Source organism: Arenibacter echinorum (assembly GCF_003259375.1).
Taxonomy (GTDB): domain Bacteria; phylum Bacteroidota; class Bacteroidia; order Flavobacteriales; family Flavobacteriaceae; genus Arenibacter; species Arenibacter echinorum.
This window is the reverse complement of record NZ_QLLN01000003.1, coordinates 234,626-292,296: the sequence shown is the minus strand read 5'-3', so window position 1 is coordinate 292,296 and position 57,671 is coordinate 234,626. Positions and strand designations below refer to the sequence as shown.

At 38.2% G+C, this 57,671-nt stretch carries 48 protein-coding genes (2 of these 48 running past the window's edge); 26 read left to right on the top strand and 22 right to left on the bottom strand.

Going from position 1 to position 57,671, the window contains the following annotated elements; all coding sequences use genetic code 11:
- The 4 genes in view from LV92_RS08445 to LV92_RS08430 are tightly spaced (at most 45 nt apart) and all read left to right on the top strand, a layout consistent with a single transcriptional unit that may run on beyond the window.
- Positions 1-459, top strand: partial view of a DUF4199 domain-containing protein gene (locus LV92_RS08445; RefSeq protein WP_111623214.1) — the 3' portion only. 66 nt of this gene lie to the left of the window's left edge; only the last 459 of its 525 coding nucleotides appear in the window; its start codon lies off the left edge, out of view; it ends in the stop codon at positions 457-459.
- 35 nt (positions 460-494) lie between these two features.
- Positions 495-1,451, top strand: a complete 957-nt coding sequence (locus tag LV92_RS08440; protein ID WP_111623213.1) for a glycosyltransferase family 2 protein — start codon at positions 495-497, stop codon at positions 1,449-1,451.
- Between the two features lie 45 nt (positions 1,452-1,496).
- Complete coding sequence (locus tag LV92_RS08435) at positions 1,497-3,206, top strand: phospho-sugar mutase (RefSeq protein ID WP_111623602.1); 1,710 nt, start codon at positions 1,497-1,499, stop codon at positions 3,204-3,206.
- Positions 3,206-5,026: an ABC transporter ATP-binding protein gene (locus tag LV92_RS08430; RefSeq protein WP_111623212.1), complete on the top strand. Its 1,821-nt coding sequence runs from the start codon at positions 3,206-3,208 to the stop codon at positions 5,024-5,026. Before LV92_RS08435 ends, LV92_RS08430 begins: the two co-directional genes overlap by 1 nt.
- 73 nt (positions 5,027-5,099) lie before the next feature.
- On the opposite strand, the gene LV92_RS08425 is transcribed toward LV92_RS08430, so the two are convergent.
- Both LV92_RS08425 and LV92_RS08420 read right to left on the bottom strand, forming a co-directional pair.
- Positions 5,100-6,149 (bottom strand): DUF6340 family protein, encoded by a 1,050-nt coding sequence (locus tag LV92_RS08425; protein WP_146613525.1) that lies wholly within the window; start codon positions 6,147-6,149, stop codon positions 5,100-5,102.
- A 308-nt stretch (positions 6,150-6,457) separates the two neighbouring features.
- A complete protein-coding gene (locus tag LV92_RS08420; protein WP_111623210.1) occupies positions 6,458-7,507 on the bottom strand; it encodes a DUF6340 family protein in 1,050 nt (349 codons plus the stop codon).
- Positions 7,508-7,749: 242 nt separating this feature from the next.
- On the opposite strand from LV92_RS08420, the gene LV92_RS08415 reads away from it, so the two are divergent.
- The 3 genes from LV92_RS08415 to fumC all read left to right on the top strand — a co-directional run bounded on the left by LV92_RS08415 (position 7,750) and on the right by fumC (position 11,838).
- A complete protein-coding gene (locus LV92_RS08415) occupies positions 7,750-9,921 on the top strand; it encodes an endonuclease MutS2 (protein ID WP_111623209.1) in 2,172 nt (723 codons plus the stop codon).
- A gap of 23 nt (positions 9,922-9,944) precedes the next feature.
- Positions 9,945-10,349 (top strand): thiol-disulfide oxidoreductase DCC family protein, encoded by a 405-nt coding sequence (locus LV92_RS08410; protein WP_111623208.1) that lies wholly within the window; start codon positions 9,945-9,947, stop codon positions 10,347-10,349.
- Between the two features lie 91 nt (positions 10,350-10,440).
- Entirely contained in the window at positions 10,441-11,838 is a 1,398-nt protein-coding gene (fumC, locus tag LV92_RS08405) for a class II fumarate hydratase (RefSeq protein WP_111623207.1), read from the top strand.
- Positions 11,839-11,910: 72 nt separating this feature from the next.
- Here the strand turns inward: fumC and LV92_RS08400 are convergent, their stop codons facing one another.
- Entirely contained in the window at positions 11,911-12,798 is an 888-nt protein-coding gene (locus tag LV92_RS08400) for a hypothetical protein (protein WP_111623206.1), read from the bottom strand.
- A 173-nt stretch (positions 12,799-12,971) separates the two neighbouring features.
- On the opposite strand from LV92_RS08400, the gene LV92_RS08395 reads away from it, so the two are divergent.
- Positions 12,972-13,436: a GNAT family N-acetyltransferase gene (locus LV92_RS08395; RefSeq protein ID WP_111623205.1), complete on the top strand. Its 465-nt coding sequence runs from the start codon at positions 12,972-12,974 to the stop codon at positions 13,434-13,436.
- Positions 13,437-13,448: 12 nt separating this feature from the next.
- On the top strand, positions 13,449-14,249 hold the full coding sequence (locus LV92_RS08390) for an MBL fold metallo-hydrolase (protein WP_111623204.1): 801 nt from the start codon (positions 13,449-13,451) through the stop codon (positions 14,247-14,249).
- A gap of 98 nt (positions 14,250-14,347) precedes the next feature.
- Here the strand turns inward: LV92_RS08390 and ettA are convergent, their stop codons facing one another.
- The 3 genes from ettA to LV92_RS08375 all read right to left on the bottom strand — a co-directional run bounded on the left by ettA (position 14,348) and on the right by LV92_RS08375 (position 17,570).
- A complete protein-coding gene (gene ettA, locus LV92_RS08385; RefSeq protein ID WP_111623203.1) occupies positions 14,348-16,039 on the bottom strand; it encodes an energy-dependent translational throttle protein EttA in 1,692 nt (563 codons plus the stop codon).
- Between the two features lie 137 nt (positions 16,040-16,176).
- On the bottom strand, positions 16,177-16,359 hold the full coding sequence (locus LV92_RS08380) for a CAL67264 family membrane protein (RefSeq protein ID WP_031443882.1): 183 nt from the start codon (positions 16,357-16,359) through the stop codon (positions 16,177-16,179).
- Between the two features lie 227 nt (positions 16,360-16,586).
- On the bottom strand, positions 16,587-17,570 hold the full coding sequence (locus LV92_RS08375; protein ID WP_111623202.1) for a Gfo/Idh/MocA family protein: 984 nt from the start codon (positions 17,568-17,570) through the stop codon (positions 16,587-16,589).
- Between the two features lie 73 nt (positions 17,571-17,643).
- On the opposite strand from LV92_RS08375, the gene LV92_RS08370 reads away from it, so the two are divergent.
- Complete coding sequence (locus tag LV92_RS08370) at positions 17,644-19,272, top strand: acyl-CoA carboxylase subunit beta (protein WP_111623201.1); 1,629 nt, start codon at positions 17,644-17,646, stop codon at positions 19,270-19,272.
- 157 nt (positions 19,273-19,429) lie between these two features.
- Here LV92_RS08370 and LV92_RS08365 read toward each other — a convergent pair whose 3' ends face one another.
- The 4 genes from LV92_RS08365 to LV92_RS08350 form a co-directional block, all read right to left on the bottom strand.
- Entirely contained in the window at positions 19,430-21,175 is a 1,746-nt protein-coding gene (locus LV92_RS08365) for a carboxypeptidase-like regulatory domain-containing protein (protein WP_111623200.1), read from the bottom strand.
- A 79-nt stretch (positions 21,176-21,254) separates the two neighbouring features.
- Complete coding sequence (locus LV92_RS08360) at positions 21,255-22,325, bottom strand: AMP-binding protein (protein ID WP_111623199.1); 1,071 nt, start codon at positions 22,323-22,325, stop codon at positions 21,255-21,257.
- Positions 22,309-23,268, bottom strand: a complete 960-nt coding sequence (locus tag LV92_RS08355; RefSeq protein ID WP_111623198.1) for a CPBP family intramembrane glutamic endopeptidase — start codon at positions 23,266-23,268, stop codon at positions 22,309-22,311. The genes LV92_RS08360 and LV92_RS08355 overlap by 17 nt, the downstream gene beginning before the upstream one ends.
- Positions 23,259-24,311: an o-succinylbenzoate synthase gene (locus LV92_RS08350; RefSeq protein WP_111623197.1), complete on the bottom strand. Its 1,053-nt coding sequence runs from the start codon at positions 24,309-24,311 to the stop codon at positions 23,259-23,261. Before LV92_RS08350 ends, LV92_RS08355 begins: the two co-directional genes overlap by 10 nt.
- A 48-nt stretch (positions 24,312-24,359) precedes the next feature.
- Here LV92_RS08350 and LV92_RS08345 point away from each other — a divergent pair, with 48 nt between their 5' ends.
- Positions 24,360-25,154, top strand: a complete 795-nt coding sequence (locus LV92_RS08345; RefSeq protein ID WP_111623601.1) for an SDR family oxidoreductase — start codon at positions 24,360-24,362, stop codon at positions 25,152-25,154.
- On the opposite strand, the gene LV92_RS08340 is transcribed toward LV92_RS08345, so the two are convergent.
- The 3 genes from LV92_RS08340 to LV92_RS08330 all read right to left on the bottom strand — a co-directional run bounded on the left by LV92_RS08340 (position 25,155) and on the right by LV92_RS08330 (position 29,224).
- Entirely contained in the window at positions 25,155-25,835 is a 681-nt protein-coding gene (locus tag LV92_RS08340) for a metal-dependent hydrolase (RefSeq protein ID WP_111623196.1), read from the bottom strand.
- Positions 25,836-25,859: 24 nt separating this feature from the next.
- Positions 25,860-27,785, bottom strand: coding sequence for a sensor histidine kinase (locus tag LV92_RS08335; protein ID WP_245946305.1), 1,926 nt, complete (start codon positions 27,783-27,785; stop codon positions 25,860-25,862).
- A 671-nt stretch (positions 27,786-28,456) separates the two neighbouring features.
- Positions 28,457-29,224: an XRE family transcriptional regulator gene (locus LV92_RS08330; RefSeq protein ID WP_245946304.1), complete on the bottom strand. Its 768-nt coding sequence runs from the start codon at positions 29,222-29,224 to the stop codon at positions 28,457-28,459.
- Between the two features lie 173 nt (positions 29,225-29,397).
- Here LV92_RS08330 and LV92_RS08325 point away from each other — a divergent pair, with 173 nt between their 5' ends.
- Together LV92_RS08325 and LV92_RS08320 are read left to right on the top strand one after the other, a co-directional pair.
- A complete protein-coding gene (locus LV92_RS08325; protein ID WP_111623194.1) occupies positions 29,398-29,577 on the top strand; it encodes a hypothetical protein in 180 nt (59 codons plus the stop codon).
- A 2-nt stretch (positions 29,578-29,579) separates the two neighbouring features.
- Positions 29,580-30,299, top strand: coding sequence for a TIGR03915 family putative DNA repair protein (locus LV92_RS08320; RefSeq protein WP_111623193.1), 720 nt, complete (start codon positions 29,580-29,582; stop codon positions 30,297-30,299).
- Positions 30,300-30,426: 127 nt separating this feature from the next.
- Here the strand turns inward: LV92_RS08320 and LV92_RS08315 are convergent, their stop codons facing one another.
- Positions 30,427-30,954, bottom strand: coding sequence for a hypothetical protein (locus LV92_RS08315; protein ID WP_111623192.1), 528 nt, complete (start codon positions 30,952-30,954; stop codon positions 30,427-30,429).
- 121 nt (positions 30,955-31,075) lie between these two features.
- Between LV92_RS08315 and uvrA the strand changes: the two genes are divergently transcribed.
- From uvrA to LV92_RS08290, 5 genes are all read left to right on the top strand, one after another.
- Positions 31,076-33,910 carry an excinuclease ABC subunit UvrA gene (gene uvrA, locus LV92_RS08310; protein ID WP_111623599.1) on the top strand — a complete coding sequence of 945 codons (2,835 nt, stop codon included), beginning with the start codon at positions 31,076-31,078 and terminating at the stop codon, positions 33,908-33,910.
- Between the two features lie 94 nt (positions 33,911-34,004).
- A complete protein-coding gene (locus LV92_RS08305) occupies positions 34,005-34,691 on the top strand; it encodes an LOG family protein (RefSeq protein ID WP_111623191.1) in 687 nt (228 codons plus the stop codon).
- 11 nt (positions 34,692-34,702) lie between these two features.
- Positions 34,703-37,549: a gluzincin family metallopeptidase gene (locus LV92_RS08300; RefSeq protein ID WP_245946303.1), complete on the top strand. Its 2,847-nt coding sequence runs from the start codon at positions 34,703-34,705 to the stop codon at positions 37,547-37,549.
- Between the two features lie 162 nt (positions 37,550-37,711).
- Complete coding sequence (locus tag LV92_RS08295) at positions 37,712-40,123, top strand: alpha-ketoacid dehydrogenase subunit alpha/beta (RefSeq protein WP_111623190.1); 2,412 nt, start codon at positions 37,712-37,714, stop codon at positions 40,121-40,123.
- A gap of 119 nt (positions 40,124-40,242) precedes the next feature.
- On the top strand, positions 40,243-40,605 hold the full coding sequence (locus LV92_RS08290; RefSeq protein ID WP_111623189.1) for a DoxX family protein: 363 nt from the start codon (positions 40,243-40,245) through the stop codon (positions 40,603-40,605).
- Positions 40,606-40,744: 139 nt separating this feature from the next.
- Here the strand turns inward: LV92_RS08290 and holA are convergent, their stop codons facing one another.
- Positions 40,745-41,743, bottom strand: coding sequence for a DNA polymerase III subunit delta (gene holA / locus LV92_RS08285; RefSeq protein WP_111623188.1), 999 nt, complete (start codon positions 41,741-41,743; stop codon positions 40,745-40,747).
- 26 nt (positions 41,744-41,769) lie between these two features.
- On the opposite strand from holA, the gene LV92_RS08280 reads away from it, so the two are divergent.
- The 3 genes from LV92_RS08280 (at position 41,770) to LV92_RS08270 (ending at position 44,331) form a co-directional block, all read left to right on the top strand.
- Complete coding sequence (locus tag LV92_RS08280; protein WP_111623187.1) at positions 41,770-42,219, top strand: type I restriction enzyme HsdR N-terminal domain-containing protein; 450 nt, start codon at positions 41,770-41,772, stop codon at positions 42,217-42,219.
- A gap of 159 nt (positions 42,220-42,378) precedes the next feature.
- Positions 42,379-43,383, top strand: a complete 1,005-nt coding sequence (locus LV92_RS08275; RefSeq protein WP_111623186.1) for a glycosyltransferase family 2 protein — start codon at positions 42,379-42,381, stop codon at positions 43,381-43,383.
- A 96-nt stretch (positions 43,384-43,479) separates the two neighbouring features.
- On the top strand, positions 43,480-44,331 hold the full coding sequence (locus tag LV92_RS08270) for an OmpA/MotB family protein (protein ID WP_111623185.1): 852 nt from the start codon (positions 43,480-43,482) through the stop codon (positions 44,329-44,331).
- A gap of 82 nt (positions 44,332-44,413) precedes the next feature.
- On the opposite strand, the gene LV92_RS08265 is transcribed toward LV92_RS08270, so the two are convergent.
- A complete protein-coding gene (locus LV92_RS08265; protein WP_111623184.1) occupies positions 44,414-45,034 on the bottom strand; it encodes an L-threonylcarbamoyladenylate synthase in 621 nt (206 codons plus the stop codon).
- 46 nt (positions 45,035-45,080) lie between these two features.
- Here LV92_RS08265 and LV92_RS08260 point away from each other — a divergent pair, with 46 nt between their 5' ends.
- Entirely contained in the window at positions 45,081-45,926 is an 846-nt protein-coding gene (locus tag LV92_RS08260; protein ID WP_111623183.1) for an alpha/beta hydrolase, read from the top strand.
- Positions 45,927-45,967: 41 nt separating this feature from the next.
- Here the strand turns inward: LV92_RS08260 and LV92_RS08255 are convergent, their stop codons facing one another.
- Positions 45,968-48,289, bottom strand: coding sequence for an ATP-dependent helicase (locus LV92_RS08255; protein ID WP_111623182.1), 2,322 nt, complete (start codon positions 48,287-48,289; stop codon positions 45,968-45,970).
- A 257-nt stretch (positions 48,290-48,546) separates the two neighbouring features.
- Between LV92_RS08255 and LV92_RS08250 the strand changes: the two genes are divergently transcribed.
- From LV92_RS08250 to LV92_RS08235, 3 genes are all read left to right on the top strand, one after another.
- Positions 48,547-49,821 carry an amidohydrolase gene (locus tag LV92_RS08250; protein WP_111623181.1) on the top strand — a complete coding sequence of 425 codons (1,275 nt, stop codon included), beginning with the start codon at positions 48,547-48,549 and terminating at the stop codon, positions 49,819-49,821.
- A gap of 411 nt (positions 49,822-50,232) precedes the next feature.
- Positions 50,233-51,036: an OmpA family protein gene (locus LV92_RS08240; protein ID WP_111623179.1), complete on the top strand. Its 804-nt coding sequence runs from the start codon at positions 50,233-50,235 to the stop codon at positions 51,034-51,036.
- A 259-nt stretch (positions 51,037-51,295) separates the two neighbouring features.
- A complete protein-coding gene (locus LV92_RS08235; RefSeq protein WP_111623178.1) occupies positions 51,296-51,814 on the top strand; it encodes a DUF7935 family protein in 519 nt (172 codons plus the stop codon).
- Positions 51,815-51,826: 12 nt separating this feature from the next.
- Here the strand turns inward: LV92_RS08235 and LV92_RS08230 are convergent, their stop codons facing one another.
- The 5 genes from LV92_RS08230 to LV92_RS08210 are packed head-to-tail and all read right to left on the bottom strand — an operon-like array spanning position 51,827 to position 57,075.
- Positions 51,827-52,717, bottom strand: coding sequence for a patatin-like phospholipase family protein (locus tag LV92_RS08230; RefSeq protein WP_111623177.1), 891 nt, complete (start codon positions 52,715-52,717; stop codon positions 51,827-51,829).
- Positions 52,714-53,625: a patatin-like phospholipase family protein gene (locus LV92_RS08225; protein WP_111623176.1), complete on the bottom strand. Its 912-nt coding sequence runs from the start codon at positions 53,623-53,625 to the stop codon at positions 52,714-52,716. The genes LV92_RS08230 and LV92_RS08225 overlap by 4 nt, the downstream gene beginning before the upstream one ends.
- Complete coding sequence (locus LV92_RS08220) at positions 53,622-55,709, bottom strand: M1 family metallopeptidase (RefSeq protein ID WP_111623175.1); 2,088 nt, start codon at positions 55,707-55,709, stop codon at positions 53,622-53,624. The genes LV92_RS08225 and LV92_RS08220 overlap by 4 nt, the downstream gene beginning before the upstream one ends.
- Positions 55,710-55,763: 54 nt before the next feature.
- A complete protein-coding gene (locus LV92_RS08215; RefSeq protein WP_111623174.1) occupies positions 55,764-56,489 on the bottom strand; it encodes a hypothetical protein in 726 nt (241 codons plus the stop codon).
- A 4-nt stretch (positions 56,490-56,493) separates the two neighbouring features.
- On the bottom strand, positions 56,494-57,075 hold the full coding sequence (locus LV92_RS08210) for an RNA polymerase sigma factor (RefSeq protein ID WP_111623173.1): 582 nt from the start codon (positions 57,073-57,075) through the stop codon (positions 56,494-56,496).
- 322 nt (positions 57,076-57,397) lie between these two features.
- Here LV92_RS08210 and LV92_RS08205 point away from each other — a divergent pair, with 322 nt between their 5' ends.
- A protein-coding gene (locus LV92_RS08205; RefSeq protein WP_111623172.1) for a hypothetical protein crosses the window boundary here: on the top strand, positions 57,398-57,671 show its 5' end (the start). It continues 746 nt past the right edge of the window; the window shows 274 of its 1,020 coding nt (coding positions 1-274); its start codon is at positions 57,398-57,400; its stop codon lies beyond the right edge, outside the window.

Genomic DNA, 57,671 nt, shown 5'->3' with positions numbered 1-57,671 from the left:
AGTGTAGCGTTTTTATTGATGTTATATTCGTTGGATATGCATTATCAGGGCGGCCCTATGGTTATGGGTGTTAGCCTTCTTATAACCATTGCGGTAATCGTTATTGGCATGTTGCAATTTAAAAAGGACAATGGAGGTTTTATGTCCTTTGGGGAAGGTTTAAAAATTGGTGTTGGTATTGGCCTCATAGCAGGTATTATTGGGATTATTTTTAATCAGATCCTCGCAGGGGTGATTGATCCTGAAATGATGAACAAGGCCATGGAATACCAACGGGGCTTGCTCATGGAAACTACTAAAATGACTCCGGAACAAATTGATGCCCAAATGGAAGGTGCCAAAAAATTTACTACACCATCAATGCAAATCGTTTTTGGATTGGTTTATAGTGTCGTAGCAAGCTTTTTATTATCACTTATTCCTGCTTTAATTTTAAAAAAGAAAGAAACTATTCAGTAATTTGTACTTTTGAAAAGATTTTCCATTAGTACCGAATGAATATATCTATTATAATTCCCTTACTTAACGAAGAAGAATCGTTGACAGAACTGCATGATTGGATTGTACGTGTAATGCAATCCAATCATTTTTTATATGAAATACTTTTTATAGATGATGGAAGTACCGATGGTTCTTGGAACATTATCACCAAATTGGGCAAGTCCAACCCCAATGTGAAAGGTATACGATTCTTAAAGAATTTTGGAAAATCGCAGGCTCTTCATGCCGGATTTAAAGCAGCGCAAGGCGATGTGGTCATTACTATGGACGCGGACCTACAGGACAATCCCGAGGAAATTCCGGAATTATACCAAATGATCAAACAAGAGGGTTTTGATCTAATTTCAGGATGGAAGAAGAAAAGATATGATTCCATACTCAGTAAAAACCTTCCCTCCAAGTTATTTAATTGGGCTGCCCGAAAAACCTCTGGGGTTAGGTTGCACGATTTTAATTGTGGGCTAAAGGCATATAAAAAAGAGGTCGTAAAAACAATTGAAGTCTCCGGAGAAATGCACCGTTATATTCCCGTTTTGGCCAAAAGTGCGGGATTTCACAAAATAGATGAAAAAGTAGTACAGCACCAGGCCAGGAAATATGGGAAGACCAAATTTGGTATGGATCGCTTTATTAATGGCTTTTTGGATCTGATTACCATCTGGTTCGTTTCCAAGTTTGGAAAACGGCCTATGCACCTTTTCGGTGCTTTGGGAGTCTTGATGTTTACAATTGGTTTTGGATTTGCTCTTTATTTAGGTATCGATAAAGTATTTATAAATCCTTTTGGGCGACTCATCACGGAGCGACCACAATTCTATATTGCACTGATAGCCATGGTTATAGGTACACAACTTTTCCTTGCAGGCTTTTTAGGGGAAATAATGGTAAGATCCCGCAAGAACGAAACCCGTTACAATATCACTGAGGAAATAAATCTCTCCGAAAAATAAACGAATATTCTTTGTATTTTTAAGAACATATAACACCAAATGACTATGGAAGCCATACTGAAAAATGCCAAAAATTGGTTGACCGATTTTTTCGACGACAAGACCAAGAACGAGATTCAAAAGTTGATAGATAGTAATACTGAAGAACTAAAGGACCGCTTTTACAAAAACCTTGAATTTGGGACTGGAGGGATGCGAGGAATTATGGGCGCCGGTACCAATAGAATAAATAAATATACTTTGGGGAAAAGTACCCAAGGTCTTAGTAACTACTTAAAACAGGTATATAATAAGGAACAGGTCAAGGTAGTTATTGCTTACGACTGTAGACATAATAGTGATACCTTGGCCAGGACCGTTGCCGAAGTTTTTGCTGCCAATGGTATTAAAGTCTTCCTTTTTTCGGAACTACGCACTACTCCTGAACTATCTTTTGCCGTAAAATACCTGAACTGCCACGCCGGTATAGTTTTAACGGCTTCGCATAACCCACCGGAATACAATGGCTACAAAGTATATTGGACCGATGGAGGACAAATAGTGCCACCTCAGGACGGTGCCATAGTTAGCGAAATAAATAGCCTTGCCTTTGAAGATATAAAATTCAATGCCGATGAAAGTTTAATAGAATTAATAGATAAAAAGGTAGATGAAGCCTTTATTGAAGCATCCGTTAAAAATGGAAACTTCAATGCCAAGGGCAAGGACGATTTTAAAATTGTATTTACCTCTCTTCATGGAACTTCTATTACAGCAATCCCTGAGGTACTCAAAAAGGCCGGGTATAAAAATGTGACCATTATTGAGGAACAGGCCAAACCGGATGGCAATTTCCCAACGGTAGTATCGCCAAATCCTGAAGAGCCAGAAGCCCTATCCATGGCCATTAAAAAGGCAGAGGAAATTGACGCTGATATGGTAATTGGGACGGATCCGGACAGCGACCGTCTAGGAGTAGCGGTACGGAATCTTGAGGGAGAAATGGAAATCTTGAACGGTAACCAGACCATGATCATGATGACCAAGTTTTTGTTGGACCAAAGGAAGAAAAAAGGAATTACAGGAAAAGAATTTATAGCTTCCACCATTGTTTCTACACCAATGATGGACTCTTTGGCCAAAGGCTATGGAGTGGAATGCAAAACAGCCCTAACAGGTTTTAAATGGATTGCCAAAATGATCAAAGATTTTCCGGACCAGCCTTTTATTGGCGGTGGCGAGGAGAGTTTTGGATTTATGGTCGGCGATTTTGTGCGCGATAAGGATGCGGTAACCTCTACCCTATTGGCCTGTGAAATCGGCGCCAACGCCAAAGCGAATGGCAGTTCGTTCTACAAGGATCTGATAGATTGTTATGTGGACTATGGGTTCTTTAAGGAAAAATTAATTTCCTTGACCAAGAAAGGAATGTCGGGAGCGGAAGAAATTAAACAGATGATGATCGATTTTAAGGATAATCCCGTTGAAACTATCGACGGTTCCAAAGTTGTTATTGTAGAGGATTACAATACGGCGACTTCTAAAAATGTAATGACAGGCAAAGTAACCCCAATTGATATTCCAAAATCAAACGTATTGATATACATTACCGAAGATGGCACCAAAATGGCGGCTAGACCCAGCGGTACGGAGCCTAAGATCAAATTTTATTTTAGTATCAACACCAAATTGAAGAACGCGGCCGATTACAAAAAAGTAGACGCTGAGTTGGATGCTAAAATTGAAAGAATCCTTAAAGAACTGAATATAGGTTAATGGAGTATTTTAAAAAAATTCTTCGCTTTGCGAATCCCTACCGTAAATACGGTTTTTTAAACATTTTTTTTAATATTCTATATGCCCTTTTCAGTGCGCTTTCATTTGCTGCTTTAATTCCAATGTTGGATGTGCTATTCACACCGGAAAAAAAGGTTTTGGTAGAACCGATTTATGAAGGTATGGGCCAATTAAAGGATTATTTGCAGGATTACATCAATTTTAGGGTCAATGCTTATTCGGGTGATGATGAAATGAAAGGATTGGTCCTAGTTATTGGATTGGTATTGATTCTTTTTCTTTTAAAGAATTTCTTTAATTACCTGGCCATGTATTTTATTACTTTTTTACGAAATGGGGTATTAAAGGACATTAGAAACAAGATGTACGCCAAAATAGTGGATTTGCCTATCTCCTATTATTCGGAGAAGCGCAAAGGAGATGTTATCGCCCGTATTACGTCCGACGTTTTGGAAATTCAACATTCCTTCCTATCCATTTTGGAACTCATTGTTAGAGAGCCATTAACAATATTGTTTACCATATTGATAATGTTCGGGATAAGTACAAAGCTTACCCTGTTTGTATTTATTTTTATCCCAATTGCGGGTATGATCATTTCGAGAATAGGAAAATCCCTGAAAAAGAAATCGGATCGGGTACAAAAGGAACAAGGGGAGTTTTTATCAATAGTAGAAGAAACCTTGGGAGGCCTAAGGGTAATAAAAGCATTTAATTCGGAATCTAGATTCTATAAAACATTTACTACTTCCACCACCAGGTTTTTTCATTTTTCCAACAAGTTGCTGAACAGACAAAATCTAGCCTCCCCAGCTGGAGAATTTTTAGGCATATTGGTCATTGGGGTTCTGCTCTGGTTTGGAGGAAAAATGGTCTTGGTAGATAAGACTTTGGATGCAGCCTCCTTTATTGCCTATATGGGACTTGCATACAACATTCTCACCCCGGCCAAAGCAATAAGTAAGGCTTCATTTGGCGTGAAAAAAGGTAATTCCGCAGCGGAAAGAGTATTGGAAATTTTAGAAACCGAAAATCCAATTGTTGAAAAGAAGGAAGCTGTTGTAAAACCCACATTTGATAAGGGAATTGAGATTAATAATGTTTCCTTTAAATATGAGGACGAGTATGTGTTGAAAAAATTTAATCTAAAGGTGCCAAAAGGTAAAACTGTAGCACTTGTAGGTCAATCGGGAAGCGGTAAAAGTACTATAGCCAATTTAATGACCAGGTTTTACGATGTAAATGAAGGTGAAATAAAAATAGATGGCCTTGATATTCGCGATTTTACCAAAAAATCACTTCGTAATTTAATGGGACTTGTTACCCAAGATTCCATTTTGTTCAACGATACCGTTAAAAATAATATTGGACTCGGTAAAGCAGATGCCACGGAGGATGAAATAATAGAAGCCGCAAAAATAGCCAATGCCCACGATTTTATTAGTGAGCTGCCCTTGGGATATAATACCAATATAGGGGATAGTGGAAATAAATTAAGCGGAGGACAAAAACAAAGGCTGTCCATTGCCAGGGCTGTTCTTAAAAATCCACCGATTATGATTCTGGATGAAGCTACCTCTGCCTTGGACACCGAAAGCGAAAGATTGGTACAGGATGCCTTGGAAAAAATGATGCAGAATAGAACCTCAATTGTAATTGCGCACAGGCTTTCCACCATACAAAATGCCGATACTATTGTGGTATTGCAAAAGGGTGAGATTGTGGAACAAGGTTCCCATACACAACTAATGGAAAAAGATGGGGTTTACAAAAAGTTGGTTACCATGCAGTCTTTTTAAGGCTTGTACAAGCCTTAAAACATTGTGGTGGTCCACTTGATAATTGTACTTTGGATCTATTTGATTGGTACACTTATCTAGAAACCTGTTGTTCCAAAATTTGATTTTGGAATGATCTATATTTAAGTATATCCAAATATTCCAGGGCATCCTTGTTCTCATGCTCCTTATAAGATTTTGTTGCCCAATTTATGGCGGATGTCAAGTCGCCATTTATTTCGTGCATAACTGCCATATTGTAGCAGGCGCGGCCTGCAATTTTGGAATTGGAATTATCCAATTCCCTTTCCCAAAGTTGTGATGCTCCCGGCCAGTCACCATTTTCCACTAATACACAGGCCTGTTCAAAATTTGCTGTACCACGGGCAAAATATGATCTCTCAACACTGTTTTCGAACGGTAATAGTCGCTGTCCATAATTGCTACCTGTGGCCTTGCTTTGTTCCACAAGGGTTTCCTTTCTTCCCTCTATGGCCTTATAGGCCTCTATAGGATTGGTACCTTTGCCCCTGGATATGACTTGATCGTTAAAAACTATCTCATCAATTATTTCCTTGGATTTTGGATAGTATATTTTCCAACCATTTTCAATAAGGGTTTCCAGGGTAAGCTCTTGGGCAGGTACTTTTACTTTCACCCTCATGAGGTTTGGCTGCATCATAGATGTTTTCTTTATGGATACTTTGGTTTCCGTATCAAAAAAGGCCATTGAAAAAATGGCATCCACATCGTAAGTATTACAAATATTTTCAACAGAGGTCCATGAAATAGAATCGTTGCCCATCTCAAAATGTAAAATTTCGTGGGGTACCGAATCCAGGATTTTAATAGTCTCAAAACGGTTGTCTTTTAATAACTCGTTGAACAATCCCGTAAGGGCTGCATTCCTGCCCTGCTCCGAAAGCCATTGTTCCTCTGCTGCCACCATTCCGTTAAGGCCTGTTTCGTCCTCCTCTAACTCAGGCAGTATACTTCTATTAACTATGCCTATCCTTTTAATTTTTTGGGAAATATGTACAGGTGAAGGTTCAATAGTTTGAAGGATAATTTCTTTAGTGGAACTGCAACCTGCAGTTATAACTATAAGGCATAACATTAAAAACCGGATACAAAACTTTCTCATGCTTTGTAAATTAAATTCAAGCTTAAAAAAAATTAGACGTAATATCATAACCTTTGTAAAACTCATTTTATAGGGGAAATATTGTCCTTTTGCCTCTAAAACATTGAATTTTAGGGCTAATGGGTCTTTTTTTTAATACAAATGTGATTTTAAGAGTGTTTTTTGAACAGTTTTAGAAAGGCAGGAGAAACTGTTGTATACTAGAAAGAATATACATTAAACCAAAAAAGTCCGGTTCCAATTTTATGGACAACGGACTTATTGTTGTTATATTCCCATGAAATGTGCCTTATAAAAGGCTGATATTTTTATCGGGATGCTTGTTGCTCCAAGACTTCATTTTGCGATAGTCGATATTTAAGAATATTCAAATATCTAAGAGCATCCTTATTATCGTAATCCGTATATGACTTTGAAGCCCAATCCATGGCGGCATTCAAATCTCCGTTGATTTCATTTATTATCGCCATATTGTAACAGGCCCTTCCCGCGATTTTCGACTTTGAATTGTCCAGTTCTTTTTCCCAAAGTTGTGCAGCACCTTGCCAATCCCCGGTTTGAGCGCGTCTTTTGGCCACTACAAAATTGTCGGTTCCGCGAACAAAGTAATCCCTACTGATCCTATGTTTATATGGGGAAAGTCTAGATCCATAGGCATATCCAATATTTCTACTCAATTCCTCAACAGCCTCGTTTCTACGGGCTACGGCTTCGATTGCCTTTACAGGGTTAATACCTCTCCCTGAGGATACCAAATGGTCGGTGTACATAAACTCGTCCACAATTTGCCTGGTACTGGGGTTATAGATTCGCCATCCATTTTTTATAAGAGTGTTCAGAGTGACTTCATGAGCCGGTACCGAAACTTTAACTCCCAAACTGTTGGGAAGTTGCATTAAGGATGGTTTATAGGAAACCTGAGTGTCCGTATCGTAGAAAGCCAAGGAAAAAATAGCATCAACCCCATTGGCTGTACAAATCTCTTCGATAACCTCCCAAGATAAGCTGGCTGGAAAGACATCCAGTCCTTTTCTTATTTCCGTTTCGTTATCCAAAATAAGTATTTCTTCAAACCTTCCAGTGCCGGCCAATTCATCCGATAGGGCATTTATGGCAACTTCAGCACCTTTTTTATCAAGATTAAGTCCTTCTGCGGATAATATTTGATCGACCTTGTCAATTTGCTTATTTCCTTCGGAAGGCAAACTTCTATTGATAATACCTATTCTCTGTATTTCTTTGGGAAGATGTACTATGGCCGGTTCTGTGGCACCCATCGTTAAATTATTGGTGGCACTGCAGGACATTAATAAAATGCCGATTCCAATATATCCAAGTATTAATTTATGGTTTTTCATCTGGTTGTTTTAAATGGTTATTAAATAAAACTAAAGTAATAGCCTAGCTATAAAACATATACTGTGCCAAAAATATTGTTCCAAGAACCAATTTTCCTCTTCTTTTCATGACCTAGGGCAGGTCCTTGAGCTAAAATAAGGTGTACCAGGGCAACAAATACATGTATTTACAGTCTTCCAATATTGCACCTATTCCTTACCTTTGAAGGTTATAAAACCTTATGGCAAGGAAAATTGAATAAATGAATAAAATAAGTTCAAAAACGCTTCAAGATCTCGAGTTTAATACTGTCCTACTCCAATTGGCTGCACGATGCACTACAGAGCTCGGAAAGGAACAGGTTGTTAATATGGAACCAATATCTATCAAATCCGAATTATTGGACGTTTTGGGACAAACTTCGGAGTATTTGGCCTCCTACTCTAACGACAATAGAATTCCCACTCATAACTTTGACACCATTAATCCAGAGTTGAAACTCCTTAAAATTGAGAATACCACTTTGGAAGTAGGCGGGTTCAAGAAAATAGGTTCCATTTGTACAACAGTAGCCACCCATATTAAGTTCTTTATAAAATTTAAGGAGTACTATCCCCTATTATTTGCAGTTTCTGATGGTGTTACCCTTAACACTGAAATTCCTCGAAATATAGAGGCTGTCATTGATAAATTTGGAGAAATAAAGGATAATGCCTCCAACAACCTTCAAAATATCCGTACCAAAATGGTTGTGGTAAAGGGTAAAATAAATCAAAGTTTTGCTACGGCGCTGAATACCTATCACGCTTCGGAAATTTTGGACGAAATCAGGGAATCCGTTGTAGATAATAGACGTGTACTTGCCGTAAAGAGCATGTATCGAAAAAAAGTAAAGGGAGCTGTAATGGGAACCTCCAAAACAGGAAGTATTGTGTACATTGAACCGGAGGCTACCCTTAGGTACAGTAGGGAACTCGGTAACTTGGAATTCGAGGAACGGGAAGAGATACAAAAAATATTGAACGATCTCACCAACCGTATACGACCCTTTGCACCTGAATTGTATGCTTACCAAGATTTTCTGGTTCATATGGACATTACGGCGTCCAAGGCAAAATATGCTCTGGAAATGGATGCCCTGCTGCCGGAAATTAGTGACAATAGAGAGCTTTATTTAAGGGATGCCTACCACCCGTTGTTATTTTTGAGCAATAAGTACAAAAAAGAAAAAACATATCCACAAACCATTGCCCTGCATCCCGAGAACAGAATTATCGTTATATCGGGACCTAATGCCGGGGGAAAAAGTATTACCCTGAAAACCATTGGTCTTTTACAGGTAATGCTGCAGAGCGGTTTATTGATTCCGGTTCATGAGCGGTCCAAAGTATGTTTGTTCGACAATGTTCTAACGGATATTGGAGACAATCAATCCATTGAAAACCATCTCAGCACCTATAGCTATCGCTTGAAGAACATGAATTACTTCTTGCGCAAATGCAACGATAAGACCTTGTTTCTGATCGATGAATTTGGAACTGGAAGTGATCCGGAACTGGGCGGTGCCCTTGCCGAGACCTTCTTGGAAGTTTTCTATGAAAGGGGTGCCTACGGTGTTATTACCACCCATTATGCCAATCTTAAACTGTTGGCCAATGAATTGCCGCATGTTACGAATGCCAATATGCTCTTTGATGGAAAATCCTTGGAACCAACCTATCAATTGGTATTGGGACAGGCCGGTAGTTCCTTTACTTTTGAAGTGGCTCAAAAGAATGGTATTCCCTATAGCCTTATCAACAAGGCCAAAAAGAAAATAGAGCATGGCAAGGTACGTTTTGATGCCACCATTGCCAAGCTACAAAAGGAGCGGAGTAAAATGGAGAAAACTGGTTCCAGGCTTCAGGAAGAGGAATCCAAGGCCAGGACGGAAGCCCAAAAATTGGAGGACCTTAATTCCAAGATCAAATCCAAATTGGAAAACTATCAGGAGTTGTACGACCATAACCAACGGATGATCTATTTAGGAAATAAGGTAAATACTGCTGCGGAAAAATATTTTCAGGATAAAAAGAAGCGTAATTTGGTTTCCGAATTAATACGTATTGTGGAAACGGAGAACAGTAAGCGCAAAAAACAATCGACCAAAGAAGTAAAAGAACAAAAAGAAAAGAAGGCCAAAGTAGAACAAGAGGTTATAAAAAAGGTGGAAGTAATCCGCGAAAAGAAAAAAGTTGAGAAAAAGAAGGCCGAAGTAAAGGAGAAAAACAAGCCACGTCCGGTATTTAAAGTGGGCGACCGTGTACGACTAATGGATGGTAAGGCTGTGGGCAGTATAGATAGTTTGGAAAAGAACAAGGCTATTGTCAACTATGGTATTTTCACTACCAATGTTGCGGTAGACCAACTAGAATTGGTTGAAAGAAAAATGTAAAAAGTGGTTGGGCCACTACGGAAATGATTGAAAACAATAAAATAATTCTCTTTGACGGGGTTTGTAACCTTTGCAACAGCTCGGTGCAATACGTTATTAAACGCGATAAGAACAATGCATATAGGTTCGCAGCTCTGCAGAGCGAAATTGGAAAAAAATTGGTTGAGGAGCGCGGGATAGATACCTCCCAGATCGATTCCATTATTCTTATAGAGCCAGGTGTGGCCTATTATACCAAATCTACCGCAGCCCTTAAAATTGCCCAGTCTTTTGGAGGCGCTTGGCAGTTGGCAAGTGTATTCGAATGGATACCCGAAAAATTAAGAAATTGGGTGTACGACTATATTGCCAAAAACAGGTATAAATGGTATGGTAAAAAGGACGCCTGTATGATTCCTACACCTGAACTAAAATCAAAATTTTTATAAGAGGAAAAGTACTCTCTTAACCCCTGTGGAAATTTTATTACTTAACGAGATAAATGTAAATTTGTAATTATCAATAAACTCAATTTAAATTATGGAATACCGTATAGAAAAGGATACTATGGGCGAGGTTAAAGTGCCGTCCAACAGATATTGGGGAGCTCAAACCGAACGCTCGAGAAATAATTTTAAAATTGGTCCAGCGGCATCAATGCCCTTGGATGTAGTTTATGGATTTGCCTATTTAAAAAAAGCGGCGGCCTACGCCAATTGTGAATTGGGTGTACTTTCCGAAGAAAAAAGAGATCGTATTGCCCAAGTATGCGATGAAATATTGGATGGTAAACACGATGACCAGTTTCCTTTAGTGATATGGCAAACCGGCTCAGGAACCCAAAGCAACATGAACGTTAATGAGGTTATCGCCAATAGGGCCCATGAATTGGCCGGAAAAAAAATTGGAGAAGGAGAAAAAACTATCCAACCCAATGATGATGTAAACAAATCCCAGTCTTCCAACGACACTTTTCCTACCGGGATGCACATTGCAGCATATAAAAAGATTGTTGAAGTTACCATACCAGGAATTACACAACTAAGGAATACATTAAATAAAAAATCCAAGGAATTTGCCAAGGTGGTAAAAATAGGGCGAACACATTTAATGGATGCCACTCCCCTAACCTTGGGACAGGAAATTTCCGGTTACGTCTCCCAATTGGATCATGGACTAAAAGCCTTGGACAACACCTTGGATCATTTGAGTGAATTGGCGCTTGGTGGTACTGCCGTAGGAACCGGTTTAAATGCTCCCAAAGGTTATGATGTATTGGTTTCGCAATATATCGCCAGATTTACCGGACTGCCCTTTAAAACTGCTGACAACAAGTTTGAAGCCCTGGCATCCCACGACGCCATTGTAGAAACCCATGGTGCCTTAAAGCAATTGGCGGTAAGTCTAAATAAAATAGCCAACGATATAAGAATGATGGCTTCAGGACCAAGATCCGGTATAGGTGAAATTATTATTCCTGCGAACGAACCAGGTAGTTCCATTATGCCCGGAAAAGTGAATCCAACACAATGTGAGGCACTGACCATGGTTTGTGCTCAGGTGATGGGGAACGATGTTGCCATTACCGTAGGAGGAACGCAAGGCCATTACGAACTAAATGTTTTTAAACCCATGATGGCAGCAAACATATTGCAATCTGCCCAATTAATAGGGGATGCCTGTGTTAGTTTCGACGAGAATTGTGCTGTAGGTATAGAACCTAATCACGATGTTATTAAGCAACTTTTAAACAATTCCTTAATGTTGGTTACGGCCCTGAACACTAAAATAGGATATTATAAGGCTGCAGAAATTGCCAATACTGCCCACAAAAATGGTACTACTTTAAAGGAAGAGGCCATTAATTTGGGATATGTAACCGCTGAAGAATATGATGAGTGGGTAAAACCGGAAGATATGGTTGGTACCTTGGATTAATTCTTGAAGTCAATAAATAAAAAAAGGCCAATCCCGAAAGATTGGCCTTTTTAGTTAAATGGATAGTGTTCCTTATTTTAATTGAAACTTGGAAGTTCCCAATAATTTTAGATTGTTATCATAAACATTTACCATATAATTCCCTTTTTGGAATTCACTTGCTGGCTTGTTAATGAAATCACATACGTCCAAAGAGCGGTTCTCATAGTAGAATTCAGTTCCTTTGCTATAAGTTACAGAAGCTCCGGAATCACTTGTTTTAGAGAAACTTTCTCCCAATACATTTCCTTGTGGATCCAAAACCTCAATAAAGAATTGTCTATCACCAGCTTGTGCAATTACGTTGTCTGCAACTGTGAAACAAACTTTTAATTTGTCGGTAGCCTTAGCTCTAGAAGTAGATACCAATTTGCCGCTTGTTCTTTCCTTAACTGCATCTACAGAGAATTTGGATAGATTTAATGCTGACCCTTTAGAAACTACATCTGCCAACTGAGTGTTCTGTACTACTAATGAATCGTTGAAAACAGTCTGTTTTTCCAATTCAACATAAGTACTGTCCCTTTGCATTGCCAAGAAAGTATTGGATCTGGTTAAAGAATCAACTTTTCTTATCAATTGCTCTCTTTCTTTGGTCAAGATACCTACTTGCTTTCTGTAGCGATATAGACTTGCAATATCAGATTTCATGGTCTTAACAGAATCGATGTATTTTGCAATGTTATCCCTGGCAGAAACTAATTCTTCATTGGTAGCGTTGCTTTCCAAGATAGCTTTGTCGTACTCTGATTTCAAACTGGTCAAATCTTCAACAACCAATTCTTTTTCTTTTGTAAGTAATGCAGTGTTCTTTTGTTTATCCTGATATAAACTTACTGTGTAAATGATTACCCCAAGTAAAATTACACCTAGTAAACCTGCAATAACCTTCAATCCATTATTACTTTTTGTTTCAGTCATAATTGTAATTATTAATTATTTAATTTTTTTTTAACCTTAAATTTATTTGTTTGTAACACTCTATATACGATCAGGTTTTGATTTTAGATTTTTTTGGATTAAAAAAATTAACATTTCTACTAAAGAATACAAAATGCTTACCTTAACTTTATGGGTATATTGATTTAATTCAGATGGATTTGAGCATTTTTCCCTTTGATTCCAAATATGCCAAGAGGTTTAAGGAACTTAATGTAGCTTGGTTGGAGAAGTATTTTTATGTGGAACCAAAGGACAGCTTTATTTTGGAAAACTGTGAAGCCAACATAATAAATAAAGGTGGATATATTTATTTTGCCCAATACAATGACGAAATAGTAGGATGTTTTGCATTTTTAAAAGTGGGTGATAGGGAGTATGAATTAGGTAAAATGGCAGTAGATCCAAATTATCAAGGATTGAAAATTGGCCAGGCACTTTTGGCTTTTGCCATTGGATACGCCACACAAAATAAATGGAATAAAATAATACTGTATTCTAACACCAAATTGGAAAATGCCCTGTATATCTATAGAAAGTATGGTTTTAAGGAAATTGAAATCGAAAAGAATCTCCCTTATGCCAGGAGTGACATTAAAATGGAATTATTAATAATTTAAAATACAGTAATTATGCGCCATTCAAAATACCTTATTACAGCTGCTTTATTAACTGGTCTATTGACTGTGGGATGTAAGGAGAAATCCAAGTCCAGCCAAGAAAAAGCAGAGGCTGTTGAACTCAAAACTGAAGATGTTATTTCTATTATTGAAATTTCGCCAATAGAACACGCTACTGCGGTTTTGGATTGGGATGGTACCATCATTTATATAGATCCCGTTGGAGGAAAGGATGCTTTTGCAGATGCAAAGGAACCGGACTTGATTTTGATTACCGACATCCATGGCGATCATTTCAGTTTGGAAACCTTACAGGGCTTGAATACCCAAAAAGCCAAGATAATTGTTCCACAGGCAGTAGCCGATAAGATTCCTTCAGAATTTACGCCACAACTGGATATTTTAAATAATGGGGAAGCTAAAGAACGTTATGGTATCAACATTGAAGCGATACCTATGTACAACCTACGTGAAGAAGCTAAGGATTTTCACACTAAAGGAAGAGGCAATGGGTATGTGCTCAGTAAAAATAATGAACGCATATATTTTTCCGGAGATACCGAGGATATTCCTGAAATGCGGGCCTTACAGAATATAGATAAGGCCTTTGTCTGTATGAACCTTCCCTACACCATGACCGTGGAAAGTGCTGCGGATGCCGTGTTGGAATTTAAACCTAAGCAGGTTTATCCCTATCATTACAGAGGAAAGCCCGATGTTGGGGATGTGGCCAAATTTAAAGCATTGGTAAACGCTAAGAATCCTATAATTGAAGTAGTACAGTTGGATTGGTATCCCAAGGAAGATTATTAGGTTTTTTACAAATAATAGGGGTCTCATTTAATTAAAAAAAATACGCTGTTGCCACAAAAAATCATGACAACAGCGTATTGTTATATAAATCAGTTGAACTAGCGTACCAACTTTTTATACTTTAGTCGCTTAGGTATTAAATCGCCTCCTAAACGTTTCTTCTTATTTTCTTCGTATTCAGAAAAGGATCCTTCAAAGAAATACACTTGGGAGTCACCTTCAAAAGATAGGATATGGGTACAGACCCTGTCAAGGAACCACCTGTCGTGGGAAATGACCACGGCACATCCTGCAAAATTCTCCAAACCTTCCTCCAAGGCCCTTAGGGTGTTAACATCCAAATCGTTCGTTGGCTCATCCAAGAGAAGAACGTTGCCTTCTTCTTTAAGGGTCATAGCCAAATGCAGACGGTTACGCTCCCCACCGGAAAGCATATCTACCTTTTTGTTCTGCTCACTTCCGGAAAAATTAAATCGACTTAAATAAGCTCTGGAATTCACCTGTCTACCACCCATCATTATCAATTCCTGCTCATCGCTAAAATTCTGCCAAATGGTTTTATTGGGGTCTATGTTGGAATGACTTTGGTCCACATAGGCAATTTTTGCCGTTTCCCCAACTACAAACTCCCCTTTATCAGGTTGTTCCTCCCCCATAATCATACGGAAAATAGTTGTTTTACCAGCCCCGTTAGGACCAATAATACCTACAATGCCCGCTTGTGGTAATTTGAAATTCAAGTCCTCATAAAGCAATTTATCCCCATAGGCCTTACTCACCCCGATGGCTTCTATTACATTGGTCCCCAATCGAGGTCCGTTAGGGATATAGATCTCCAATTTTTCATCCAATTGTTTTTGGTCCTGGCTCATCAATTTGTCATAGTTCTGTAAACGGGCCTTTTGTTTGGTCTGCCTACCTTTGGCCCCTTGCCTTACCCAATCCAGCTCCCTTTCCAATATTTTCTGTCTTTTGGAGGCTGTTTTGCTTTCTTGGGCCATGCGCTTGGATTTTTGGTCCAACCAACTAGAGTAGTTTCCTTTCCAAGGAATGCCTTCTCCCCTATCCAATTCCAAAATCCATCCGGCTACATTATCCAAGAAATACCTATCGTGGGTAACAGCTATAACAGTGCCTTTATACTCTGCCAAATGATGCTCCAACCAATGAACCGATTCGGCATCCAAATGGTTTGTAGGCTCATCCAAAAGTAGAATATCCGGTTCCTGCAACAACAATCTGCACAGGGCTACTCGCCTTTTTTCACCTCCGGAAAGTATTCCGATTTTCTTGTCGGAATCCGGGGTACGCAAGGCGTCCATGGCAACTTCCAATTTGTTGTCCAGCTCCCAAGCATTGGTAGCATCTATCCTATCCTGAAGTTCGGCCTGTTTATCCATGAGTTTTTGCATTTTATCTGCATCCTCATATACTTCGGGAAGTCCGAACATATCGTTGATCTTATTGTATTCATCCAGGATTGCCACAGTATCTGCCACGCCTTCCTTGACTACCTCCAAAACGGTCTTGTTCTCGTCCAATTGCGGCTCCTGTTCCAAATAACCTACCTTATAACCAGGCGAAAAAACTACATCTCCCTGAAAGTTCTTATCAACTCCGGCAATAATCTTGAGCAGGGTAGATTTACCTGAACCATTAAGACCCAAAATTCCGATCTTAGCTCCGTAAAAGAAACTTAAATAAATATTCTTTAATACCGGGGTGTTGGCAGTTTTGTACGTTTTAGTAACCCCAGACATCGAGAAAATGACTTTCTTATCGTCCGACATATTATATATGTATTATTAATTGTGATTATTTTAATTATAAATAGAAGGCCAGTTACTTGCAGTCTTTAGCTGTTAGTTTTCCAATATGATGCCAAGTTGGAACTCAATTTTCAAAATACTAAATCCGCAATGGCTGTTTATACCCTACCCTTTAGTGCATTAAATACCCATGCAATTGCAAAGAAACCTATTCCAACCGAGGCAAATCCCCATCCGGCTACATCATCGTATCTAAAAGCACCCAACGCAATAAGCGAAAGACCTACAATTATCATTATAAAGGTTGCCCATGCAAGCACTGTATTCTTATTCATTCCCATTTTTTAACTGGTTTGGTTTGTAGAGCCTCAAATATCGTAAATTTTACAAGAATTTATCATCTTACAAAAAAACTTTATTCGTGAAACACGTATTTCAGGAGCCGCAGGCTCATTGAAATACGAAAGTCGAACGAATCCCGCCTGTTTAGCGGGGTATCTAGTTTAATACCACTACCCTTGGATTGTTTTCTAATAGGGGTTCAGGGCTTCCCTTGGGGTTTAACCATTTATTCCTCAAATGGAAATACAATCCCATTTTGTTTTCTCACGGTGTCCATTAAGCTTATTAAATCCAAACTATTCTGATGGCTCCAGAGACGGCTTTCCAACTTTCCTTGATCCAGACAGTCGTGAACCTCCTTTATTTCGTAAAAATATCCCCTACCTGTAGTTGGTATGCTGAACTCTTCCTTTTCTCCATTTCTCTCTACGGTATATCCCTGGGCTTCATGCCATCTAGCAGGTATATAGATAGTTCCCTTTTCTCCTGATATTTCCGCCTTCATTTCGGATCGACTTGTAAACCCTGAATATAAAATGGCCTGGGCCTTGGGGTATTTAAAGATCAATGAAGTTTGTACCTCGACACCATTGTCATGAAAGTTGGAGGTAGATAAAATCTGGTCTGGTTTACCTAATAGCAAATAGCTAAGGAATATAGGGTAAATTCCAATGTCCAACAAAGAACCTCCGGCTAGTTTAGGATTTAGCACCCTTCCTTCAAAGTCCCTATTCAGGGCGTAAAAGGCAAAATCCGCACGTACAAATGCCAATGGACCAATTTCCCCGGTCTCTACGAATTGTTTTACCTTCTTAATGGACGGATTAAACCTGCTCCATAAGGCTTCCATTAAGAAAACCTTGTTTTGTTGGGCCGATGCGATCATTTTTTCGACCTCAGCCCTATTTATGCCCATTGGCTTTTCACATAGCACATGTTTGCCATGTTCCATGGCCATAATTGATAGCTCGCAATGAGAAGTGTGGGGAGTAGCAATATAGACAACATCAACTTCCTTGCACTCAAAAAGTTCCTTATAGCTCCCAAACGCCTTCGAAATTTTATATTCCTCTGCAAACCCCTTGGCCTTTTCCAAATTTCTAGAGGCTGCCGCATATATTTGAGCCCCGTCTACCAGGGCAAGGTCCTTAACAAAATTACCGGCAATATTGCCCAATCCGATAATTCCCCATCTTACTTTTTCGCTCATTTAGAATATGATTTAGTTAAAGTTAATAAATATAACTCCTTATCTTTATTGCGCAAAAGAAAGGCATCTCAACATGGATATCAACTTCAACAAAAACGAAGACCACAATAAATTACTACTATCAGCATTAAAACATAAACTGGCCAAGGTAAAACTCGGAGGTGGAAAAAGTCGTTTGGAAAAACAGCATGCCCAAGGTAAATTAAGTGCCAGGGAGCGCATTGATTATCTTTTGGATTCAGGAAAGGAAGCGATAGAAATCGGGGCCTTCGTGGGTGATGGTATGTACGAGACCCATGGTGGATGTCCTTCAGGAGGGGTTGTAGTAAAAATAGGCTATGTAAAGGGCAAACAATGCATTGTTGTTGCCAATGATGCCACGGTAAAAGCAGGAGCATGGTTTCCTATCACAGCAAAAAAGAACTTAAGGGCACAAGAAATTTCTATTGAAAATCGCTTGCCCATTATTTATTTGGTCGATAGCGCCGGGGTATACCTTCCCATGCAGGACGAAATATTTCCGGACAAGGAACACTTTGGTAGAATTTTCAGAAACAATGCTGTAATGAGCAGTATGGGAATTACCCAAATTTCAGCTGTTATGGGCAGCTGCGTTGCAGGCGGGGCCTATCTTCCCATTATGAGCGATGAGGCCTTGATAGTGGATAAAACTGGGAGTATTTTTTTGGCCGGAAGTTATTTGGTAAAAGCCGCGATTGGGGAAGTAATCGACAATGAAACCTTGGGAGGTGCCACCACCCATTGTGAAATTAGTGGAGTAACGGATTACAAGGCAAAGGACGATAAAGACGCCTTGGATACCATTAAGAACATCATGGGTAAAATAGGCGACTATGATAAGGCTGGATACAACAGAAGCCCAGCAGCAAAACCCAAGGAAAAAGAAGATGATATCTATGGTTTAATTCCAAAATCAAGGGCCGAACAATACGATATGTTAGAAATTATAAATCGCCTGGTAGATAATTCCGATTTTGAACAATACAAGGAAGGTTATGGAAAAACTATACTTACTGGATATGCCCGCATAGATGGATGGGCAGTGGGTATCGTTGCCAACCAACGCAAAGTGGTAAAGAACAAAAATGGGGAAATGCAGTTTGGAGGGGTCATCTATTCCGATTCTGCTGATAAGGCCACACGTTTTATTGCTAACTGCAACCAGAAAAAAATTCCATTGGTTTTTTTACAGGACGTCACCGGATTTATGGTTGGGAGCAAAAGTGAACATGGAGGTATAATTAAGGACGGTGCAAAAATGGTTAATGCAGTGAGTAATTCCGTAGTGCCTAAATTCACTGTTATTGTTGGTAATAGTTACGGAGCGGGCAATTATGCCATGTGCGGAAAGGCGTACGATCCAAGATTAATTGTGGCCTGGCCCAGTGCCGAATTGGCGGTAATGAGTGGTAATTCGGCAGCCAAAGTGTTACTTCAGATAGAAACAGCTTCCTTAAAGAAGAAAGGCGAGAAAATAACAGAGGCGCAGGAAAACGAACTTTTTAATAAAATAAAAGAGCGATATGACAACCAAATATCGCCCTATTATGCCGCCTCTCGTTTATGGACGGATGCGGTAATAGATCCTTTGGACACTCGCAAATGGATTTCGATGGGGATCGAGGCAGCCAACCATGCCCCTATTGAAAAGCCTTTTAACATGGGGGTGGTACAGGTTTAAAAATTTGAAAATTTGGAAATGAAGCAAGGTACTAATGAAGCAATTCATTAATGTACCAATGTTTTTATTTGAAAATTTGGATATGGGATAATTTGGTAATGTATCATTGTGTAGATGTAATACTCGTTGCATTTGTAGCCCTGCCAAGGAGCGAAGTTTATTCAATAAATAATTTTGAATCCGTATTGATTCTACACAAATAAGAATCTTCCTTAATCCCGGCGAGTTTAAAAACACTAATAGACTGCCTTTGCTCCACGGTGCCGTAATCAAAAAATGTGGTTACTTTCAGGTAGGTTGGGTCTTGTGAACCATTTCCGAAGTAAGAAATATTAACCACCCATTCACCTTTTAGGTCGTCGTCCAAAAAGAATTGTTTACTGGAGTAGCCTTTTGAAATTGCGGCGGACAATTCGGATTCCTTAGTTGCAACAGTATATTCCCAACTGTCATAATACTTTTCAGGATCTACAAATTGCAATTCAAATTCGGCTGCACTATTATTCCATTCAAATAATACCCTGCTCTCTGGATTTGCAGTAATTTCTTGAAAGGACCCACTTTCCAAAAAAAACTTCCCTGCGTTGAGTTTAATAATATTCATCCGTTCCGTAGTCATAAGCTCGTCCGTACCATATTTGTCAAATGGAACAGAGTCTAGATCGTTAACGGCAAGCTCATAACGGGAATAAATATGTATAGCCTTTTGGTAATTCCCTATTTCATCATAGGCATTTGCCAAATCCCTGTGAGATTGGGCATCCCTTGGTTTCAATTTCAGAATCGCCAAGTATTGCTGTAAGGCACTTTCCAGTGAACCCAGTTTTTCATACCTATAGGCCAATGCCTTTAGAGCAGTGGCCTCATGGGCGAATTGGTGAGCCATGTTATCCAGAAGTGTTTGAGATTTTTTGTTGTCTCCCCAGGTGTCCTTAAAATATTGGGAAAGGTCAAGTAAATAATAGGGAGAGTTGCTAAACCTTGTTTTTTGATTTTCAAATATTTGATCAGCCTTTTCTTTCGTATCGGCCAAAGAATATTCTTTAATATACTCAGGAATTTCTGGAACATACGCCTGCTTTATGGCTAACTGATCATTAATACTATCCCTTAATCCTGAATTGTTGTAGATTCTTTTTACCCCTAAGTCATCTAAACGGGTCTGCTCCTTGGTATTAATAATAATGACGCCTCCAGCCCCTCTAGGACCATATCTGGCAAATGCGCCATTTCTGGTAAGTACCGCAACACGTTCAATTTCTTGAACTGCAATAAATGTAGGGGCTTTTTCATGCACAAATCCATCCACATCAAAAAGGACAGTGCCTTTTGTACTTCCATATTGTGGCAAATAAACACGTGGATCCAAGGGGTTAGTTACCCTGTCAATTAGAATATTAGGAACCCATGCAAGTAGCGCATCTAGAAAATCAATCCCCGAAGACATTAAATTTTTACCATCAATGACCCTCATCGAATATGATGTCCGATCCTTGTCCATAATTCCCCATGAGGACTTGATTAGGTTGGTATTGGTGGGATAATCAGCCAGAAGTTCTTTTTGACTTTTACGTTTTCGTTTTTTTACAATTACTTCATTCAATTCTTCTACATGTTCCGATAGCTGTATGTCCATTATATTGTGCATGTCATCAACAGCTACTTCAATGGTTTGCATTCCCAAATAGGTAAAAGCCAATATATTTCCAGGAAACACTTCTATACTATATTTTCCTTTGGCATCCGTTTTTGTTCCTACGGTAGTACCTTTAATGTGCACATTGGCATTGGGTAAAGCCCGGCCCATATAAGTGACCTTGCCACTGATGGTAATCTTAGTTTCCTGTGAGGTCCCTAAAATGAAAACAAAGAGAAATGTTATACTGACAAAAATCCGGGCCATTAGGTACACTTTAGAATTTGAAAGTAATATTCAATTCTTGAATTTAGGGAATTAATTTAAGATAAACCCCTGAACCTCTCTATTTTATAATTCCTAAAGTTTCGTTTCTATTTACCTTTCCACTAACTGTCTCCACGAAATGGTCTACACTAAATATTGCTTTGGGAATTTTAAATTTGGAAATTGAGCTAAGGGATTTGATATCATGGAATAATTGATTCACATCTACCTTACCTTCTACTACCAATATCAACTTTTGGCCTAAATATGCATCAGGGATGCCCGCTACAAAAAATCTGGATTTGATCAAAGATGACAATTTATTTTCCAATAGTTCCGGAATTATTTTTACTCCTCCGGAATTAATAACATTATCATACCTGCCCAACCACTGGAACTCTGAGGTAGAAATAAGATTTACCACATCATTCGTTGTTATAATACCGTCCGAAACTTTAGGTGCTTCGATCACTAGACAATCCCTTTCATCATTCGTAAAAACAACCTCTGGGAGTGCTTTGAAATTGTTGTTGACAGCACCTTTGGTAAGCTCCTTCACGGCAATATGCGTAATGGTCTCGGTCATTCCATAGGTTTCAAAAATACGCGTTTCTACCTTGTTCAGATCTGATTTTAATTCAGGGGAAATGGGTGCTCCCCCAATTATTAAGGTGCATATTTGGTATAAATTTGATAAGGAGCCCTGCACCTGCATAGGAACCATGGCAACAAAGTCGTAATGTTTGGAAGTGAATTGTAAAGGATTGGAAGTAGGTTCCACCGTGTCTATTTCCCATCCAAGTACCACGGCTCTGACCAACATCATTCTACCGGCTATATGGTTTGCAGACAAACATTGAAGGGCTTTTGTTCCAGGTCCCATTTTAAAGAATGCACCTGTGGCCAATGCGGAATTGATCATATGTTCCTTTTTCAAGGTAATTGTTTTGGGGACACCTGTGGATCCGGACGTATGGACTTTAAGGGAATCTGAATCATCCAGCCAATCCATCAGAAAATTGCCAATGGACTTTTCATACTCCTGCCCTTCCTTTACAAGGCTATAAGCAAGTTCCTTTAAATCTCCAAAATCGTAATGGATTTCGTTGAATTTGAATTTAGGGTGGATATTTTTATAGCTTGGACTCACTTTCTTCTTTTATTTGTACTGTTTCTAAGTTTTGAACATCACCCGTAAGTCGGTCCTTCCAATTTGTCCAGCCGTATTTTTTGGAAAATAGGTACAGGAGAATGGGATAAATTACCAAAACCGGGACAAAAACATCCCAGCCCAATTCTGGTTCCGATATATCCCTATAAAGGGATTCGGTCTGAAAGGCGGTCCAGTCGGCTGTCACCATAAGGGCGGTCAATAAATTATTGGCTGCATGAAAACCAATGGCCAATTCCAAGCCTTCATCCATTAATGTCAATATCCCAAGAAAAAATCCGGTGCCGATATAATAGACCATTATTCCATATCCCAATTTTTCAACCTCAGGATTAAAAAGGTGCAACAACCCAAAAATCATAGAGGTTATTACTAAAGGAACCCATCTTTTGCCCGACATTAAGCCAATTCCCTGCATCAGATATCCCCGCATAAAATATTCTTCGAAACTGGTTTGCAGCGGGATTAAGAATACCGAAATAAGGCACAATATTACAAAGGGCATTAAATTAAAATTGAAAACATAATCCTCTGGGGTTAGGTATATATCCAAACCTGTAATTAAAATGGTTATAAAACCCCAAAGTCCAAAAGCAAAGAAAACTCTTTGCCAATCTATTTTCTTTCTGCTGGTGGTCAGTGATACAATACTTTGTCTATGGACAAATTTAACGGTAAGAAATGTTGCCAAAAGACCAAAAACAAAAGAAATAAGCATTAAGAAAAGAAATAAATTGCTTCCGACCATTTTGGACATTCCAGCAACATCTGAAGGAAAAGTTTCCCCACCAAGCGACTTAACAATTATAACCCCAAGAAGTGGAATGGAACCCAAAAGTTGCCAGCCAATAAATATGATCAAAATCCCTACAAGGTATCGCCACGATTCATGATTCCCTTTATATCCCTGTTCTATATACATATATTCTCAATTAAATTATTATCCCAATTCCCGGTTTTTTCATAGGATATTGTACCATTTTTCACTCTTAGCGGACATTCAAAATTATTGGTGTATAATCCACCGGTACCCAATCCCTGGGGCAAAGGGTTATCCAAGGTATAGGTCCATTGGGCTATGGCATTGAGGCCAATATTGCTTTCCAGCGCACTGGTAACCCACCATTTTATATTTAATTTCTCCGCAATTTTGATCCATTCCATACTTCCTCTAAACCCTCCAACCAAACTGGGTTTCAGGATTATATATTGTGGCCCTATAGTTTGTAGAAGTTTCTCCTTTTCCGTTACATCCGTAATCCCTATTAATTCTTCATCCAAGGCTATAGGAATAGGAGAATTTGAACATAATTCCTTCATTTCATAGGCGTTCCCTGCCTTGATAGGTTGTTCTAAGGAGTGTAGGTCAAACGCGGAAAGGCGTTCCAGTTTATGCATGGCCTCGGAAGGAAGGAATGCGCCATTGGCATCGACCCTTAGTTCAATTTCTTTTTCACTGTATTTGTTTCGAATGGATTTTAAAAGTGCTATTTCCTTCTCAAAATCGATGGCTCCAATTTTTAATTTAATGCATTTGAAACCTTCCACCAGCTTTTGCTGGATCTGTTGGTGCATATAATGTTCATCTCCCATCCAGATCAATCCATTGATAGCTATGGGGCTATTGTTTTGCGTGAAATCTGAAGGAAAAGGTAAAAAAGGATCCTCGGAGTTAAGGGATAAATGGGCTTGTTCCACTCCGAATTGAATACTGGGATAATGTATCAAAGCTTCCCATAATTGGTCTTTACCCAAACCGATATTATCACAGGTCCATTTTAGCTTTTCCCCATAATCAGGCACATCATCAACACTTAATCCCCTTAAAATACCGCATTCTCCAATTCCAAATTTTTTATCCTGTTCTAAAATAATAAAGAAGGTTTCTTTGTGGGTCATTATTCCCCTGGAAGTACCGCTGGGACGTTTAAATTCTAAAATGTATTTTTTGTAGGTCGCTTTCATGAAATATAAAATCAAATTTAACTATCTTTTTTTCCAATTATGAAAAAAATGAAAACAAAAGTTGAAAAGGTAGTTTGGATAACAGGGGCTTCATCTGGAATAGGTGAAGCACTGACCTATGAACTTAATCGCAAAGACTATAAACTGATAATATCTTCCAGAAATTTAATAGATCTGCAACAAGTAAAGGCCCGATGCACAAATAGTGATCTTATCTCCCTGCTCCCATTGGATTTGATGGATAGGGATAAAATGTCTGAAAAAGTAACTGAAGCCTTATCTTTTTATGGGTCAATACACCTATTGATAAATAATGCTGGTATAAGCCAGCGCTCTTTAATTATGGAAACCGATTTGCAAGTCTATCAGAAATTAATGGACGTAAATTACTTTGGTACCATTGCCCTTACCAAAGCAATCCTTCCTTATTTTGTTTCCCAAAAAAAAGGCCATTTTGTTACCGTAACCAGCCTAATGGGAAAATTTGGCTCTCCCTATCGCTCTGGATATTGCGGGGCCAAGCACGCACTACATGGTTTTTTTGATGTTCTGCGCATGGAACATGAAGAGGACAACATAAAGGTAACCATGGTATGTCCAGGGTTTGTAAATACCTATGTAGCCATAAATGCCCTTACCGCAGATGGCAGTCCCCAGGTCGACAATGATGTGGCTACTAAAAATGGACTATCTCCTCATGTTTTTGCCAAGAAAATGGTCAACGCCATAGAAAAAGAGAAATTCGAAGTTTACATTGGCCGGAAAGAAGTAATGGGTATTTATATGAAAAGATTTTTTCCCAAACTACTCCACAGGCTAGTACTGCGAAGTAAAGTGAGATAACTAAACTATTAAAGACCCTCCTATTTCCAACAGAATTAGCTCTTTACCATGCTTGGAAAATTTTTGAACAGATTCTTTATGGTCAATTACAATATACCCGAAAGTATCATAATGATAACCCAATATCTTAGGGCATTCCACAAAATTGGACGCTAAAATGGCATCATCGACGCCCATCGTAAAATTATCACCAATGGGCAATACTGCTAGATCCAATTGAAAGGACATCGGAATAAGTTTCATATCCATAGTCAAGGCAGTGTCACCGGCAATATAAATATGTTTTCCTTCTGAAGATAGAATAAATCCCCCTGGCTGGCCTCCATAGGTCCCATCTGCAAAGGAAGAGGTGTGAATGGCATTTACATATTTCAGGGTACCAAAATCGAACTTCCAACTCCCACCGTGGTTCATAGGGTGAGCCTTTAAGCCCTTGTTTTCATAGTAAGTGGTTATCTCAAAATTGCTTACCACTATGGCTTTGCTCATTTTTTCAATTTCCTCAACATCCAAAGTATGGTCTTGATGGGCGTGGGTAACCAGGATGTAATCGGGCTTTAGATCTTTAATGTCGATTTTCCCATCGACTTTATCATTTCCTGAAATATACGGATCTACCAGTAACCTTTTTCCACCTGTTTCAATTAATAAAGAGGAATGGCCTAAAGAAGTAATTTGCATAAGTTGAACTGTTTTTGTTCAAATTTATTTAAAATTGAACCAAAAACGAACTCCTTCCGATGTTTTATCGATATTTAAAGTAGATTGAAGCTGATTTACCAAACGATTCATTAACCTGATTCCCATGGAGGAATTGGCCCTGTCATCCGTATCTTCTGGCAGTCCTATACCATTATCCGTGTACTCAAAATAACCTTGTCCCCCATTTTTTCTCAAATGGATATAAATCTTTCCATTTTCGTCATCGTCAGGGAAGGCATATTTAAAAGAATTGGATACCAATTCGTTTAAAATAAGACCAAAGGGAATTGCCCTATCAATATCCAACTCAACGCCTTCGGCATCAATGGTAATATTTATATTATGGCCACCTTTTTTGTAGACCGATTGTACACTGTTTATAAGACTTTCTATATACCCCTGCATTTCTATCACGGAGAGATCATCGTTCTGATATAATTTTTGATGGATAAGTGCCATAGCCTTTACCCTGCTCTTGCCCTCTTCCAATGCTTCGATAGCCGCTTTACTACGGGTGTTTTTTGTCTGAAGGCTTAGTAAACTGGAAACCATTTGAAGGTTGTTTTTTACCCTATGGTGAATTTCTTTTAAAAGTGAATCCTTCTCCACCAGTGAAGCTTCTATTATGCGCTTCTGATCAGCAATGAGTCGCTGGTTCTTAATACTTTTCAAATAGGCAAAAACCAGGCCTGCAAATCCCAAAAGTGTAAAGATCAACGAGATAAATACAATGTTTATTCTTTCCTCTTTGGCCTGTAAATCGCTTCTGGATTGTTCCAAATCCTTTTTCTGCTGCTCCATCATTTTTTTGGAGTACTCTATCTCTTGTCCGGCCACAGCAGCCAACTGCTGCTTTTTCATAGAGGATTCATTTCTGTTCAAAGAATCCCTAATACGTACGTTTCTTTTTAAATAGTCGACCGAATTTTTATAATCACCTATACGGTCATAATAGGCCGCCAATAATCTATTCCTTCTAAGAACATTTTCTATTTTCACTGGATCTTGCCCACTCAACAGATATTCCTTGGCCTTCTCATAATCTTCTTTCTGCAAATAGCAATCTGCCAATTCCAAGGTGTTTTCTACCTTATCAGAGGAGAACTTACCCTTATTGTACTCGTTGATCAAACTAATGGAATTTTCCAAATATGGAATGGCAATATCATATTCCTTGAGCAGCGCATGGCATTTACCAATGTTTCCTTCTATAATGGCTTTCAATAAATTGCCTTTGCTAATTTCTTGCTCTGTTTTCTTCCGGCTTATATCATTTAGATAGACATCGATAAATCCTTTGGCTTTTTTATAATATGTCAATGCAGTGGGTATGGACATATCCAATAGTAGGTAGCTCCCAACATTGCTCTGATATTCTGCCTGGCCAAAATAGTCGTCCTCCCTTATGGTTTTCAGCTTGTCCTTGATATAGTCGTCCATTGCCTTTCTATGAAGTCCAAGGTTGGAATAGATATCATAAAAAATAACCTTGTCCGTTAGGCCTAAATTCTTTTTCTCATTTCTTATTTCAAATTGCCGATCGTATAGCCCCAATTTCGCATAGTTGTTGTCTATCAGGTCTAAAAGGATCTTTTTGGATTGCATATCCAAATTATCAATTTTCTTGTACAATTGGTTTGCAATGGCCACACTTTTGCTAAAGTCCCCAATATCATAATAAAGTTGGGATTGCATAAGCTCATATTTGGTGATGCTTGTTGAATCCTTTACTTTTTGTGCATTGTTGTGATAGACGTTTACCGCAGCTTGCCAGTCATAGGCCGAATCCTCTAAATAGCGATTGGGGACACCAAAGAAATAATCAAATCTTTCCTGTGCTCCTTTCCTATTTTGAAATTCCTGAAAATAATCGGGTTTGGTAGAAGGGTCTTGGGCAGGCGAATACCAAAAGCACAATGAACAAATCATTAATGAAACAAACATTTTATTAAAAGACTTCACCATTGTTCAATTGTTGTCTTAATATTCTAATTACTTCTTGGTCTTTTTAATAATTTTTAAACCTTTAGCTTTTGGCACTCAATACTACAAACGCCAAAGCAGGGTTAATGTTGTACCCCGCATATCCCTAATTACCATCAACATTAATTGGCTGATAACTGCACCGATCAAATTAAGTGATTTGTGGGCAAGTTAACCATTATTTTAGCCTACATTTTGTTGTACCTATAGTAAGATTTAAAATAAAAAAGGCGATACAATTAATTTGCACAGCCTTTTTATATATGTAATGATAAGATTTGGGACTCTTTATCAGTTCAAAAATATGTTGTAGAAATGTGAATTTTGGAATTTTGTTGTGTAACACCTCGATCTTGTTGTGAAAGCTGGAAATTGAAGATATTCTTGTATTTCGTCGGAATAATTGTGTATTTCATCGATTAAATAGCCTATAAGGGAAACCCTACAATTAGTAGGTATTAATCCTATTTAAACTAAAAATTGATGAATGTTAAAAGCGCTGTACTTGATAGTAGAAGACAGAGATATATGGTTTCAATAATTTTATATTACAGCAAATAAACTGCATTAAAATAATTTACCGGATATGGCAATTTTAGTCTACGTAATGTGCTAAATCAATTATTGACTTTTTTTAATTGATTTTTAAGCTCATCCATAGATTCCTGCAATTGTCTCAACAATCCCTTTTCGGAGGTGGCATCTACACCAAAGGTTATTTTACTGCTAACTTGCCAAAGCTCTTGTAGGTCTTCCGTATTAACGCTGTATGGAGGATAATTTTCATTTAATGATATTAAGGAAATTACGGCTGGATCAGGAGATTTTTCAATTTTTTTCACCAACACGGCGTCCTGTAATACCACCACGTAAATCTTATTGGGACTAATATCTTTTAGTCCTTCAACGGCTCTGGCCAATACCCATTCTCCCGGCTTTAGATTCGGCAACATACTGTCGCCTTCAATTTGGAAACCCCTATAAGTGGCATTTCTGAATTCTGGCAAGGGAATATCAAAGGCAGGCAGCTGTTTGTACCAACTGGTGTCCTGAATATTTTGAGGGTATCCAGCAGCGGCTTTGGCATTTACCAATACCATATTCTCGTTTTCGGATGAATTTACCGTAACCACCTTTGGAATAACACTGATGTTTGTAACTGCCAGATACTTTTGGGTACTTTCACCAAATAGCCAAAGAGGATTAATTTTAAATTGTTTCAACAGTTCCGCCACTACTTTTCCCGATAATTTGGTGCGTCCCCTTTCTATGTCGGCAGTAGTATTTGAAATTCCGAGCAAGTTGGCAAAGTCAGATTGGGTATACCCCAATTCCCGGCGTAGATCGGTAAAACGCTTTGTCACAATTTCCATTTCCTCGTTCATAGTACAGGTTTTAAATTCATTTAGTTGACATAGACATACCCCTTATTTAGTTATAAGACCATATCTAATAGTTCCAAATATACGGATTTTGGAATATATCCAAAAAAAATATTGGATTATTTCCATAATTAGGAAATAGTCCATATATTTGGAATAATTACAAATACAAAATTATGACTTTGGACGATTTACATCAAACATTAAGTAGTCTAGCCTTTTCCGGGATGGAGGACAATCACTTTGTTTCAGTTAATGTTAAGAAAGGGAATGGTTCAGCTAAAGGTCATATGGTAAAAACGGAAAGAAGACGTTTAAAAAAGGAATTAAGTGTTCAACTCAGTTTATTCGATTAATTATGGAAAATCCAAAGGTTTTAATTTACGATGGCAGTTTCAATGGTTTTTTAACTACGGTTTTCAAAATTTTTGAAGAGAAAATCCCAGTCGCGAACATCCAAAAAAATAAGGAGCTTCAAAAAGGTCTGTTTTCTGAGGCAATAACCGTATTTACCCAGATGGGTAAGGCAAGACGGGTTTGGAACAGTATACAGAACAAAAGTAATTCAGCCATTAAGTCCATTTACTTTGCTTTTTTAAGCGAAACCAAAGGCATTGAATTTCTTTTGTACCAGTACATCCGTTCCATGTACGCCAATCCCAATGATAATCCTATAGAGGGAATGTCCGAAATTGTTTTAAAAATTCAGCAACACTCCAGAATGGTGGCCCGGGAAAAACATAGAATAGAAGCCATAGCAAATTTTGAATTATCACAAGATCTGGTTTACTTTTCCAATGTTTCCCCTGGGTTTGATGTGCTACCACTTATTTCCAAATACTTCAGGTCAAAATTTCATGGTCAGGAATTCATGGTGTACGATCAAAAAAGAAAGTATGCCATTTATTACAACCTCTATACTGTCGAAATTATTTCCTTGGAATTATCGGTTTATGATTGCACCGGAGACCTTTCCCATACCAACATAAAACAACTGATAAATAATAAATTGCACTCACATTCACGCTATTCCAGAAAACCTGAGATGGCCGATATGGATGAAAAGGCGGTAGTATAGTTAATACACGCGTTTATTTACCACAGTGTTTTAAATGACTACCTCTATCCTAGCCCTAGTTTTAGGTACATTCCTAAGTTCCTTCAATTCAAGGTAAACAAATTACAGTATTGATTCCTAGGTTGGCTTACTTGGTTTTTTCCCCCACAAAATTATCGCTCTGATTTTTAAAGAGCACGTTAAAGGTGGTTAGGCTGCCGTAAATTCGGGTTATATACTGTTGTAGGTCAACCTTTTCCTGGTCATCCAAATTATTGCTACTGTTTATTTTCTGCTCCATTACCCTAATTCGATCCCTGACCATGACTATTTTGTGAAAAAAGGTATCCATTGGAATTTCTTTTTCGGATAAGTTGGCATCGCCAGGTTTTAAAACTAGGCTCCCACCCTTCCATTTATCGGCAATTGGGGTAACGGAACTGGCATCGCTCCAGCGCTTTAAAATAGAAATCAACGATTGTTCCACTTCGGAAAAACTTATGGTATCCACTTCGTCCTCCACTGCTTCTATAACTTCAAAATTAGAATCCAATTCTATGGTTTCCAAACCATTGTCCATAAAGGTAACCCAATAATGTTTAGAGGTTACATTGGTAACTACCCCTTTTCCGTATTCGCTGTGATTAATCCTGGAACCTATTCCTAAAAGCTGCATTTAAAAATATTTTAAAGTTAAGAACGCTAATTTATAGCTAAGCTTTTAATCTACAAAAAACTAAATAGCACCTACTTCATTTTTAGGAGTCAAAGTCGTAACTTCGCACATTGCTATGAAAATGATTAATTACGAAGAGAATATTGAGGTTAAAGGCGCTCGTGTGCACAACCTTAAGAATATAGACGTTACCATACCCCGTGAAAAGCTGGTTGTTATTACCGGACTTTCCGGAAGCGGCAAATCATCCTTGGCCTTTGACACCATTTATGCTGAAGGTCAAAGGCGGTATATTGAGACTTTTTCGGCCTATGCCCGACAGTTTCTGGGTGGCTTGGAGCGCCCGGATGTGGACAAAATAGATGGCCTATCGCCAGTAATTGCCATTGAGCAAAAGACTACTTCAAAATCTCCCAGGTCCACTGTAGGCACCATTACCGAGATATACGATTTTCTTAGACTTTTATTTGCCAGGGCCGGAGATGCCTACAGTTACAATACTGGGGAGAAGATGGTTAGTTATGATGATGAGCAGATAAAGGAATTGATCATATCTTCCTATAAAGGCAAGAAAATAAATATCCTGGCTCCTATTATCAAATCAAGAAAAGGTCATTATAGGGAACTTTTTGAACAGATTGCAAAACAAGGTTTTGTTAAGGTAAGGGTAGATGGGGAAATCAAGGATATTGTAAAGGGCATGAAAGTGGACCGTTATAAGACCCATGATATTGAGATTGTTATAGACCGACTCAAAATTGAGGAGAGTACCGAATTGGACAAACGTATTTCGGAAACAATTAATACGGCCATGTACAGCGGTGAAAATGTACTGATGATTTTGGAAGAAGGTAAGGATGTACCCCGGTATTTTAGTAGGGATTTAATGTGCCCTACCACTGGAATTTCATACCCTTCCCCCGAACCTAATACCTTTTCTTTTAATTCCCCAAAGGGCATGTGTCCAGATTGTAATGGTCTTGGACATATTTATGAGGTAAATGAAAACAAAATATTCCCGAATAAAAATCTGTCCATAAAAGGAGGTGGAATTGCGCCCTTGGGCGAATATAAAAATTCCTGGGCCTTTAAACAGATAGAAACTATAGCGCAGCGATATAATTTTGAACTTACCACCCCAATTGCCAAAATTCCTGAGGAAGCCATTGGAGTATTGCTCTATGGTGGCAAGGAAAGTTTCGAGGTAGATTCAAAAACTTTGGGAGTAAAGCGCCTCTATAAAATAGATTATGAAGGCATTTCCAATTTTATCAAAAGTCAATTTAATGAGGCCAACTCCACGTCCATTAAACGCTGGGCCAAGGAATATATGGACAAAATTAAATGTCCCACCTGTGGAGGTACTAGGCTAAAACAAGAGTCCCTAAATTTTAAAATAGACAACAACAATATTGCCGATCTATCCAATTTGGATATTGCGGAATTGGCGGATTTCTTTAACGGTCTTGAAAAAAAATTGGAAGGCAACCAATTAAAAATTGCCGAGGAAATTATAAAAGAGATAAAAACAAGGGTCCAATTTCTATTGGATGTAGGCTTGGATTACCTCTCCTTAAATAGAAGTAGTAAATCCCTTTCAGGAGGGGAAGCGCAGCGTATTAGATTGGCAACCCAAATTGGGTCTCAATTGGTAGGTGTTCTATATATTCTGGATGAACCCAGTATTGGTTTGCATCAAAGGGATAACGAACGATTGATAAAGTCTTTGGAATCTCTCAGAGACCTCGGTAATTCAGTAATTGTGGTAGAGCATGACCGCGATATGATAGAGCGTGCAGATCATGTTATAGATATTGGACCAAAAGCTGGAAAGCATGGAGGGGAAATAATTTCGGAAGGAAAACCTGGTGATCTAAAAAACCATAATACCCTAACGGCCGACTATATTTCTGGAAAATTAAAAATAGAAATTCCAAAAAAACGCAGGGAAGGAAATGGAAAAAGCTTGGAATTATCGGGCTGTTCGGGAAATAATCTTAAAAATGTCTCAGTACGTTTCCCTCTGGGTAAAATGATCGGGGTAACCGGTGTTTCGGGAAGTGGAAAATCTACCTTGATCAACGAAACCTTATACCCTATTTTAAATGCTTATTACTTTAATGGAGTAAAGGTCCCTATGCCCTACAAGAAAATTAAGGGCTTGGAACACATAGACAAGGTCATAGATATTAACCAGTCTCCTATTGGAAGAACACCAAGGTCCAATCCTGCCACCTACACCGGAGTCTTTAGTGAAATTAGGTCGCTTTTTGCCAAAACACAGGAAGCCTCCATTAGGGGTTACAAGCCCGGTCGTTTTAGTTTTAATGTTACTGGAGGGCGTTGTGAAACTTGTCAAGGAGGAGGTCTTAGGGTAATTGAAATGAATTTCCTTCCAGATGTATATGTTGAATGTGAGACCTGTAATGGGAAACGTTTTAACAGGGAAACCTTGGAGATAAGATATAAGGGCAAATCTATTGCCGATGTACTGGAAATGACCATAAACGAGTCTGTGGATTTTTTTGAGAATATTCCCAAGATATATCGCAAATTAAAAACTATACAGGATGTTGGGTTGGGATATATTTCCTTGGGCCAGCAATCTACCACCCTATCCGGTGGAGAAGCGCAGCGTATAAAGTTGGCTACTGAACTGTCCAAAAGGGATACTGGAAATACCTTTTATATTTTGGACGAACCAACCACCGGCCTACACTTTGAAGATATCAGAGTATTGATGCACGTGCTTAATAAGCTTGTAAACAAGGGAAATACAGTTCTCGTAATTGAACACAATATGGACGTCATAAAAATGGTGGACCATATCATAGATATTGGTTACGAAGGGGGGCGCAATGGTGGTATGGTAGTTGCGGAAGGAACACCGGAGGAAGTAGCTCTCGATAAAAAAAGTTACACCTCAAAATTTTTAAGAAAAGAATTAGGTTTGTGAAATTAACTGTCAATAAAAGATACTATTTTCTTCAAAACAACATTATAACCTTATGAAAACGGTAGTCTAAATTGATAATGGATAATATTCTAACATGAGAAAAGAACAGCATCACAAAGGATGGAATGAGATAAAGACAAACGATTCTTGGGCCCTATTCAAGATTATGGGCGAGTTTGTGAACGGATTTGAAAAAATGAGTTCCATCGGTCCATGCGTTTCCGTCTTTGGGTCCGCACGTATAAAACCAGGGGAAAAATATTATGAATTGGCGGTAAGTGTGGCCAAGAGTATTGCAGAAGCTGGTTATGGAATTATTACCGGCGGTGGTCCAGGTATAATGGAGGCCGGGAATAGAGGGGCCCATTTGGCAGGCGGTACCTCTGTTGGCTTAAATATTGATTTGCCCTTTGAGCAACATGACAATCCTTATATAGATGGGGATAAAAGTTTAGATTTTGATTATTTCTTTGTCCGTAAGGTTATGTTTGTAAAATATTCCCAGGGTTTTGTGGTTTTGCCGGGCGGTTTTGGTACGTTGGATGAACTTTTCGAAGCAATTACACTAATACAGACCAACAAAATAGAGAAATTTCCCATTATTCTGGTGGGCTCGGAATTTTGGAATGGACTGTTGGATTGGATAAAGGATGTAATGCTGAAAATGGGGAACATTAGTCCCCATGATCTGGATTTGATACAAATAGTGGACACGGAAAATGAAGTGGTGGACATAATAGATTCCTTTTACAAAGGAAATATTTTAAGCCCTAATTTCTAAATACAAGATTCTTGAAGAAGTTGGAACACATACGGAAACCCATTTTATTGTTGATAATCTTTTGTGTCAATGGTCTTTCCATAGCCCAACATTCCAATAAACTTACGGCTACCTTGGATGTAGAAAGTAAAACGTTCAATATACAACAGGAAATTATTTATGAAAACAATTCCAAGGATACCTTGGAGTTTATTTACTTTAATGATTGGGCCAATGCATATGCCAATAAGAACACGGCCTTGGCCAAAAGATTTTCCGAAGAATTTAAAAAAGGCTTGCATCTTGCCAAGGAGGATGAAAGGGGAAATACTAAAATCACAAGTACCGTTGATGATAATTACCAAGGTTTGGATTGGGAGTATGCCCCTGGAAGGGACGTTATTAAAATTAATCTGAACCATCCCTTACCTCCAAATGAATCAACTAAAATATTTATTACCTATAGGGTAAAATTACCATCGGATAAATTCACGACTTACGGATATGATAATAGGGGTGGTTATTATTTAAAGGACTGGTACCTAACCCCTGCAGTTTATGATGGGGAATGGCATTTATATTCCAACAAGAATTTGGAAGACCTTTATACGGATATGGCCAATACGTCCATAGAACTTATTATTCCCGAAAATTTATTTGCGGTCTCCAATTTTCATGAATTGGGCAAAAACCAAGAAGGCAATATTCAACATATTTATTTTCAAGGAATTGATCAAAAAAGTGGAGAAATAATTATTAGGCCCACCAAACAGTTTGTAAAGCATGTAACCCCGGAGCTAACTATATTGACCGACCTGCGGTCCCCAAAGTATGATGAAATAGCTTCCGGAATATCGATCAACCGGGTATCAAAGTATATCTATGAAAATTTGGGTGATTTTCCACATAAACAATTATTGGTCTCCGAATTGGATTATGATAAGGATCCCTTATATGGAATAAACCAACTTCCTAGTTTTATTAGACCCTATGAGGAACAGTTTCAATTTGAAATGAAGTTTCTAAAAACAGCTCTCAATAGCTTTATAAAAGAAACGATGTTTCTGGATCCAAGAAACGAAAAATGGGTTACCGATGCCATTTTAAACTATCTGATGATCGGTTTTGTGGAGGACTTCTATCCGGATCAAAAACTATTGGGCAAATTATCCAGTATTTGGGGTGTGCGGAATTTTCATTTGGCCAAAATGAATTTTAATGAACAATATCCTCTGCTTCATATGCTGTCGGCCAGAAGAAATATTGATCAGTCCCTTACTACCCCCAACGATTCTCTTGTAAAATTCAATCAAAAAATAGCTAACAGGTACAAGGCAGGTTTAGGTTTGGCGTATTTGGCGGATTATACGGGAAAAGAACACGTAGACCGCAGTGTGAAAGAATTTTACATAAATTATAGATTAAAGCCATCCACAGCGGCAGATTTTAAATTTATTGTCGTAGAAAACTCCGACAAGGATATCAATTGGTTTTTTGATGAATATGTGTCCACTACCCAAAAAATCGATTTTAAAATAAAGAAGGTCCGAAAAATGGAGGATTCATTGGTGGTCATATTAAAAAATAAAGAAGGTACCAATGTACCTATTTCACTTTTTGGGATAAAAAATGACACCGTAGTTTCTAATTATTGGTTTACGGATATTACCGATCAACAGGCCTTTAGAATTCCAAAGAACGGGGAAGATCGTTTGGTTTTAAATTATGATCAAACCATTCCGGAGTTCAACCAAAGGGATAATTGGAAATCATTGAACGGCTTCTTTTCAAGCAACAAAAAACTGAAATTTCAGTTTTTCAAGGATGCGGAGGATCCCTACTACAATCAGGTTTTTTATGTTCCAGTATTGGGATTCAATAAATATGACGGACTCTCTCCCGGCATGAGATTACATAACAAAACCTTATTGGAAAGGCCGTTCGTTTTTGATCTGGCCCCTTCCTATGCTCCTAATGAAAAGACTTTTGTTGGCTACGGTAAATTTAATTTCCGCAAATACCACGGTAAAAGCGGTTTATACGTAACCAACTATTCCTTGAGGGGATCTACTTCGCATTTTCAGGAAAACTCCCGCTACAGTACGTTGAGTCCTTCTATAGGTTTTGGATGGAGGCCTAGTAATCTTTTACTTAATAAAAGGGAGGCCTTGATTTTTAGGTCAATTAGTGTATTTAGGGACATTGATCCAAATTTACAGAGTTTGGGATTGGAAACAGATCCGGATTATAATGTGTTCAACGCAAAATATTATAATACCACCAATAACATCATCAATTATCTATCCTGGTCAGTAGATGCACAGTATTCAGATAAATTTACCAAGCTTGCTTACGAATTGGAATACCGAAAACTATTTGAGAACAATAGACAGTTTAATTTGCGTTTTTTCGCCGGTAAATTCCTTAGAAATGAAACGGCAGGAAGTACAGAATTTTTTAGTTTTGCCCTTGATAGGCCCACAGACTATCTGTTCGATTATGACTATTTGGGTAGATCTGAAGGATCCGGGATCTATAGTCAACAGATTATAGTTGCAGAGGGCGGTTTTAAATCCAAACTGGAAAACCCCTTTGCCAATGACTGGATGGCAACGATCAATACTAGTGTAAATATCTGGCGGTGGATAGAACTTTACGGTGATATGGGTTTTATAAAAAATAAAGGGTTAAAAGAACGTTTTGTTTACGACTCCGGTATACGCTTAAATTTGTTGACAGATTATTTTGAACTTTATTTACCATTGTACTCGAACAACGGTTGGGAGATTTCGCAACCGCAGTACGATCAAAAAATAAGATTTGTTATAACCTTTAGTCCAAGGACTTTAACCGGGTTATTTACTAGGAAATGGTTCTAAATTATTGATATATTCTCAATTATCGAATCTATTTTTACGATATTCTCAATATTTAAAAATACACTTCAATTTTCTTTAAAGAATTATAAATTATTATCCCCTTGTATAGGTTGCAAAAACCATATTGATTTGATATTTTTGCGATAAACCATCAATAGCGTAATGAATATAGATTCCGAAGCAAGCAACGATATTTCATTTGACGATTTTCAATTACAAATATTGAAAGACTATGAAATTGCAGTTACGAGCAGGGAGTGTAGCCTATTGGGCAGAAGGGAAGTTCTGACCGGAAAAGCTAAATTCGGAATTTTCGGGGATGGTAAGGAGCTTCCACAATTGGCCATGGCCAGATCTTTTAGAGATGGGGATTTTAGAAGTGGCTATTACAGGGATCAAACTTTTATGATGGCTTTGGGACTGCTTTCCCCAAAGGAATTCTTCCATGGTCTATATGCCACGACCGATATAACTAAGGAAACCATGAGTGCCGGAAGGCAAATGGGAGGTCACTTTACCACCTTTAGTCTAAATGAAGATGGAAGTTGGAGAGACCTCACCAAACAAAAAAATAGTAGCGCCGATATTTCTTGTACTGCCGGACAAATGCCGAGATTGCTAGGTTTGGCCCAGGCATCTAAAATATACAGGAACGTAAAGGTTAAAAACAGTGCCAAATTTTCGGATAATGGCAATGAAGTTGCTTGGGGGACCATTGGTAATGCCAGCACGAGTGAAGGTGTTTTTTTTGAAACCATAAATGCTGCCGGGGTATTACAAGTACCAATGGTAATTAGTATTTGGGATGACAACTATGGCATTTCCGTTCATGCGAAACACCAGACCACCAAGGAGGATATATCAAAAATTTTAGTGGGTTTTCAACGGGATAAAGACAATGCTGGCTATGAGATCTTAAAAGTGAAGGGTTGGGATTATACGGCCTTGATCCACGCTTATGAAAATGCCTCTGATATTGCCAGGGACGAACATGTTCCTGTAATAATTCATATTACAGAACTAACGCAACCGCAGGGACATTCTACCTCGGGCTCCCATGAGCGATATAAGAGTGAGGAACGATTGCAATGGGAAAAAGAAAATGATTGTAATAAGCGATACAGGGAATGGATACTGGAAAACAAAATTTCCACCGAAGAAGAGTTGAAAACGCTTGAAAAGAATATTAAAAGACAAGTCCGGAGCGCTCGTAAAGAGGCTTGGGAAGAATTTTTAACACCCCATAAGGAACAGAAAAAAATATTGGTGAACTTATTGGAAAATGCTGCTAATTCCAGTATGAACAAAATTTTTATCACCAAATTAAAAAATGATTTAATAGCCATTGAAGAACCTATAAAAAAGGATATGGCTTCCAAGGCCAGAAAGGCGATGCGCTATTTGTTGGGCGAAAGCAGCAAGGAAAAAGATCTTCTGGCGGCTTGGACCAATAATTTTTTGGAAGAATCCCAAACCAAGTTCAGTTCCTTTTTGTACAACGAACAAAGCAACAATGCGTTGAGTGTTCCTGAGGTGATCCCTACCTATGATATGGATCCCGAGCTAGTTGACGGAAGAATTATTCTTAGGGACAATTTTGATTCCCTTTTTGAAAGATATTCCCAAGCATTAATTTTTGGGGAAGATAGTGGAGCTATAGGAGATGTTAATCAGGGATTGGAAGGATTGCAAAAGAAATATGGGGAACTCCGGGTTGCCGATGTTGGGATTAGGGAAGCCAGTATAATTGGGCAAGGTATTGGAATGGCCATGAGAGGTTTACGGCCCATTGCGGAAATTCAATATTTGGATTATATATTTTATGCGCTTTTTACATTGACCGATGATTTGGCAACACTACTTTATAGGACCGTTGGGAAACAAAGGGCTCCATTGATTGTAAGGACCCGTGGGCACCGACTGGAAGGAATATGGCATTCGGGTTCGCAAATGGGTGGATTGATCCACTTATTGCGCGGCATGTACATTCTAGTGCCAAGGAATATGACCAAGGCAGCTGGTTTTTACAATACTCTTATGAAAGGAAACGAGCCGGCCTTGTTGATAGAGAGTTTAAACGGGTATCGCCTAAAAGAGCCCAAACCAAATAATCTTGGGGATATATGTACACCCATCGGAATTGTTGAAGTAGTTAGAGCTGGAAGGGATATTACTTTACTGTCCTATGGTTCTACCCTAAGAATAGTGATGCAAGCCGCTGAAGAACTTAGGGAAGTGGGTATTGATGCCGAAGTTGTGGATGCCCAGAGCTTATTGCCGTTCGATTTACGTCATGACGTACTTAAAAGCATTAAAAAAACAAATAGGTTGTTGGTTATAGATGAAGATGTACCAGGAGGCTGCTCCGCCTATCTTACGCATGAAATTATTGAGAAACAAGGTGCATATAAATATTTAGACAGTGCTCCCCAGACCCTTACCGCAAAGGCACATAGGCCTGCATATGCCACAGATGGAGATTACTTCTCCAAGCCTAACTCCGAGGATATATTTGAAAAGGTGTATGCTATAATGCACGAATCCAATCCTACGGATTTTCCTAAATTAAGATAATCGTTGCAGTATTTCTAAAGTTTCCAAAAAATTGACCATCATAATTCCTTTTGTTTTTAAATAACTAATAGCTACTTTTAACAGCTTTAAATCTATAATTTTAATAAACTATTCCCCCAATGAAAGATCTAGGCCTACTATTTCTACGGATTTCTTCCGCTATTTTAATGATAACCCACGGACTACCTAAATTTCAAAAACTTATTAGTGGTAATTTTGAATTTGGTGATCCCATTGGTATTGGTGCTGCCCCTTCCCTATTTCTTGCGGTTATAGGGGAATTTATTTTTCCAATTTTAATTATTATTGGTTTTAAAACACGTTGGGCCACAGTTCCTACTATTATAACCATGTTGGTTGCCACATTTATCGTTCATGGGGCAGATCCGTTCCCTGTAAAAGAAAAGGCCGTTTTATTTTTGGTTGCCTTTATCTCAATACTTATGTTGGGCCCTGGAAAATATAGTTTGGATAAGAAGTAAATCTCACTGCAAAAAGTCTGTTAATGCCCAAGGCCTTTAAGTCCCTCGGATCTATGGTATAATGGCTATAACCAAGCATTTCATATGTCCTAGGTTGGAATATTTTTCTTGCTCTTTGGCCTTTGGCGCCCTAATGAGGCTAGAATATTTTTATCAATAATTCTTTTAGCAAGTCCGCCTGCGAAATGTTGGAACCAACACCTTTGCCCTTAACATCCAATTCTCTTAAGCTGGAAATAATTTCACTAACACGCCTCATGGGATAATTTCTTGCCGCCGTCTGAATTTCAGAAACAAAAAACGGCCTTATACCAAGAGCGGAGGAAACACTTTTTGGCGAGTGATCCTTTAAACCGTGATAAGAAAGTAACTGTATAAAAAATGAGTACAAAAGGGTTATTGTTAGCACAAACGGATTGTCTTTTGGATTCTGGGCAAAATAATTAACAATTCTTGTTGCTTTTTCAACGTCTCTCTCCCCTATTGCTTTTTTAAGTTCAAAATTGTTATAATCTTTACTTATTCCAATATTGGATTCAATGGCTTCTGGATTAATTTCAACACCTTTTGGGACAACCAAACACAATTTCTCAAGTTCTTTATCTATCTTGCCCAAATCGGTACCAAGGAACTCTACCAAAAGATTGGCCGCCTTGAAAGTAATTCCGTAGCCCCTTGAATGCAAGGATTTTTTAATCCATTCCCCTACTTGATTTTCGTAAAGTTTTTTGCCTTCAAATATTACCCCCGATTTTTTAATGGATTTATATAACTTCTTACGTTTATCCAGTTTATTGTATTTATAGCATAATACAAGAATTGTGGAAGGTTGGGGTTGATCTGCATAGGAAACCAGATTTTCTATGCTGCGGGACAAATGTTGTGCCTCCTTTACAATGACCACTTGGCGCTCCGCCATCATGGGGTATCTCTTGGCATTGCCAACGATGTCCTCAATGGTGATTTCCTTGCCGTAAAGTATAACCTGATTAAATCCACGTTCTTCTTCCGTCAGGACATTCTTTTCTATATATTCCGCTATCTTATCAATATAGTAAGGTTCTTCACCAGTCAGAAAATATATTGGTGCTATATTCCCATTTTTTATATTGCTTACAATTTGTTTTACCTCATCCATCTAAAAAAAATCATCAACTTTGCACAATGCAACCATTAAACTTTCCGCCCTATCCCTTTCGATTCAAAAATAGGGAAAATAAAATCTATATTTTTGATGTCATACGCAAAAAATTTGTGGTTTTACAACCTGAAGAATGGGTAAGACAGCACGTAGTGCATAATCTAATTTCGGACAAAAATTATCCTAAAGCGCATATCAACGTAGAAAAGCAATTGCTTATTAATAATTTAAAAAAAAGATACGATGTGGTCGTCTTCAATCCAAATGGGTGCATCGAAATTCTTGTAGAATGTAAATCGCCCGAAATTAAAATAGATCAGGTGGTTTTTGATCAAATTGCGCGTTATAATCTTTTACTCAAAGCCAAATATTTAATGGTCACCAACGGTATGGATCATTTTTTTTGTTGTATGGATTTCGAGAAGGAACAATATAGTTTTCTTACGGACATTCCCGTTTATAGTCCCAGATAAGGGACATCTGAAATTTCCAATTATCGATTATAAACCAGGGATTTTGAATATTGGTTATCAAAATATTCAGCGGCATTTATAAATTATTTCTTTACATTGCCGACTTAATCAGAACCTCTTAATTTTAATGCATGCCTGTTGTTTTGGGCATTATAAAAAATGTTGAAAATAGCAGTAGTTATACTTAATTGGAACGGAGAATCACTTTTGGAAAAATTCCTTCCTTCCGTAACAGAATTCTCCAAGGAGGCCGATATTTATGTCGCCGACAATGCGTCTACAGATGGTTCTATCGCTTTCCTACAAAATAAGTATCCAGAAATAGGCGTCATCCTAAACTCGAGCAATGGGGGTTACGCCAAGGGATATAATGATGCTTTACCTCACATAGATGCCGATATATATTGTCTTTTAAACTCTGATGTGGAAGTAACCAAGGATTGGCTTACTCCAATAATAAAGGAATTTAAGGACAACCCTTCAGCATCAATTGTTCAACCCAAAATATTGGATTATAAAAATAAGGCCTATTTTGAATACGCCGGTGCCGCAGGTGGGTTTATAGATAAATTTGGTTATCCCTTTTGCCGGGGTCGTATTTTTAATGAATTGGAAACGGATAATGGTCAATACAATGACATAAAGGAAATATTTTGGGCTACGGGAGCATGTTTGTTTATCAAGAAAGAGGTATTCCAGGAACTAAACGGATTTGACGAAGATTATTTTGCCCATCAGGAAGAAATTGACTTATGCTGGAGGGCAAAAAATAAGGGCCATAAAGTTTATTATGTTGGAGCCTCCGAGGTGTATCACCTAGGTGGTTCTACCTTAAATAGCATGAATCCAAAGAAGACCTTTCTTAATTTTAGAAACTCCCTTTATTCGCTAATTAAAAACCTTCCAGCACGAAAAATATTCCCAATAGTACTTTTGAGACTTGTTTTGGATGGTCTAGCGGGGCTGAATTTTATTTTTCAAGGCAGTTTTAATCATTTCTGGGCAATATTGCGGGCCCATTTTAGTTTCTACAAAAATTTTAGGACCATGTACAAAAAACGCGAAAAGGCCTATTTTACAGGTAATTACTATTCTATAAAATCCATTGTTTGGGCTTATTACATAAATCATGTAAAAATTTTTAACAATTTAGTAAAAGATTAACTAAATTGGTCTCGCAAAATATTGCGTTTTACATAATTTTGCAATCATTAAAACGAACCCATTAAATTATAAATTATTAATTCTATTATCATAACTATGAGAAAAATCATTTTAGGCTGTTTAGGTATTACCCTTTTGTTGTCTTCATGTGTATCGCAGAAAAAATATGCGGATATGGAAAGCAAAGCGAAAGAAGCACAAGATTTATTAAATTCCGCGACAGTTAAATTAAACACCTGTTTGGAGGATAAAGCTGCTGCTACTTCAAAAATGCAAACTTTGGAAGATCAGAATGCCTTCCTTAAAGCCAACAATCAGGACTTGATCAACAATATGGGCAACCTTACTACCCTTACAAGTAAAGGTGCCGATAACTTGGAGAAATCCTTGGAAAGTTTAAAAGAAAAAGACCTTACTATTAGAAAGCTTAATGACGCTATTACTAGAAGGGATTCTGTTAATTTGTCTTTGGTTCAAAGTTTAAAAGGTGTTCTTGGAAACTTGGATGATGAGGATATCGAAATCAGTGTAGAAAAAGGAGTTGTATTCGTTTCTATTTCTGACAAACTTTTATTTAGAAGCGGTAGCTTCAACGTAACCAACAGAGCTAAAGAAATTTTAGGTAAGGTTGCACAAGTTGTTAATAACAAACCAGATTTCGAATTTATGGTTGAAGGTCATACCGATACTGATCCTTACAACAGTGGAGTTTTATATGACAACTGGGATTTAAGTGTGAAACGTGCTACTTCAGTTGTACGTATTTTACAAAAAGATTACGGTGTGGATCCTAAGCGTATGACTGCTGCAGGAAGAGGAGAATATATTCCTGTATCAGATGTAGCTGATAAGGCTAAAAATAGAAGAACACGTATTGTTGTACTTCCAAAAATTGATCAATTCTACAGCATGATCGAAGAAGGAATGAAAGATCCTAAGATCAACTAAGAATAACTTATTCAAATTAAAAAGCGACCTTATCGGTCGCTTTTTTTTTGTTCAATATTCAATTGGAAAACTTTCTTTGTTCTTATAATATATCCAAACTCCCCTTTCCTTCCCTAACCACTATGGGTTCATCTTCGGATAGATCTATTACTGTAGAAGCCATATTGTCCCCATAACCACCATCAATAACCACATCTACAAGATTTTTCCATTTTTCATAGATCAATTCCGGATCGGTAGTATATTCCAACAGCTCATCCTCATCGTGAATGGAGGTTGAAACGATAGGGTTACCCAAGGCTTCAACCAAGGTCCTGGCAATGGAATTATCAGGCACACGGATACCTACCGTTTTTTTCTTTTTAAATTCTTTGGGCAGATTATTGTTTCCGGGAAGTATAAAGGTATAAGGTCCTGGTAATGCCCGCTTTAGAATTTTAAAGGTAGAGGTATCTATTTGTCTTACATAATCCGAAAGGTTACTAAGATCGGCACATATAAAGGACCAATTGGCTTTCGCCAATTTTACTCCTTTGATACGCGCTATTTTTTCCAAGGCTTTGGTATTGGTAATATCACACCCCAGACCATATACTGTATCTGTTGGATAAATAATTAGGCCCCCTTTACGCAAAACATCCACCACCCTCTTAATTTCCTTAGGATTAGGATTTTCTGGATAAATTTTAATAAATTCTGACATATTATTAGTTCAAAATAAACGTTATCAATTTAATAAATAATGTTTTATGTATAAGTTTCAGTTTATTATACTGCTTGGATTCCTCTTTATAATAAACAATTCTTGTACGGAAGATCCTGTTGCAACCGACGTTGGCCCATTGGAGGCCAAAAACATTATCGATTTGGAATATGGTTCCAATTCACTTCAAAAATATGACATTTATCTTCCAAAAAATAGGAGCACTGAAACTAAAATTCTCATTTTGATACATGGAGGTGGATGGAATGCTGGCGAAAAATCGGAAATGAATGCCTTTAAAGATTTTATAAGGGATCAATTACCGGACATAGCAGTGGTAAACATGAATTATAGATTGGCCTATGAGAATAATCCGCCATATCCTATGCAAATCAATGACATAGACCAATTAGTTCAGGAATTATCCGACAGAGCTCAAGAATTTCAAATATCTACAGAGATCGGATTTATTGGTGCCAGCGCAGGTGCACACATTTCTTTATTGTGGAGCTACGCACACGACACTAAAAAACAGGTGAAGATGGTCTGTAGCATTGTTGGGCCTACCAATCTTTTGGACGAGGCATATATAAACACACCCAATCAAGAATTGAGGACCTTGTTAGATCAATTTGGGAATGATCCAGAGGTTTTGGAATTGGTTAGTCCGTTGTACCAGTTAAAATCTACTTCTCCAGCAACCTTATTGTTTTATGGAGCACAGGACCCTTTAATTCCAAATTCCCAAGGAATAAGCCTAAGAGATAGATTAATGGAATTGAACGTAGAACATCAATTTACCTTATACCCTAACGGAGGCCATGGCTGGGTGGGATTGGATCTGTGGGATACTTCCATTAAATTAAAGGCTTTTATCCAAGAGCATTTATAATTATCCTCAAACAAAAATAGTTCACTTGGGACTCTTCAGAATTAAAGTACCTCCAACTTGGCGAACCTTAGTAAAAGTTTTTTAATGTCTCCCTTATCAAATTTAATTTCAGCTTTCCTGTCATTTCCTACCCCTTCAATTTTTATAACCTGTCCCCTACCAAATCTAGTATGGTTTACTAGGGAACCTTCCGATAAATTGGGGTCTACCGAATTGGTGTTTCCCACGGGAGTACTTAGTTCCGGTTTTAGTTTACGCAGTTTTCGTAACTGATTTTCATTGGGCTTAACACCACTGGGAGGTGTGCCCTGTAAGGGTTTGTTCTGTCGTAATTTGCTTCTATCTACATCGCCGAAAATATCAACATCAATTAAGGGAGTGTATCTGGATCTCTGGACAGGTGTGAGGTTTTCAACATATTTTTCATCAATTTCCTCAATAAATCTACTTGGTTCTGCATCTACCAATTTGCCCCAACGATATCTGTTCTGAGTATATGTTAAATATGCCTGCTTTTCTGCCCTAGTAAGGGCCACATAAAACAAACGCCTTTCCTCTTCCAATTCACTTCTAGTATTCATGCTCATGGCAGAAGGGAAAAGATCTTCTTCCATCCCAACTATATAGACATGCGGAAACTCCAGGCCTTTTGCCAAGTGAATTGTCATTAAGGCCACGCGGTCATCATCTCCGGTATCTTTATCTAGGTCCGTTGCCAATGCCACATCCTCCAAAAACTCGCCTATATCCCCTTTGGCATCTGCCAATTCCTTCTGTCCTTCTACAAAATCCTTGATACCGTTCAACAATTCCTCAATATTCTCCATCTTGCCAATTCCCTCTGGAGTACCATCTTTTTTGAATTCCAGCAATACTCCGGATTTTTTGGCAACATGTTCTGCCAAGGTAAAGGCATCGGCACTTTCGTTCATGATCTGAAAGCTCTTGATCATGGCCACAAAGTCTCCCAGTTTTCTTTTGGTACCGGAATTGATCTTTAAATCTATCCTTTCAAGGTTATCCATAACCTCAAAAATTGAACGATTGTAGTGATTTGCGGCAACGGTAAGTTTGTCCAAAGTGCTCTGTCCAATACCACGTGCCGGAAAATTTATAATACGTTTAAGCGCCTCCTCATCCTTTGGATTGATAACCAATCTTAAATAGGACAGTACGTCCTTGATTTCTTTCCGCTGATAAAAGGAGAGTCCACCATAGATCCTATAAGGTATATCCCTTTTTCTAAGGGCATCTTCAATGGACCTTGATTGTGAGTTGGTCCTGTACAAAACAGCGAAATTGCCATTTGGTAATTGACTTTGCATTTTATTTTCAAAAATAGATCCGGCTACAAATCTACCTTCCTCCGCATCTGTAGGGCTGCGGTGAACCTTTATTAAAGGACCTTCGTCATTGGAGGTCCAAACCACCTTTTCCAATTGATTGGTATTTTTGGCAATTATGGAATTGGCGGCATTAACGATATTTTTGGTAGACCTATAGTTCTGTTCCAACCGGTACATCCCCACATTGTCATAATCTTTTTGAAAGTTTAGAATATTGCTAATGTTTGCGCCCCTAAAGGAATAAATACTCTGGGCATCATCCCCTACTACGCATATATTCTGAAACCTGTCCGATAGTGCCTTGACGATCAAATACTGGGAATGGTTGGTATCCTGGTACTCGTCTACAAGAATATACCTAAACCTATCCTGGTACTTGGCCAAAACTTCGGGGAATCTTGTCAACAGTTCGTTGGTCCGCAACAGTAGATCATCAAAATCCATAGCACCGGCCTTAAAGCAGCGATCCACATAGTTCTGATAAATCTCTCCCATCCTAGGACGCTTGGCCATGGCATCTGCCTCTACCAAGTCTGGATTGTTGTAATAGGCCTTTACGGTAATGAGGCTGTTCTTATAGGAAGATATTCTATTTTGTACCTGCTTATATTTATAAATATCCTTATCCAAGCCCATCTCCTTTATGATAGCGGATAAAAGACGTTGGGAATCCTGTGTATCATATATGGTAAAATTGGAAGGATAGCCCAATTTATCGCCATCGAACCGTAAAAGCTTCGCGAAAACGGAATGAAAAGTACCCATCCATAGGTTTTTGGCTTCGGAGGTACCCACAATATCTGCAATACGCTTCTTCATTTCCCTAGCAGCCTTGTTGGTAAAGGTCAACGCCAAAATGTTAAAGGCATCCACCCCCTGGCTCATCAAATAAGCAATGCGGTAGGTCAATACTCTTGTCTTACCGGAACCTGCCCCTGCAATTACCATCAAAGGCCCGTCCTTATGCAAAACAGGAGCCTTCTGGGCTTCATTTAATTCGTTAATATAGTTCTCCAAAACGTATGTAGATATTAAGCTCGTTACGATCGGTGAATTTAACCATAATTAGCCTTATCAAAAAATCAACTTTAATATTTGTGATAATCCAACCGAGTTAATAGTTCTATTTTGAATATATTTATCATACAAATCCAATTTTACGAAAAACAGCACTTTTTATGATGTTGCTCATCTGTAAAATTATTGAAAACTAGGTTCAGTGTTTAAGACAATTAAGTCTTGGGCATCTATAATTTTAAATCCCATTTAGTAATATGAAGTTATATTTAATTCTCCCAATGCTTTTATGGTGTTTAAATTCCTCGGCTCAGAAATATAATTTTGAAAAGGAATATAAGGGTATTGAACTAAAGGTAATAGATTGGAGGAGGGATTTTCACCAAAATCCGGAATTATCCAATAGGGAGTTCAAGACCGCTGAAAAAATAGCATCTCATCTGAAATCCTTAGGGATAGAGGTACAAACAGGAGTTGCCAAAACTGGGGTTGTAGGTGTATTAAAGGGCAATAAAAATGGAAAGGTAATCGCTTTAAGGGCTGATATTGATGCCTTACCGGTTACCGAAAGAAACGACCTTACGTTTAAATCTACTGTGACATCCGAATTTCTAGGACAAGAGGTCGGTGTTATGCACGCCTGTGGTCATGATACCCATACGGCCATCCTTATGGGGGTTGCGGAAATTCTGTCCAAAAATAGGGACAAGATTAAAGGAACCATTAAGTTTATTTTTCAACCTGCCGAAGAAGGTCCTCCTCCAGGGGAAGAAGGTGGAGCTCTTTTAATGTTAAAGGAAGGGGTTCTTAAAAATCCGGATGTGGATGCTATTTTTGGACTTCATATTAACTCTGCTACGCCAGTTGGCGTTATTAGGTATAAATCTGAAGGACTAATGGCGGCAGTGCAACGATTCGTTATAAAGGTGGAGGGAAAACAAACCCATGGCTCACAACCATGGAAGGGTATAGACCCCATTCTTATCAGCGCCAAGATAATAGATGGCCTACAGACCATTATTAGCAGGGAAGTTAACCTTACCAATGAAGCAGCGGTTATAAGTGTGGGCAAGATTACAAGTGGTGTCCGTTTTAATATTATCCCTGAAAGTGCGGAAATGATAGGAACCATAAGAACTTTGGACTATGACATGCAAAAACAGATTACCGAGAGAATGAAAGAAATGGTACCTGACATTGCCAAGGCGTATGGCGGTACGGCGACTATTGAGATAAAAAGCAATACGGACATTACCTTTAACAATCCCGAACTGGTAGTAAAAATGCTACCTACTTTAGAAAGGATCGCGGGCCAGGATAATGTGCAAATCCAAAAAGCCGTAACCGGTGGCGAAGATTTCTCTTATTTTCAAAATGAGGTACCGGGATTCTTCTTTTTCTTGGGAGGCATGACTCCGGGAAATGCGGAGTCTTTTCCACATCATACGCCTGACTTCAGCATAGACGAAAATGGAATGATCCTTGGGGTAAAGGCACTCACAGAAATGAGTTTGGACTTCCTGAACAACTAAAAACTCTGTAAAACTGAGGAAGCCCAATTTAATATAGTGGTATACGGATTTTGCAGTCTTTATGTGGCATTTTAAAAGTACCTTCCAACTAAAAGAACAGTGTTTATCGGAAATGGAAAATGGTGTTTTCCACACAAGCAGCCATGGTCTTTGATATGGGTAAATGTGGATAATAACGAATTGAACAGTCACTTTCCCCAACTTAGGGATATAAAAAAGACCAAAGTACCCTTTTCTACCTTAGAATATCTTTATAATTGCCCTTATTTGGGAGGCAAAAAGTTAATGCACAAATAAGATTGGCCCTTATTTAAATATAATCTTAATTTTGCATGAAAAATAAATTGCATATCCTTGCAGTAAATCAACTAATTAAAAGTACCAGAACATTCAAATAAACAAATTTTATCTATGAAAAGAATTTTTACCATTCTAGTTTTATTAATGTACACATCCATTTCACAGGCACAGAGCAAAAAGGATCTTATTCTGGAGGTAGATGGTCTAAGATCTCAGTTAAGGGAGTCTGAAACAGCTCTATCCGAATCCAAACGCGAAGAAAGAATTGCTTCGGCAAAAGTGGAGTCGTACGAAGCACAGGTAAATGAACTTAAGGAAACCAATGCCAACCTATTAAAAAACTTAAACAGTTTTACGGAAGCCTCCAACAAGAGATCTGACCACATTAATAGTACCCTTGAGAGTCTAGTTAAAAAGGAAGCGCAATTAAGAATTATCAATGATGAATTGAGTAGCCGTGACTCTATAACCTTAGCTGTTTTTACCCAATTTAAGCAGACTTTGGGCAGTGATCCCAAGATAACCGTTAGTAATGGTGCCGTAGCGGTGGTAATGGATAACAGTTATTTATTTGGGGAGAACTCCAAGAATTTCAAAGTACAGGAAAAGGCAGAGGCCATTATTGCCAATATTGGAAGTGTTTTAAAAGCCAACCCCACAATGGATATTCAAATTGTAAGCAATAGCAATTTGGTGGAATCCAAGGATAATAAATTGAATAACTGGGAAATTGGAACCCAACAAGCTGCTGCTGTAGCCCGTATTTTGGAAAGTAAATATCAAATAGAGCCCAAGCGAATCATCGCCACAGGGAAATCGGAATTAGGACTTTACAGTATTGAAACTGCTACCGAAATCATTGTACAACCAAGATTTTATGAATTCTTTAAATTGGTAAAGGAAAGCATGAAATAATTCTTCATAACTCTTCAAACCGTCTGGAAAGTATTATGGTGAATTATTTTCACCTCCCTAAAGGAACAATTCAACAACCGATGTAACCAAACAGATGAAAAGTCCCCACAATTTTAAAAGCGCTTATTAGCGCTTTTTTTTATGACCTGGGCGAGATTAAACTAAATATACTTGTGACGGCTAAAAATTTGAAACCTACCATAATTTTTAAGGGAATAAGCCGTTAAATAATCAACAAACCAAAAAACACCAAAACAAAATGACTGGAGAGGAAATTTTTCAACTATTTGCCTATTTGTTACCCGCTGTTGTAACCGGAGTGGTTGCTTTTTACTTTTTTAGATTACATACAAGAAACGAAGAAGGAAGAAGACGTTACCTACTGCATAAAGACAGTCAGAAAAACACTCTGCCCATTAGATTACAAGCTTACGAAAGAATGGCCCTATTTCTGGAGCGAATTGCAATTCCTAGTTTGGTGGTAAGGGTAGGACCAAAAAACAGCAATAAAAACGATTATGAAAATTTGTTGATCAAAAGTATCGAAAATGAATTTGAGCATAACCTATCCCAACAAATTTATATGACGGATGAATGTTGGAATATAATTAAGGCGGCAAAAAGTGCCACCATACAAATGATCAGGAAGGCAGGTATGAGCGAATCGGATTCGGCAGACAAACTCCGTGAGGACATTCTAAATGAGACTATGGAAAAAAGTTCTCCTTCGGCAACTGCTTTGTCCTATGTTAAAAAGGAAATTGGGGAATTATGGTAACTAAAAGTTAGCTTAACCAACGCTAGAAAATTTTTCTTCGGCGTACTTATAACCTTGTTGCCACCATAGACGCATAAGTTTTTTATTGAAAACCAAGGAGTTTTCAGTTAATTTAGTGGGGGTGTAATATAAATTTAATTGCACCCCATTATGTTTTGCCGCCAATACCCCTTCAGAAATGTCGTGATATTCAATCTGGTCCAAAACAAAACCATAAATACTCAACATAAGTGAAAAAGGATTTCTGCCCAAAACCTTGTTGTGTTCCATGTTTTCGGACTCTAGTATAATGGCATCTATCTCAGTAGCTCCCCTTCTAATGGCCTCCGTAATGGGGACAACGCATCCAAGGCCACCGTCGCCGTATTCAAATCCGTCTCTTTTTACCAAGGACATGAAAGGAATGTAGTTGCACGAAATCCAGATCCAATCACAGAAATCATCATAGGAAAAATCCTTAATGGATTTATACTCGATCCTGTTTTTGGAAAGGTTTGAAACCGTCACCACCACATCTTTATCACCTTTTTTCAACTTCCGGAATTCCCCTTCACTAAAATTCTTTTTAATGGTCCTTCTCAAAGCCTTGCTTTCCCCAAAAGTACGCTTGCTCTTTACAAATTGAAGAAAGGTGTTTAGAAAATTTATGGAGACATATTCCCGATCACCCTTTTTTCGAACTACAAAAGGATTAAGGCTAAAAATGGAACGTTGGTTAACATTGGTATAAATATCATGTAGTTTGTCAATTTGGTTTAGGGCCAATTGAGGAATTAATAGACTGCCGGTGGAGGTACCCACCAAAATATCATATTCCCGTTTTTCAACTTCCATCAGATATTGGGCCACGCCACCAGCAAAGGCTCCTTTGCTCCCTCCCCCACTAATTACCAATGCCTTCATAAAATTCCAGTCTCTATTGGGTTTGTTTCGGAGTTTTTGTGCTTTGCAAAATTAAAGCCACTTTCCCACCAAACCGTCATTTTTTCCTTTTCAAATATAAGGGAGTTGGTAGTGAGTACAGTAGGCGTATAATAGAAATTGATGATGGCATCATTATGGTTGGCAACAAACTTGCCTATCCTAATATTTTGTTGTTCTATCCTGTCCAGCATAAAGGCAAACATACTTGTAAGTAATGAAAATACATTCTTGGAGGGCATTCTATTTAATTGTGTAACCTCTGTTTGCAAAATTATGGCATCCACAACCTTTGCCCCTCTTCTAATAGCCTCTTCAATAGGAACCATACTGCCCAAGCCACCATCGGCATATTCACATCCATTTTTCTTTACCAAAGTCATAAAGGGGGTATAATTGCAGGAAACCCAAATCCATTCACAAAATTCCTCATAAGTACAGTCATTGATGGACTTATACTCTACCTGGTTTAAAGACAAATTGGATACGGTAACTACTATATCCAAGGGGCCATTTTTTAAATGTTCAAATTCCTCGATAGAAATGGTATTCTTGATCAATTCAAGTAAATTATGACTTTCTCCAAAGGTCTTGCTTCCCCTGAAAAAATTTTTCATCACATTTATATGATGGATCCCGATGGTCTCTATGCCGTATTTCTTTTTTATCACAAAGGGACAATTACTGAATATATTATCTTGATTTACCGAAGTATACACCTGCCTAATTTTTTCAATTTTTTGTAGGGCGAGGTGGGAAATCAATAGACTGCCTGTGGAAGTGCCTAAAAACAGATCGTAATTGTGGTTCAATTCTTGCATCAGGTATTGGGCTACGCCACCGGCAAATGCGCCCTTACTACCACCACCAGAAATTACCATTGCTCTCATTCCGAAATCAGTTTGTTGCTAATATAACGCAATTCCTCCTTATTAAATTTTACGCTCAATCTATCTATTCTATCCCTATATTCCTTTTTTTCCAAAAGTTCGTCCAACAATGAACGGGCATATTTTCTAAATTGCCAAGAATGATGCTGGGTTGCATCTACAAGATCCAATAAATTATTGTCTGAAAAACCTATCAATTGAGCCAAGAATTGAAAAGCCCCTTGCCGCACTTCATTGGAGTAAATTGGGGAAGTATACCCACTAAGTTCCGAGTAATACTCGTTGGTGCTATTGGATTCATAATCCTTGGTGAGCAAGGCTAAGGTGAGCCATAATATGCGAATGTTCTTATTTGAAAAGCCAATGATGCCTTTCGTCCTATTCAAGTACTTTTCCCTTTCATTTGGGTAATTTATCCAAAGTTTGTACAGCATTTCTTCTTTGGTAATATAACTCCCATCATCCAGCAGTGATTCATATTCAGATTTTAGATCCAATGGCAACTGTACTATGGAAGTGGCCAATGCTTGCCGAACCAGGACACTTTCACTTCTTAACACTTCCCTTATAAAATCCTGGGATAGGGATTTGAAATAGGTTTTAATTATTTTGGCCTTTAACTGATCGGAATGTGTGTTTTCCCAATACTTTTTGATGACGGATTCGTTGTCCATGCTACTGGTCATCATATCTTTTTGAAGTTCAAAAAAAGTTTTTAGATCCTCGGATTCACTTACAAGAATCTTTTTTGCCTCATCTAAAGGAAAAACTTTATCAACCAACCATCTATTTCTAAAAGCTGTCAAGTCATGGCCAGTGCTCCCCTCCATTTCCTTCAGGAAATTATCTATTGTCACATTTTTAAACCCGTACTTTTTTAAATACCCTTGAATCCCTTGCCTAAAATCCTTCTCCCCTAATTGATCCCTTAGAATGTGTAAGGCCCATGCACCTTTTTCATAAAATGTAAGGCTGCTTGCTTTTGGATCAATGAGGGCCTCCCCCATATTCTTATTGGATAGTTCCTTTAATTGGATAGCGGTTTCGTACAATTTCCAATAGTAATATTCTTCACCGAAAAGCTCTTTTTCGGCCAATAAGGCATAGTATGTTGCGAATCCTTCATGAAGCCAATGGCTATTGCCATCCACTTCTGTAACCAAATTACCAAACCACTGATGTGCCATCTCATGGGCATTTACATTTACATAGCTTCTGTCCTTAAAGGCAATGGTATCCATTACATAGGAATCTGAAAAAATAGTAGTTCCCGTATTTTCCATACCCGAGTATAAAAAGTCCCTAACAGGTACCTGCATATAATTCTGCCATGGATAAGCAACCCCTATTTCCTTTTCCAAAAAGTCGAATATAGCTGTGGTAAATCTATAGGTAGGTTCCACCATAGCACTATCACTTGGGTAAAAATAGAGACCAATGGGAATCCCGGTATTGGATTTAACTTCTGCCTTATGGTAATCGCCAATGGCAAAAGCCAATAAATAACTGCTCATAGGATTGTCCATATTAAAGCTCCATTTTTTGAGTCCGTCCTGTTCTTTGGTCGCCACCAGGGTCCCATTGGCAATTACTTCGTAGGTCTTATCAAAGCTGATATCCAGATCATACTCTACCTTTTCGGTCATATCATCAAAGCTGGGAAGCCAGTGACTGGTATATTTTCCTTGACCTTGGGTCCAGACCTGCTCATTGCCAAGCAAGTCGTCCTTCCAGCCTAAAAAATAAACGGTCTGTTTGGGATTGGCAGTATAGGTAATATCCAAGGTATAGGTTTTATTGGCCTTAAAACGTTTATAAACCACTATTTTTTTGCCATTGTTGGTAGTCTTGACCTTTTTATTATTAAGTTTGACCTCTTTTAGATTTATATTTTGGGCATCGAGAAAAACGGTATCCACCTTTTGTAGGACCTTCAATTTGTAGGTTACAGAACCCGTAATGGTTTCGACCTTGGGGTCTATATTAATATCTACTTTTCCTTGAATAAAATCTACCTTGTCCTGTTGTTGGGCAGAAAGTATAAGGCTTGTCAGAAAAAGAAAAACAAAAAGGGAATGCTTCATACTTCAAATATAAGGCCTTGATATTGCCTTTTTAAATTAATTATGGCTTATGGACTATAATTTTTTAAGCAGAGCCTGTGCCTTATTATATTCATCGGCCGTTGGAGGTATCTCAACCAAAACCAGCTTACATTTATTGTAATTCTTTTGTTTTAAAAGTCCCAAGGCCTTTTGCCATAAGGCTTCATTTTTATAAACCGAACTGCCAGAGGCAACCTTGTCCAAATCTTTATAGGCATTGGCGTAATCCTCAGTTTCAATTTGGGCAATACCCCTATACAACAACAATTCCTGATTATTGGGATCATTGTTCAATAGTTCGTTTAAATAAGAAGTAGCCTCTTCAAACGACTTGTTATTGAAAGCATTCTCTGCTTTTTTGGCCATAGGGTCTCCACTACTTCTCTGTACCAATGAAATAGAAGGATAGGTTGCAAAATCATTATACGCTGGTCGATCATTGTCCATAAGAAAATAACCTCCAATAGTAATCAACAGTACAATTGCTGCAGCGTACTTCCAAATTTCAGACTTGTAGCTTGAGGGTGCTTTTTTGGTAAAATGCTCCTTACTTATATTTTCTAGATTATTTTCAAACGCGTTTAATTCCTCTTGGTCGGAGAATTTTCCGGTCAAGTAGGCCGAAGTTTCCTTGTAGGCTTCAAAAGATTGCGCAAATGATGTATCATCCAACAAACGCGCCTCAAACGTCTTTTTAGCTGCCGGATCAAGGGTATTGTCGAGATATGCTTCGTATAATTCTAAATCCAATTCGTTCATGATTTTAGGCTTTTAGGTTTTTATATTCCGACGATTCCTGCACCATTCGTGTCAATTCGCCAATGCACAAAGATTTCTTTTTTCGGGCATAGGCATAGCTTACTCCTAGTTTTTGCGCCACTTCCTCCATCGATTTTATTTCGAAAGTTGCTTTTAATAGACCTTTACAGGCATCCCCTAGTTTTTGAAACATGCGATTGAACACCAACTTCTTTTGTTGTTCAATATCAAATTCATCGGCCAGTTGCAGCGTATCGTCATTTATAGATACAACCTCTTCGTTTATTGTTACCTCCTTTAAAGAACTTTTTTTGATTTCGTTCAACCATCGCCGTTTACAAAGCAGGAAAAAATAGGCATCGAACGGACAGGTCAATTGCAATCCTTTATGTTTGGCTTGATTATAAATTGCTACCAATACCTCTTGGACAACATCTTTTGCGGCATCCTCATTACCACTATTTTTAGTTATATACCCCACCACCTTTGGTACAAAGCGATCATAGATGCTTTTAATCACCAAAGGACTGTTCATCAATAAACCCTCTATGTACTTCTGATCGGGATGGATACTTGATCCTGCCATGAATTGAAAATTTTGCCTAAAATAAGAAAACTCTGGGTTCCTTTTTTGTAAAACAGAATATCAACTCTACAAAGCTTTTAGAATCCCAGCCATTCCCTTTTCAACTCTGTTATAGTATTCTTTTTAGGTATAAGCCATGTTGTCCTAAGAAAAAATTGATAATTGATAAAAGAGCCCCTTGGTAGCACCAAATAAATCTTGGCATCCTAAATAAAACCTAATAAAATGAAAATATTTTAATCCAATGGGGTAACAAATTCCAAAGCGAATTGATATAAGGGTGAACAATCAAAAAATTCATTCTTAACAAAAAATAATAATCATGAAAAATTCAAAACAAATTTTAGGACTTTTTTTAATGACGGTGGCTTTGATGACAAGTTGCCAAAAAGATGAAAATGGAGATAACGACATTTTGGACGTAACAATTGAACGGGCTTCTCCCCAAGATTTCACGGATCTTAAAGCTACCGCCTTAGAAAATCTAAAACAAACATTTCAAATAGATGTGGATGGCTCCGGAACTTTCACGACCCAAAAGGGTGTTGAGATAACTATTAACGGAAGCTGTTTAGCCAATAATGGTAATGCTGTTA

Bases quoted from the DNA above. Each gene is read 5' to 3' on its own strand.
- LV92_RS08440 (WP_111623213.1), top strand. From the start codon at position 495: ATGAATATATCTATTATAATTCCCTTACTTAACGAAGAAGAATCGTTG.
- LV92_RS08435 (WP_111623602.1), top strand. From the start codon at position 1,497: ATGGAAGCCATACTGAAAAATGCCAAAAATTGGTTGACCGATTTTTTC.
- LV92_RS08430 (WP_111623212.1), top strand. From the start codon at position 3,206: ATGGAGTATTTTAAAAAAATTCTTCGCTTTGCGAATCCCTACCGTAAA.
- LV92_RS08425 (WP_146613525.1), bottom strand. From the start codon at position 6,149: ATGAGAAAGTTTTGTATCCGGTTTTTAATGTTATGCCTTATAGTTATA.
- LV92_RS08420 (WP_111623210.1), bottom strand. From the start codon at position 7,507: ATGAAAAACCATAAATTAATACTTGGATATATTGGAATCGGCATTTTA.
- LV92_RS08415 (WP_111623209.1), top strand. From the start codon at position 7,750: ATGAATAAAATAAGTTCAAAAACGCTTCAAGATCTCGAGTTTAATACT.
- LV92_RS08410 (WP_111623208.1), top strand. From the start codon at position 9,945: ATGATTGAAAACAATAAAATAATTCTCTTTGACGGGGTTTGTAACCTT.
- fumC (WP_111623207.1), top strand. From the start codon at position 10,441: ATGGAATACCGTATAGAAAAGGATACTATGGGCGAGGTTAAAGTGCCG.
- LV92_RS08400 (WP_111623206.1), bottom strand. From the start codon at position 12,798: ATGACTGAAACAAAAAGTAATAATGGATTGAAGGTTATTGCAGGTTTA.
- LV92_RS08395 (WP_111623205.1), top strand. From the start codon at position 12,972: ATGGATTTGAGCATTTTTCCCTTTGATTCCAAATATGCCAAGAGGTTT.
- LV92_RS08390 (WP_111623204.1), top strand. From the start codon at position 13,449: ATGCGCCATTCAAAATACCTTATTACAGCTGCTTTATTAACTGGTCTA.
- ettA (WP_111623203.1), bottom strand. From the start codon at position 16,039: ATGTCGGACGATAAGAAAGTCATTTTCTCGATGTCTGGGGTTACTAAA.
- LV92_RS08380 (WP_031443882.1), bottom strand. From the start codon at position 16,359: ATGGGAATGAATAAGAATACAGTGCTTGCATGGGCAACCTTTATAATG.
- LV92_RS08375 (WP_111623202.1), bottom strand. From the start codon at position 17,570: ATGAGCGAAAAAGTAAGATGGGGAATTATCGGATTGGGCAATATTGCC.
- LV92_RS08370 (WP_111623201.1), top strand. From the start codon at position 17,644: ATGGATATCAACTTCAACAAAAACGAAGACCACAATAAATTACTACTA.
- LV92_RS08365 (WP_111623200.1), bottom strand. From the start codon at position 21,175: ATGGCCCGGATTTTTGTCAGTATAACATTTCTCTTTGTTTTCATTTTA.
- LV92_RS08355 (WP_111623198.1), bottom strand. From the start codon at position 23,268: ATGTATATAGAACAGGGATATAAAGGGAATCATGAATCGTGGCGATAC.
- LV92_RS08350 (WP_111623197.1), bottom strand. From the start codon at position 24,311: ATGAAAGCGACCTACAAAAAATACATTTTAGAATTTAAACGTCCCAGC.
- LV92_RS08345 (WP_111623601.1), top strand. From the start codon at position 24,360: ATGAAAACAAAAGTTGAAAAGGTAGTTTGGATAACAGGGGCTTCATCT.
- LV92_RS08340 (WP_111623196.1), bottom strand. From the start codon at position 25,835: ATGCAAATTACTTCTTTAGGCCATTCCTCTTTATTAATTGAAACAGGT.
- LV92_RS08335 (WP_245946305.1), bottom strand. From the start codon at position 27,785: ATGATTTGTTCATTGTGCTTTTGGTATTCGCCTGCCCAAGACCCTTCT.
- LV92_RS08330 (WP_245946304.1), bottom strand. From the start codon at position 29,224: ATGAACGAGGAAATGGAAATTGTGACAAAGCGTTTTACCGATCTACGC.
- LV92_RS08325 (WP_111623194.1), top strand. From the start codon at position 29,398: ATGACTTTGGACGATTTACATCAAACATTAAGTAGTCTAGCCTTTTCC.
- LV92_RS08320 (WP_111623193.1), top strand. From the start codon at position 29,580: ATGGAAAATCCAAAGGTTTTAATTTACGATGGCAGTTTCAATGGTTTT.
- LV92_RS08315 (WP_111623192.1), bottom strand. From the start codon at position 30,954: ATGCAGCTTTTAGGAATAGGTTCCAGGATTAATCACAGCGAATACGGA.
- uvrA (WP_111623599.1), top strand. From the start codon at position 31,076: ATGATTAATTACGAAGAGAATATTGAGGTTAAAGGCGCTCGTGTGCAC.
- LV92_RS08305 (WP_111623191.1), top strand. From the start codon at position 34,005: ATGAGAAAAGAACAGCATCACAAAGGATGGAATGAGATAAAGACAAAC.
- LV92_RS08295 (WP_111623190.1), top strand. From the start codon at position 37,712: ATGAATATAGATTCCGAAGCAAGCAACGATATTTCATTTGACGATTTT.
- LV92_RS08290 (WP_111623189.1), top strand. From the start codon at position 40,243: ATGAAAGATCTAGGCCTACTATTTCTACGGATTTCTTCCGCTATTTTA.
- holA (WP_111623188.1), bottom strand. From the start codon at position 41,743: ATGGATGAGGTAAAACAAATTGTAAGCAATATAAAAAATGGGAATATA.
- LV92_RS08280 (WP_111623187.1), top strand. From the start codon at position 41,770: ATGCAACCATTAAACTTTCCGCCCTATCCCTTTCGATTCAAAAATAGG.
- LV92_RS08275 (WP_111623186.1), top strand. From the start codon at position 42,379: ATGTTGAAAATAGCAGTAGTTATACTTAATTGGAACGGAGAATCACTT.
- LV92_RS08270 (WP_111623185.1), top strand. From the start codon at position 43,480: ATGAGAAAAATCATTTTAGGCTGTTTAGGTATTACCCTTTTGTTGTCT.
- LV92_RS08265 (WP_111623184.1), bottom strand. From the start codon at position 45,034: ATGTCAGAATTTATTAAAATTTATCCAGAAAATCCTAATCCTAAGGAA.
- LV92_RS08260 (WP_111623183.1), top strand. From the start codon at position 45,081: ATGTATAAGTTTCAGTTTATTATACTGCTTGGATTCCTCTTTATAATA.
- LV92_RS08250 (WP_111623181.1), top strand. From the start codon at position 48,547: ATGAAGTTATATTTAATTCTCCCAATGCTTTTATGGTGTTTAAATTCC.
- LV92_RS08240 (WP_111623179.1), top strand. From the start codon at position 50,233: ATGAAAAGAATTTTTACCATTCTAGTTTTATTAATGTACACATCCATT.
- LV92_RS08235 (WP_111623178.1), top strand. From the start codon at position 51,296: ATGACTGGAGAGGAAATTTTTCAACTATTTGCCTATTTGTTACCCGCT.
- LV92_RS08230 (WP_111623177.1), bottom strand. From the start codon at position 52,717: ATGAAGGCATTGGTAATTAGTGGGGGAGGGAGCAAAGGAGCCTTTGCT.
- LV92_RS08225 (WP_111623176.1), bottom strand. From the start codon at position 53,625: ATGAGAGCAATGGTAATTTCTGGTGGTGGTAGTAAGGGCGCATTTGCC.
- LV92_RS08220 (WP_111623175.1), bottom strand. From the start codon at position 55,709: ATGAAGCATTCCCTTTTTGTTTTTCTTTTTCTGACAAGCCTTATACTT.
- LV92_RS08215 (WP_111623174.1), bottom strand. From the start codon at position 56,489: ATGAACGAATTGGATTTAGAATTATACGAAGCATATCTCGACAATACC.
- LV92_RS08210 (WP_111623173.1), bottom strand. From the start codon at position 57,075: ATGGCAGGATCAAGTATCCATCCCGATCAGAAGTACATAGAGGGTTTA.